The sequence below is a fragment of the Bacteroides sp. A1C1 genome, assembly GCF_004328515.1.
GTDB classification, from domain to species: domain Bacteria; phylum Bacteroidota; class Bacteroidia; order Bacteroidales; family Bacteroidaceae; genus Bacteroides; species Bacteroides uniformis.
The window spans coordinates 4,436,928-4,494,598 of sequence record NZ_CP036491.1 but is presented as its reverse complement, the minus strand read 5'-3'; the positions used below and the strand labels follow the sequence as shown (position 1 = coordinate 4,494,598).

At 45.3% G+C, this 57,671-nt stretch carries 48 protein-coding genes, 1 tRNA gene, 1 pseudogene and 1 riboswitch (2 of these 51 cut by a window edge); of the genes and pseudogenes, 28 read left to right on the top strand and 22 right to left on the bottom strand.

Going from position 1 to position 57,671, the window contains the following annotated elements; translation table 11 throughout:
• The 3 genes in view from lon to EYA81_RS19035 are tightly spaced (each overlapping or abutting the next) and all read left to right on the top strand, a layout consistent with a single transcriptional unit that may run on beyond the window.
• Positions 1-792: the end of an endopeptidase La gene (gene lon, locus EYA81_RS19045; protein WP_117599654.1), read on the top strand. Its footprint begins 1,689 nt before the window's first position; 792 of the gene's 2,481 nt are visible here — the last part of the coding sequence; the start codon falls outside the window, past its left edge; it ends in the stop codon at positions 790-792.
• The gene (tgt, locus tag EYA81_RS19040; protein WP_117599653.1) at positions 789-1,919 is read left to right on the top strand and encodes a tRNA guanosine(34) transglycosylase Tgt; all 1,131 of its coding nucleotides are present in this window, start codon (positions 789-791) and stop codon (positions 1,917-1,919) included. The genes lon and tgt overlap by 4 nt, the downstream gene beginning before the upstream one ends.
• Positions 1,916-3,052 (top strand): LptF/LptG family permease, encoded by a 1,137-nt coding sequence (locus tag EYA81_RS19035; RefSeq protein WP_119962313.1) that lies wholly within the window; start codon positions 1,916-1,918, stop codon positions 3,050-3,052. The genes tgt and EYA81_RS19035 overlap by 4 nt, the downstream gene beginning before the upstream one ends.
• 273 nt (positions 3,053-3,325) lie before the next feature.
• Here the strand turns inward: EYA81_RS19035 and EYA81_RS19030 are convergent, their stop codons facing one another.
• Complete coding sequence (locus EYA81_RS19030) at positions 3,326-3,826, bottom strand: thioredoxin-like domain-containing protein (RefSeq protein WP_117599651.1); 501 nt, start codon at positions 3,824-3,826, stop codon at positions 3,326-3,328.
• A gap of 276 nt (positions 3,827-4,102) precedes the next feature.
• Here EYA81_RS19030 and serB point away from each other — a divergent pair, with 276 nt between their 5' ends.
• Both serB and EYA81_RS19015 read left to right on the top strand, forming a co-directional pair.
• On the top strand, positions 4,103-5,332 hold the full coding sequence (serB, locus tag EYA81_RS19020; protein WP_117599649.1) for a phosphoserine phosphatase SerB: 1,230 nt from the start codon (positions 4,103-4,105) through the stop codon (positions 5,330-5,332).
• Positions 5,333-5,460: 128 nt separating this feature from the next.
• A complete protein-coding gene (locus EYA81_RS19015; RefSeq protein WP_117964586.1) occupies positions 5,461-6,747 on the top strand; it encodes a DEAD/DEAH box helicase in 1,287 nt (428 codons plus the stop codon).
• 41 nt (positions 6,748-6,788) lie between these two features.
• Here EYA81_RS19015 and EYA81_RS19010 read toward each other — a convergent pair whose 3' ends face one another.
• The 4 genes from EYA81_RS19010 to EYA81_RS18995 are packed head-to-tail and all read right to left on the bottom strand — an operon-like array spanning position 6,789 to position 10,915.
• The gene (locus tag EYA81_RS19010) at positions 6,789-7,589 is read right to left on the bottom strand and encodes a DUF4738 domain-containing protein (RefSeq protein WP_117964587.1); all 801 of its coding nucleotides are present in this window, start codon (positions 7,587-7,589) and stop codon (positions 6,789-6,791) included.
• Positions 7,590-7,626: 37 nt separating this feature from the next.
• Positions 7,627-8,940 (bottom strand): UDP-glucose/GDP-mannose dehydrogenase family protein, encoded by a 1,314-nt coding sequence (locus EYA81_RS19005; protein WP_117599646.1) that lies wholly within the window; start codon positions 8,938-8,940, stop codon positions 7,627-7,629.
• A gap of 3 nt (positions 8,941-8,943) precedes the next feature.
• On the bottom strand, positions 8,944-9,492 hold the full coding sequence (gene rfbC, locus EYA81_RS19000; RefSeq protein WP_005825481.1) for a dTDP-4-dehydrorhamnose 3,5-epimerase: 549 nt from the start codon (positions 9,490-9,492) through the stop codon (positions 8,944-8,946).
• Positions 9,493-9,496: 4 nt separating this feature from the next.
• A complete protein-coding gene (locus tag EYA81_RS18995; RefSeq protein ID WP_005837139.1) occupies positions 9,497-10,915 on the bottom strand; it encodes a capsule assembly Wzi family protein in 1,419 nt (472 codons plus the stop codon).
• A 233-nt stretch (positions 10,916-11,148) separates the two neighbouring features.
• Between EYA81_RS18995 and EYA81_RS18990 the strand changes: the two genes are divergently transcribed.
• Positions 11,149-12,303: an SPOR domain-containing protein gene (locus EYA81_RS18990; RefSeq protein ID WP_005825483.1), complete on the top strand. Its 1,155-nt coding sequence runs from the start codon at positions 11,149-11,151 to the stop codon at positions 12,301-12,303.
• A gap of 50 nt (positions 12,304-12,353) precedes the next feature.
• Positions 12,354-12,887: an FHA domain-containing protein gene (locus EYA81_RS18985; protein ID WP_131226396.1), complete on the top strand. Its 534-nt coding sequence runs from the start codon at positions 12,354-12,356 to the stop codon at positions 12,885-12,887.
• A 108-nt stretch (positions 12,888-12,995) separates the two neighbouring features.
• Here EYA81_RS18985 and EYA81_RS18980 read toward each other — a convergent pair whose 3' ends face one another.
• A complete protein-coding gene (locus tag EYA81_RS18980) occupies positions 12,996-14,444 on the bottom strand; it encodes a tagaturonate reductase (RefSeq protein WP_057253018.1) in 1,449 nt (482 codons plus the stop codon).
• Positions 14,445-14,483: 39 nt separating this feature from the next.
• Positions 14,484-15,545: a substrate-binding domain-containing protein gene (locus EYA81_RS18975; protein ID WP_131226395.1), complete on the bottom strand. Its 1,062-nt coding sequence runs from the start codon at positions 15,543-15,545 to the stop codon at positions 14,484-14,486.
• A 233-nt stretch (positions 15,546-15,778) separates the two neighbouring features.
• On the opposite strand from EYA81_RS18975, the gene uxaC reads away from it, so the two are divergent.
• Positions 15,779-17,185: a glucuronate isomerase gene (gene uxaC, locus EYA81_RS18970; protein WP_009038422.1), complete on the top strand. Its 1,407-nt coding sequence runs from the start codon at positions 15,779-15,781 to the stop codon at positions 17,183-17,185.
• Positions 17,186-17,227: 42 nt separating this feature from the next.
• On the opposite strand, the gene EYA81_RS18965 is transcribed toward uxaC, so the two are convergent.
• A complete protein-coding gene (locus tag EYA81_RS18965) occupies positions 17,228-17,917 on the bottom strand; it encodes an HAD family hydrolase (RefSeq protein ID WP_009038423.1) in 690 nt (229 codons plus the stop codon).
• 207 nt (positions 17,918-18,124) lie between these two features.
• Here EYA81_RS18965 and EYA81_RS18960 point away from each other — a divergent pair, with 207 nt between their 5' ends.
• The 9 genes from EYA81_RS18960 (at position 18,125) to EYA81_RS18920 (ending at position 29,165) form a co-directional block, all read left to right on the top strand.
• Complete coding sequence (locus tag EYA81_RS18960; protein WP_009038424.1) at positions 18,125-19,507, top strand: MFS transporter; 1,383 nt, start codon at positions 18,125-18,127, stop codon at positions 19,505-19,507.
• Positions 19,508-19,589: 82 nt separating this feature from the next.
• Positions 19,590-20,393 carry an MBL fold metallo-hydrolase gene (locus EYA81_RS18955; RefSeq protein ID WP_022402436.1) on the top strand — a complete coding sequence of 268 codons (804 nt, stop codon included), beginning with the start codon at positions 19,590-19,592 and terminating at the stop codon, positions 20,391-20,393.
• 93 nt (positions 20,394-20,486) lie between these two features.
• Positions 20,487-20,559, top strand: a tRNA-Lys gene (locus EYA81_RS18950).
• Between the two features lie 324 nt (positions 20,560-20,883).
• Positions 20,884-21,441 carry an NAD(P)H-dependent oxidoreductase gene (locus EYA81_RS18945; protein ID WP_005825500.1) on the top strand — a complete coding sequence of 186 codons (558 nt, stop codon included), beginning with the start codon at positions 20,884-20,886 and terminating at the stop codon, positions 21,439-21,441.
• A 139-nt stretch (positions 21,442-21,580) separates the two neighbouring features.
• Positions 21,581-23,836, top strand: coding sequence for a bifunctional alpha,alpha-trehalose-phosphate synthase (UDP-forming)/trehalose-phosphatase (locus EYA81_RS18940; protein ID WP_009038426.1), 2,256 nt, complete (start codon positions 21,581-21,583; stop codon positions 23,834-23,836).
• 5 nt (positions 23,837-23,841) lie between these two features.
• Entirely contained in the window at positions 23,842-25,632 is a 1,791-nt protein-coding gene (locus tag EYA81_RS18935) for a glycoside hydrolase family 15 protein (RefSeq protein ID WP_009038427.1), read from the top strand.
• Between the two features lie 196 nt (positions 25,633-25,828).
• Positions 25,829-27,325: a 4Fe-4S binding protein gene (locus tag EYA81_RS18930; RefSeq protein ID WP_009038428.1), complete on the top strand. Its 1,497-nt coding sequence runs from the start codon at positions 25,829-25,831 to the stop codon at positions 27,323-27,325.
• 21 nt (positions 27,326-27,346) lie between these two features.
• Positions 27,347-28,747: an aldo/keto reductase gene (locus tag EYA81_RS18925; RefSeq protein WP_009038429.1), complete on the top strand. Its 1,401-nt coding sequence runs from the start codon at positions 27,347-27,349 to the stop codon at positions 28,745-28,747.
• Position 28,748: 1 nt separating this feature from the next.
• Positions 28,749-29,165: a DUF1893 domain-containing protein gene (locus EYA81_RS18920; RefSeq protein ID WP_005825513.1), complete on the top strand. Its 417-nt coding sequence runs from the start codon at positions 28,749-28,751 to the stop codon at positions 29,163-29,165.
• Positions 29,166-29,189: 24 nt separating this feature from the next.
• Here EYA81_RS18920 and EYA81_RS18915 read toward each other — a convergent pair whose 3' ends face one another.
• Positions 29,190-30,890, bottom strand: a complete 1,701-nt coding sequence (locus EYA81_RS18915; RefSeq protein WP_119992645.1) for a lipid A phosphoethanolamine transferase — start codon at positions 30,888-30,890, stop codon at positions 29,190-29,192.
• Entirely contained in the window at positions 30,877-32,070 is a 1,194-nt protein-coding gene (locus EYA81_RS18910) for a BamA/TamA family outer membrane protein (RefSeq protein ID WP_131226393.1), read from the bottom strand. Before EYA81_RS18910 ends, EYA81_RS18915 begins: the two co-directional genes overlap by 14 nt.
• Positions 32,071-32,375: 305 nt before the next feature.
• Between EYA81_RS18910 and EYA81_RS18905 the strand changes: the two are divergent.
• The 3 genes and pseudogenes from EYA81_RS18905 to EYA81_RS18895 form a co-directional block, all read left to right on the top strand.
• A pseudogene (locus EYA81_RS18905) lies at positions 32,376-33,253 on the top strand (NAD(P)/FAD-dependent oxidoreductase); the annotation flags it as partial.
• A gap of 56 nt (positions 33,254-33,309) precedes the next feature.
• Entirely contained in the window at positions 33,310-33,747 is a 438-nt protein-coding gene (locus EYA81_RS18900; RefSeq protein WP_131226391.1) for a DoxX family protein, read from the top strand.
• A gap of 137 nt (positions 33,748-33,884) precedes the next feature.
• The gene (locus EYA81_RS18895; protein WP_117599624.1) at positions 33,885-34,439 is read left to right on the top strand and encodes a DUF3332 domain-containing protein; all 555 of its coding nucleotides are present in this window, start codon (positions 33,885-33,887) and stop codon (positions 34,437-34,439) included.
• A gap of 78 nt (positions 34,440-34,517) precedes the next feature.
• Here EYA81_RS18895 and EYA81_RS18890 read toward each other — a convergent pair whose 3' ends face one another.
• Entirely contained in the window at positions 34,518-36,827 is a 2,310-nt protein-coding gene (locus EYA81_RS18890) for a BamA/TamA family outer membrane protein (RefSeq protein WP_131226389.1), read from the bottom strand.
• A gap of 143 nt (positions 36,828-36,970) precedes the next feature.
• On the opposite strand from EYA81_RS18890, the gene EYA81_RS18885 reads away from it, so the two are divergent.
• Positions 36,971-37,732 carry an RNA methyltransferase gene (locus EYA81_RS18885; protein WP_131226388.1) on the top strand — a complete coding sequence of 254 codons (762 nt, stop codon included), beginning with the start codon at positions 36,971-36,973 and terminating at the stop codon, positions 37,730-37,732.
• On the opposite strand, the gene EYA81_RS18880 is transcribed toward EYA81_RS18885, so the two are convergent.
• From EYA81_RS18880 to EYA81_RS19770, 6 genes are all read right to left on the bottom strand, one after another.
• Positions 37,686-38,015, bottom strand: a complete 330-nt coding sequence (locus EYA81_RS18880; RefSeq protein ID WP_131226386.1) for a hypothetical protein — start codon at positions 38,013-38,015, stop codon at positions 37,686-37,688. The genes EYA81_RS18885 and EYA81_RS18880 overlap by 47 nt on opposite strands.
• Positions 38,012-38,938, bottom strand: coding sequence for a DUF4296 domain-containing protein (locus EYA81_RS18875; RefSeq protein WP_131226384.1), 927 nt, complete (start codon positions 38,936-38,938; stop codon positions 38,012-38,014). The genes EYA81_RS18880 and EYA81_RS18875 overlap by 4 nt, the downstream gene beginning before the upstream one ends.
• Positions 38,935-39,567 carry a lipoprotein signal peptidase gene (locus EYA81_RS18870; protein ID WP_131226382.1) on the bottom strand — a complete coding sequence of 211 codons (633 nt, stop codon included), beginning with the start codon at positions 39,565-39,567 and terminating at the stop codon, positions 38,935-38,937. The genes EYA81_RS18875 and EYA81_RS18870 overlap by 4 nt, the downstream gene beginning before the upstream one ends.
• A 2-nt stretch (positions 39,568-39,569) precedes the next feature.
• A complete protein-coding gene (locus tag EYA81_RS18865) occupies positions 39,570-39,950 on the bottom strand; it encodes a TraR/DksA C4-type zinc finger protein (RefSeq protein WP_005654117.1) in 381 nt (126 codons plus the stop codon).
• A 32-nt stretch (positions 39,951-39,982) separates the two neighbouring features.
• Entirely contained in the window at positions 39,983-43,471 is a 3,489-nt protein-coding gene (gene ileS / locus EYA81_RS18860; RefSeq protein ID WP_131226381.1) for an isoleucine--tRNA ligase, read from the bottom strand.
• Positions 43,472-43,936: 465 nt separating this feature from the next.
• Positions 43,937-44,089: a hypothetical protein gene (locus tag EYA81_RS19770; RefSeq protein ID WP_242672401.1), complete on the bottom strand. Its 153-nt coding sequence runs from the start codon at positions 44,087-44,089 to the stop codon at positions 43,937-43,939.
• Between the two features lie 193 nt (positions 44,090-44,282).
• On the opposite strand from EYA81_RS19770, the gene EYA81_RS19765 reads away from it, so the two are divergent.
• Positions 44,283-44,537: a hypothetical protein gene (locus EYA81_RS19765; protein WP_242672400.1), complete on the top strand. Its 255-nt coding sequence runs from the start codon at positions 44,283-44,285 to the stop codon at positions 44,535-44,537.
• 281 nt (positions 44,538-44,818) lie between these two features.
• Here the strand turns inward: EYA81_RS19765 and EYA81_RS18850 are convergent, their stop codons facing one another.
• From EYA81_RS18850 to EYA81_RS18830, 5 genes are all read right to left on the bottom strand, one after another.
• Positions 44,819-46,351, bottom strand: a complete 1,533-nt coding sequence (locus tag EYA81_RS18850; protein WP_117599617.1) for a carbon-nitrogen hydrolase family protein — start codon at positions 46,349-46,351, stop codon at positions 44,819-44,821.
• A gap of 192 nt (positions 46,352-46,543) precedes the next feature.
• Positions 46,544-48,031, bottom strand: a complete 1,488-nt coding sequence (xylE, locus tag EYA81_RS18845; protein ID WP_131226379.1) for a D-xylose transporter XylE — start codon at positions 48,029-48,031, stop codon at positions 46,544-46,546.
• Between the two features lie 114 nt (positions 48,032-48,145).
• Positions 48,146-49,462, bottom strand: a complete 1,317-nt coding sequence (gene xylA / locus EYA81_RS18840) for a xylose isomerase (RefSeq protein WP_005825539.1) — start codon at positions 49,460-49,462, stop codon at positions 48,146-48,148.
• Positions 49,463-49,567: 105 nt separating this feature from the next.
• Positions 49,568-51,046 (bottom strand): xylulokinase, encoded by a 1,479-nt coding sequence (locus tag EYA81_RS18835; protein WP_117887827.1) that lies wholly within the window; start codon positions 51,044-51,046, stop codon positions 49,568-49,570.
• Positions 51,047-51,095: 49 nt separating this feature from the next.
• The gene (locus EYA81_RS18830) at positions 51,096-51,827 is read right to left on the bottom strand and encodes an NUDIX domain-containing protein (RefSeq protein ID WP_117599613.1); all 732 of its coding nucleotides are present in this window, start codon (positions 51,825-51,827) and stop codon (positions 51,096-51,098) included.
• Positions 51,828-52,224: 397 nt separating this feature from the next.
• On the opposite strand from EYA81_RS18830, the gene fabD reads away from it, so the two are divergent.
• The 6 genes from fabD to thiH form a co-directional block, all read left to right on the top strand.
• The gene (gene fabD / locus EYA81_RS18825; protein ID WP_117599612.1) at positions 52,225-53,112 is read left to right on the top strand and encodes an ACP S-malonyltransferase; all 888 of its coding nucleotides are present in this window, start codon (positions 52,225-52,227) and stop codon (positions 53,110-53,112) included.
• A 207-nt stretch (positions 53,113-53,319) separates the two neighbouring features.
• Positions 53,320-53,410, top strand: a riboswitch (TPP riboswitch).
• A gap of 69 nt (positions 53,411-53,479) precedes the next feature.
• Positions 53,480-53,677 (top strand): sulfur carrier protein ThiS, encoded by a 198-nt coding sequence (gene thiS, locus EYA81_RS18820; RefSeq protein ID WP_025835343.1) that lies wholly within the window; start codon positions 53,480-53,482, stop codon positions 53,675-53,677.
• Positions 53,678-53,682: 5 nt separating this feature from the next.
• Positions 53,683-54,366: a thiamine phosphate synthase gene (locus tag EYA81_RS18815; protein ID WP_131226452.1), complete on the top strand. Its 684-nt coding sequence runs from the start codon at positions 53,683-53,685 to the stop codon at positions 54,364-54,366.
• Positions 54,367-54,376: 10 nt separating this feature from the next.
• Positions 54,377-55,153 (top strand): thiazole synthase, encoded by a 777-nt coding sequence (locus EYA81_RS18810; protein WP_117599610.1) that lies wholly within the window; start codon positions 54,377-54,379, stop codon positions 55,151-55,153.
• A 13-nt stretch (positions 55,154-55,166) separates the two neighbouring features.
• Positions 55,167-56,849 (top strand): phosphomethylpyrimidine synthase ThiC, encoded by a 1,683-nt coding sequence (thiC, locus tag EYA81_RS18805; protein WP_131226377.1) that lies wholly within the window; start codon positions 55,167-55,169, stop codon positions 56,847-56,849.
• A gap of 20 nt (positions 56,850-56,869) precedes the next feature.
• Positions 56,870-57,671, top strand: partial view of a 2-iminoacetate synthase ThiH gene (gene thiH / locus EYA81_RS18800; protein WP_117599608.1) — the 5' portion only. The gene runs 332 nt beyond the window's last position; only the first 802 of its 1,134 coding nucleotides appear in the window; it begins with the start codon at positions 56,870-56,872; the stop codon falls past the right edge of the window.

Here is a 57,671-nt window from a genome sequence, read left to right as displayed (position 1 = left end):
GAGAATTATACTCGTGAGAGCGGTGTGCGCGAACTGGAAAAGAAAATCGGAAAGATACTCCGTAAATCTGCACGCCAATATGCTACGGACGGTTATTTTGCGAAGACCGAAATCAAACCGGGAGACTTGTATGAATTTCTGGGGGCACCCGAATATACCCGTGACAAGTATCAGGGTAATGAGTACGCAGGAGTAGTGACCGGTCTGGCGTGGACTGCCGTAGGTGGTGAAATACTTTTCGTGGAAACCAGCCTGAGCCGTGGTAAGGGTGGACGTTTGACATTGACCGGCAATTTGGGTGATGTAATGAAAGAGTCGGCCATGCTGGCATTGGAATACATCAAGGCGCATGCCTCTCTGCTGAATCTTGACGAAGAGATTTTTGATAACTGGAACATCCATGTCCATGTGCCCGAAGGCGCCATTCCGAAAGACGGTCCGTCTGCCGGTATCACGATGGCTACCTCCCTCGCTTCTGCCCTCACCCAGAAAAAGGTGAAGGCTAATCTTGCCATGACGGGAGAGATAACACTTCGCGGTAAGGTACTTCCGGTAGGAGGCATCAAGGAGAAGATACTGGCTGCCAAGCGTGCCGGTATCAAGGAGATTATCTTGAGCGACGAGAACCGCAAGAATATAGAAGAGATACAGGATATATATCTGAAAGGACTGACTTTCCACTATGTGAAAGATATTAAGGAAGTGTTTGCCATTGCGCTGACTGATGAAAAAGTAGCCGATGCCATCGACTTGTCCGTAAAGAAAGAAAAGACTGAAAAGAAAGAAGAATGACATTCGAGTTACAATATACAGACAGCAAGACCAATGCACGTGCCGGACTGATTACTACTGACCACGGGCAGATTGAGACACCTATCTTTATGCCGGTAGGTACAGTGGGAACAGTGAAAGGCGTGCATCTGCCCGAATTGAAAGAGGACATAAAGGCGCAGATAATATTGGGTAATACCTATCATCTTTATCTGCGTCCGGGACTGGAAGTGATAGAAAAAGCCGGTGGACTGCATAAGTTCAACGGCTTTGACCGTCCTATGCTGACAGATAGTGGCGGCTTCCAGGTATTTTCGTTGTCCGGTATCCGCAAGTTGCGTGAAGAAGGTGCGGAATTCCGTTCACACATCGATGGTAGCAAGCATATCTTTACACCGGAGAAGGTGATGGATATAGAACGGACTATCGGTGCAGACATCATGATGGCCTTTGATGAATGTCCTCCGGGGAATTCGGACTACGAATATGCCAAAAAATCACTGGGATTGACACATCGCTGGCTGGACCGCTGTATCAAGCGTTTCAACGAAACAGAACCGAAGTACGGTTATCAGCAATCCTTATTTCCCATTGTGCAGGGGTGCGTCTATCGCGACCTCCGCGAGCAGTCAGCAGAGTTTGTTGCCTCTAAAGGTGCTGACGGTAATGCCATTGGTGGTCTGGCTGTGGGCGAGCCTGTAGACAAGATGTACGAGATGATTGAGTTGGTGAACGGGATTCTTCCCAAAGACAAGCCTCGCTATCTGATGGGAGTCGGGACTCCGGTAAATATCCTGGAAGGCATTGAACGCGGTGTCGATATGTTCGATTGCGTGATGCCTACCCGAAACGGACGCAATGGCATGCTGTTTACCAAGGACGGCATCATGAACATGCGCAACAAAAAATGGGAAATGGATTTCTCTCCCATTGAAGCGGATGGCGCCTCTTACGTGGATACCATGTACAGCAAGGCATACTTGCGCCATCTGTTCCACGCACAGGAGCTGCTTGCCATGCAGATAGCATCTATCCACAACTTGGCTTTCTACTTGTGGCTGGCGGGCGAAGCACGTAAGCATATCATTGCAGGCGACTTTGCTACCTGGAAACCGATGATGGTGAAACGCGTATCGACAAGATTATGAGAAAAATGAACTGGAGGATATGGAAGAATATAAAGCTGCCGAGAGGTAAATTCTTGAAGCGGCTGGACTGGTACATCATTAAGAAGTTCTTAGGTACGTATGTCTTTGCCATTGCATTGATTATCTCCATTGCAGTGGTGTTCGACTTCAACGAGAAGATGGACCGCTTCATGTCTCATGAAGCGCCGTGGAATGCGATTGTCTTTGATTATTATCTGAACTTCATCCCCTACTTTGCCAATCTGTTCAGTCCGCTGTTTGTGTTTATCGCTGTAATCTTCTTTACTTCCAAACTGGCAGAGAACTCGGAAATCATCGCCATGTTCTCTACGGGAATGAGTTTCAAGCGTATGCTGCGTCCTTACATGGTGTCTGCGGCAATCATTGCGGTAGTGACGTTCTGCCTCGGATCTTATGTCATCCCCAAAGGTAGTGTGACACGTATTAATTTTGAGGACAAGTACTACAAACCTCGTAAGGCGAATACGGCACGGAACATCCAGCTGGAAGTGGATTCGGGGGTAATTGCCTATATCGAACGTTTTGAAGACTACAGCAAGACCGGTTATCGCTTTTCTTTGGACAAGTTCAATGACAAGCAACTGGTTTCCCACCTTACAGCCCGTTCCATTACCTACGACACGACGGCCGTGCATAAGTGGAAAATCAAGGATTATATGATTCGTCAGATGGATGGCATGAAGGAGAGTATCATAAAAGGAGGTCGCATAGATACCACTCTGTTCATGGAGCCTGCCGACTTTCTGATTATGAAGAATCAGCAGGAGATGCTGACCAGCCCTCAATTGAGCGAGTACATCAGCAGGCAGCGGCAACGCGGCTTTGCCAATATTAAGGAATTTGAGATAGAGTATCACAAACGCATTGCCATGTCGTTCGCCTCCTTTATCCTGACGTTGATAGGAGTGTCTTTGTCTTCCAAGAAAACGAAAGGCGGAATGGGATTGCATTTGGGTATCGGCTTGGCATTGAGTTTCTCTTATATTCTGTTTCAGACCATTGCTTCCACATTTGCCGTAAACGGTAACATGCCTCCAGTCATAGCTGTGTGGATACCGAATATAATGTATGCCTTCATTGCATTCTATTTATATAGGAAAGCGCCGAAATAAGCATTCTAAACCTCTACTTCAGTCTGCTCAAGTTGAGGTTTGGCGTACTAAAGTAGAGGTTTAGGATGCTTGTCTCCGGAAGTCCATTAAAATAAGAAACCCCTCCCACTCTTGCGTTCTACAAGTGTGGGAGGGGCTTTTTGTTGTATTCATTTTCCTCTTTTGTTTTGTTCCCTTTTTTGCCGGAAAGAGACGCCGGTTTCCAGAGAACACCCTCACTTTCGTCTTACTGGTTCTTTAAGTTGCTGTTGTATGCACCGGGCATCAGCAAGCTTAATTCAAGTAAGCGGAAAGTTCTGCAGCAGAGATGTTTTTGGCAATAATTACACCATTATCATCCAGTAAATAGTTAGTGAATCCGCGGCCCAAGCGATACTTTTTAAAGAGGCCGGAATATTCGCCTTTAGTTTCCACGAAACAAGTGGGCGTAACTATTTGGTCCTTACGGATGGTTTCTTCAAAGATTGACTGATACTCATCGAATGAAACTGAAACCATCTTCACATTGTTGTGGGCAGTAGAGCGAAGCGCATTGCTCAAACTTGCGTTCTGCATCCGGGACTGCGCGTCGTAACTTGCCCAAAAGCTGAGCAACACATACTTTCCTTTCAAATCGGAAAGGTCGGTTTGGGATTGCTCTGCTGACATGGATTGGATTTTGAAATCCGGGGCCATGTCACCCACATTCAAACCTCCGGTAGGTTTGTCTTTTTCTACAAAAGAAGTCAAGGAACTTATTAGTAATACAACAAAAATCCATTTTGCATATTTCATGCGGCACGGTTTTGGTTAATACTATCCGGGACTGTCCTTCAACAGTGATTTCTTCCCGGAACATCGTCTTCTCAGAGCTTGAAATGAGTAGAAACCCATTGATATTCAAAGCTTTTAGTTCTGAAATCGGCTGCAAAGGTAAGTAATTCTTAAACAAACTTCCAAATAAACAAGCATTTTTCTCACTTTTTAGAGTCATATTTTTATGTTATTTAGCATAAATAGCGGGAATTTTCCTTACTTTTGTAGTCTATTATTCTATCAAAAAGATGATTTATGCAACCATTGAACACTGAACTCATCCTGATACGTATTACGGGTGAAGACCGTCCGGGACTGACAGCTTCCGTGACGGAAATTCTGGCCAAATATGATGCTACTATTCTTGATATTGGTCAAGCAGACATTCATAATACTCTTTCATTGGGCATTTTATGCAAGACGGAAGAACAACATTCGGGGTTCATTATGAAGGAACTGCTTTTCAAGGCTTCCTCCCTGGGAGTGACTGTCCGTTTTTACCCTATTACTGCCAAAGAGTACGAGGATTGGGTGAATATGCAGGGAAAGAACCGCTATATTCTTACTTTATTGGGGCGCAAGTTGTCTGCCCGTCAAATATCTGCTGTGACCCGTATTCTTGCAGAGCAAGGCATGAATATCGATGCCATCAAGCGCCTTACAGGACGTATTCCGCTGGACGAATGTGAATCGCGTACACGCGCCTGCATCGAATTTTCCGTTCGGGGCACTCCGAAAGACCGCATTGCCATGCAAGAACAGTTGATGAAACTGGCAACCGAACTGGAAATGGATTTCTCTTTCCAGTTGGACAATATGTACCGCCGGATGCGTCGCCTCATTTGCTTCGATATGGACTCTACTCTGATTGAAACGGAAGTGATTGATGAATTGGCCATACGTGCAGGTGTGGGCGACCAGGTAAAGGCTATTACTGAGCGTGCCATGCGTGGTGAGATAGATTTCATTGAGAGCTTTCGCGAACGAGTGGCTTTGTTGAAAGGATTGGATGAGTCCGTGATGCAGGAAATTGCAGAGAATCTTCCCATTACGGAAGGTGTGGATCGCCTGATGTATGTTTTGAAGAAATACGGTTACAAGATAGCTATTCTTTCGGGAGGGTTTACCTACTTCGGGCAGTACCTCCAGAAGAAGTACGGTATAGACTATGTGTATGCCAATGAGCTGGAAATAGAGGATGGCAAACTGACCGGTCGCTATCTCGGTGATGTAGTTGACGGTAAGCGTAAGGCGGAGTTGCTGCGTTTGATAGCTCAGGTGGAAAAAGTGGATATTGCGCAGACTATTGCTGTGGGCGACGGTGCCAACGACCTGCCCATGCTGGGAATTGCCGGCCTTGGAATCGCTTTTCATGCAAAGCCCAAAGTTGTTGCCAATGCTAAGCAATCCATCAACACCATCGGCTTAGATGGCGTACTTTACTTTCTGGGATTTAAGGATTCATACATTGATATTCCCCGTTGAAGGCAGATGCTTGAAACAAATTTGCAAGTCCTTGAGATAATTATTGTCCCAAGGGCTTATTTTTTTACTGTAAGAGTCTATTTTATAAGTCTTTTTCCTATCTTTGTACGCAAATTTAAAAGAGATACATGAAGTTTTCAGAACTACATTTAAATGGCAATGTGCTGGAGGCACTGGATGCCATGCGCTTTGAAGAGTGCACCCCCATACAAGAAAAATCAATTCCCGTCATACTCGAAGGTCGAGATTTAATAGCAGTGGCACAAACCGGAACGGGAAAAACTGCCGCATATTTGTTGCCTATATTGAACAAGCTCTCAGAAGGCGGACACCCTGCCGATGCCATCAATTGCATTGTCATGGCTCCTACCCGCGAGTTGGCGCAACAGATAGACCAACAGATGGAAGGTTTCTCTTATTTCATGCCGGTTTCCAGCGTGGCCGTGTATGGCGGTAATGACGGAATACTGTTCGAGCAGCAGAAAAGAGGGTTGACACTGGGTGCTGATGTCGTTATTGCTACCCCGGGGCGTTTGATAGCCCATCTTAGCCTTGGTTATGTAGATCTTTCCCGTGTCTCTTATTTTATTTTGGATGAAGCAGACCGGATGCTGGATATGGGATTTTATGACGATATTATGCAAATTGTCAAATTCCTTCCTAAAGAGCGGCAGACAATCATGTTCTCTGCCACCATGCCTGCTAAGATACAACAGTTGGCTGGTAACATTCTGAACAATCCTGCCGAGGTGAAGCTGGCTGTTTCCAAACCGGCAGAAAAGATTGTGCAGGCAGCCTATGTTTGCTACGAGAATCAGAAGCTGGGCATCATCCGTAGCCTCTTTGCAGAGGAGACACCGGAACGCGTTATCATCTTTGCTTCTTCCAAACTGAAAGTGAAGGAAGTGACCAAAGCTTTGAAGCAGATGAAACTGAACGTCGGTGAAATGCATTCCGACTTGGAGCAGGCACAGCGCGAAGAAGTGATGTATGAGTTCAAGGCAGGACGTATCAATATCCTGGTAGCCACAGATATCGTTGCGAGAGGTATTGATATCGATGACATCCGTCTGGTGATAAACTACGACGTTCCCCACGACAGTGAAGATTATGTGCACCGCATCGGACGTACGGCGCGTGCTAATAATGACGGCGTAGCCATCACCTTCGTTTCCGAAAAGGAGCAGGGTAACTTTAAGAATATCGAAAAATTCCTAGATAGGGATATCTATAAGATATCGGTTCCCGAAGAGCTGGGTGAAGCACCAGAATACAAGCCGAGAGCATTTGACGGAGGAAGACGGGGCGGCCATGGAAACGGACGTAGGCCAGGAGGAAATAAGAATGGCCGTAACAACAATAAAGGCGGAAAGCCCAGTGCCAAACGGCCACAGAATGGCGGTGAGAAGAAATAAACACTGTGGTGTGGTGAAGAAAAGACATAGAAAAAGCGGATTTATTCCGCTTTTTCTATGCTCATTGTACAGTCAAAACCAATAATCATATTTACCAGACTGTATACGGAGCTTTCGGGTATGCCAAGGGTTGCCTGGTAATGGTATCCCTTACTGTCCACACCCATGAAGTTCATATCGGCAAGAATGGCCTGATTCAGTATTTCGGCAGGGAATATATCCGCAAACATCTTTTTGGTGATGTCCTGGCCGTAAAGCATCTTCTTCCCTTCGTATACACAGATATGGATTACATTATCATAATACACATTGTCCACACTGATTCCATTTTCAGAATAGGAAGTCTTGAAAACCTTCATCTTTGAGGGGTTGATATATACATATCCCCTATACCTTGTATTCTTGTATATTACGATACTGTCTTTCTTTATCACTTCTGGAGTAGTGGAAATGACCTCTACTTCCCGGCTGGTGAAAACCAAAGAATCTTCTGCATTCTCTGATTTATGCAGTTTAATTACTTCGTCGGCCAGCGAGTGGAACCAGAAGCTGTATTCCGTTTGACGGTCTATCTTATAGGCCACCGGTTCATTGCTGTATATGTAGATTGTATCGTGAACGACCTTGAAAGATACGGGAGCGCTTTGCGGGTTGGCATAATATACCGTATCCCCTTCGATGCGCATCAACGGCATTTCTGTTTCATCGTTCACCCAGATGCCTTGTAACAGTTGCTTTGCAATGAGATCTTCCTTTACGGAAACCTCTCCTGTTTGTCTGTTGCTGCATGAGGCTAATGAGACAACAAGTACAATGAGAATCGCACTTCCTTTTATTGTCATAACGTCCCTGTTTATTTCTTTTCTTCTTTCTGCGACTTTATTTTCCGATGCAATGATATGTGAAACCTTGTTCTTCCATATCTTTCTTGTCGTAAATATTACGTCCGTCCAATACCAACGGCTGCTCCATGGTCTTCTTGATGACTGCCCATGAAGGCAGGCGGAATTCTTTCCATTCGGTCACCAGCATCAGTGCATCTGCGTCCAGTGCGGCATCATACATATCTGTCGCATAATAAATACTTTCTCCTATGCGGCGTCGGCATTCGTTCATGGCAGCCGGGTCGTAGGCACGTACTTTACAGCCGGCTTTCAGCAGCTTGTCAATCAATATCAGGGCCGGGGCTTCACGCATGTCATCTGTTTCGGGTTTAAAGGCCAGCCCCCAAATGGCAATGGTCTTTCCCTCCAAATCATTATTGAAATGCTTCTGCAACTTTTCGAATAAGATACTCTTCTGTTTCTCGTTCACCTCCTCTACTGCATGGAGTACACGCATCTTGTAGCCGCTCAGTTCAGCCGTTTTAATCAGTGCCTTTACATCCTTAGGGAAGCATGAACCGCCGTAACCTATCCCCGGATAGAGGAACTTGCGTCCGATACGGGTATCCGAACCGATACCACTGCGCACCATGTTTACATCCGCTCCCACCAATTCGCACAAATTGGCAATGTCGTTCATGAAGCTGATGCGGGTGGCAAGCATGGAGTTAGCTGCATACTTTGTCATTTCTGCAGAAGGGATGTCCATAAAGATGACACGGAAGTTGTTCAGCAGGAATGGTTTGTAGAGCTTGCTCATTATCTTCTTGGCTCGTTCGGACTCTACTCCCACCACTACACGGTCGGGACTCATAAAATCGTTGATAGCATTACCTTCTTTCAGAAACTCGGGATTCGAAGCGACATCGAAGTCAATGTTCATCCCTCTCTTATCAAGTTCTTCTTGAATGGTAGCCCGCACTTTTCTGGCAGTACCTACGGGAACGGTACTTTTGGTTACCACCAACACATATTTCTGCATATTGCGTCCAATGGTGCGGGCAACTTCCAGCACATAGCTCAAGTCGGCACTTCCATCCTCATCGGGTGGTGTACCTACGGCACTGAATACCACTTCCACCTCATTCAGACAACTCTCCAGAGACGTGGTGAATTGTAGGCGTCCTGCTTTCACATTCCGGCTAACCATTTCTTCCAGTCCATTTTCATAGATAGGAATAACACCCTTTTTCAGTGACTCTATCTTTTCACTGTTCGTGTCTACGCAAATAACGTTGACACCGATTTCCGCAAAGCAGGTTCCGGTTACCAAACCGACGTATCCTGTACCGACAATGGCTATTTTCATATTTTATTCATAATAGACCGCATCCTTGAACGATACGGCATGTCCGTCTTTATCTGATAATAGAAGCTGTTCCGTAGCAACGGGCCATTCAATACCGATGGTTTCGTCGTCAAAACGGATGGATGCCTCGGATTGTGGTGCGTATACGTTGTCTACCTTGTATGTAAAGACAGCTTCATCGCTCAGCACCAGAAAACCGTGGGCAAAACCACGCGGAATGAAGAATTGTCTTTTGTTCTCCTCACTTAGCTCCACACTGACATACTTTCCGAAAGTGGGAGAAGATTTTCTTAAGTCGACAGCCACGTCCAGCACTTTTCCCTTAATGACACGTACCAGTTTGGCCTGGCTGCAATCACCCTTCTGGTAATGAAGACCACGTAATACACCGAAAGAGGATTTGGACTCATTGTCCTGGATGAAGTGAACGTTTCCGACATGTGCACGGAACTCTTCTTCCTTAAATGCTTCCATAAAGTATCCGCGGGCATCATGGAATACTTTCGGCTCAATCAGCCATACGCCGTCAATCTCTGTTTGTATGTAGTTCATTTTCTTAAAATGTTTTATGTACTTTCAGTTGGAATCCAAAATTGTCTCCATATATCTCTCCCATATCCAATGCAAGGGACGCGTTGAAGCACCAGCCCTTCCATTTACGGGGAATATAGTAAAACGATGCAAAAGTAGAAAAATTTTCTAATATATCGGGTATTGGACGATGAGGAGTTCCCCAAGTTCTGTTGTGGGACAATTTTGCCACATATCTCCACTCACTGCTGATGTCGCCGCTCCATCCCAGATGCAGGGCCTTAACGCGATTGTACTTGAAACTCATATCGCCATCCTTATTATAGATAGGCGATGCTATCAACGGATTGGCTATCGCCATACCCCAATGTGCCCATCCTGGGTAGTAACCGTTGTTATAGTAGTTGTCGGCTCCTCCGGTCTTACCTACTACAGAATTTTGCAAACCGTGCAGTGGACCGCTCATATTGGTAGTCTGGAGATATTCGATAACGATTCCGTTGATGGCTTGTCTATGGTTGGATTTATATTCCACACCCCATAAGCCATCCCAACCGTTGAGTTTGGCCATGGCGGAGAAGTCATCAAAATGATTGTCCAGATAGGCGCTGATGGAGAAATCTTCCTTAGGACGATAAGTCATTTTGATATATTCGCTACCCAGAAAATTGCCTTGGAAAGCCAGATGTTCACCTACCGGTCCGTCCTCACGCCCGTGGCCGGGGAAGAATACGCGTACGTAATCCTTCCATCCGTTGCCCAAGTCTCCCGATTCGGAACCTCCAATCTTGTATCCTCCGAATTGGGTGTCGAGGGTCATTCCGAGTTCCAGTTGCCATTTTCCTTTGGGTATACCGATACGCAGGAACCCTTCTTTATGATGGTATTTGATACTCTTGGTGTACCAGTATTTTTCTCCGACTTGCTCCCGCTGGTATTTGTTATCTGTAAACCATCCGTACGAGATTTCTCCTTTCAGGCCTAAACGGGGTAGCAACTGTACATACTCGGGTATGCCTATCTGTACTTGTGGGATGGGACGCGCATTACCCGACCAGGTCATGCCGCCACTGCTCAGCTCTTGATTCAGCAATGGAGAATTCTGTTCCCGGCTTCCGGCAAAGAATCCAAACCACTTGTAACGGATGTCTACGTAAGCCTGCTGTACAATGAAGGAGGTCGTGCTGAATCCGGCTGCTGCAACCAAATCCAGTGCTTCTTCAAACTTCCATTTTCCAAGTTGGTGTTTGTAGGATATTCCTCCACGTATGTAAGTATTGTTGTCGAGCGAAGTGAGTCCTTGCTGGTTGCTGACCTGCCAAAGAGGAGTATTGTCACCGGTATGCAGGGCTGCTCCATATTCTACGAATGAGGACAACTGCTGTGCCAGCATCGTGTTCTTTCCTATGAACAAGAAAACCATCAGACAGAAAATAATACGCATAATAGTCTTTTGTTAAGTGTTTAGGTTTGTATACTCTTGCGAGGACAATTGTCTTTCTATTCTTGACGAGTATAGTTAAACGGTACAAAAGTAGAAATTTTTCCGGTAAAAATTCCTTCTCTTGCCAAAAAACCTTTTTCAAATACATTTTCAATGTGCAATGTTCATAATTTGTTGATAAGAAAAAAGCTCTGAAACTAGCGTATATCCGATATTTCCGCTACTTTTGTAGCATGATTGAATTAGCACAGCACATAGAAGTATTGTTATTGGAGAACGATTGTGTCATTGTTCCCGGTTTGGGAGGATTTGTAGCTCATTATACTCCGGCAATGAGAGTAGCGGAAGAGAATGTTTTTCTGCCCCCTACCCGTATTATCGGTTTCAATCCTCAACTGAAGATGAATGACGGCTTACTTGTACAATCCTATATGGCTGTCTATGATACTGATTTTTCTGATGCTACGCGGATTGTAGAAAAAGAAGTGGCGCATATATTCACTGCTCTCCATGAAGAAGGTAAGGTGGATTTGCCCAACATTGGCGAATTGCGTTACTCCATTCATGGTATTTATGACTTTGTTCCCTATGACCACAAGATAACCACTCCTTACTTATATGGGTTGGATAGTTTTGAAATGCAGGAACTGGCGGAACTGAAGAAACCGTACATGGAAAAGACCATCCGTTATTCTGTTCCAGTTGTGCCGGAAGACAAAAAGCGAAGGTTTGAGATTAAATTCAACCGTTCCTATTTGTCGAATGCGGTTGCCATGATTGCAGTGGTTGCCTTGTTTTTCTTTTTGTCTACACCGATAGAGAATACGGAAGTGGTTGAAGGAAATTATGCGCAATTACTTCCGAATGAACTTTTTGAGATGATAGAAAAGGAATCCCTTGCCATTAATCCGATTGTTGTTAGCCGGAAGGCCGACACTCCGAAAGCGTCGGCTCAAAAAAACACGGGGCAGAAGGCAAAGAAAAAGGTGGTTCCGGTTGCCGTAAGAGAGGTTAAGGTGGGCCAAGCTAACGCGCAGAATGCTCCGGTTGTTTCTCAGCCTAAGCAGCAGGCGGCAGAAGTGTCCTCTTCAACATCTGTAACAACAAAGAGTGAAATTCAAAAGACCACAGCAGGGACTGTCGCCCCGTCACTTGTCTCTGCACAGAAATACCACGTCATCATTGCCAGTGTAGGTACTGAGAAGGATGCCGAAGCAATGGCAAAGCAACTGATTGAAAAAGGTTACCCTCATGCAAAAGCAATTGTTGGAGATGGTAAAATGCGTGTCAGCATTGAGTCTTGTGGCACAGAAACAGAAGCATATCAGGCATTGAACAGAGTTCGCCAGAATGAAACGTATAAGAACGCTTGGGTATTAAAGAAGTAGAAAGTAATCTACCCTTGCTTTATTTTTTAATTCTTTAATTTTTAACTATCATGAAGCGTATCCGTTGTCCCAAATGTGAGAATTACTTAACATTCGATGAAACCAAGTATACCGAAGGCCAATCACTGGTCTTTGTATGTGACCAGTGTAAGAAGCAGTTCAGTATCCGTTTAGGTAAATCAAAGATGAAAGCCCCTCAAAAGGAAGAACGTCCGGATGAAGCGGAGTTTAAAGAGGCTTTTGGCAGCATCACGGTCATTGAGAACGTGTTTGGTTTTAAGCAGGTACTTCCATTGCAAGAAGGTGACAATATCATAGGCCGGCGTTGCGTGGGGAATGTTATCGATGTGCCGATTGAGACTTCGGATATGAGTATGGACCGGCGTCACTGTATCGTTAATGTAAAGCGTAATAAGCAGGGAGTGTTGATTTATACCTTACGCGATGCTCCCAGCCTGACGGGAACTTTCCTTAATAATGAAATTTTGGGTGACAAAGACCGTATTCGCATTGAGGATGGAGCCATTGTAACTATTGGTGCCACTACTTTTATATTGCGGGCAGCAGAGCAGGAAAGCCTTTAGACAAAAAAGAAAACTGTGGCTTAATTATTTCCCATCAAATGTGGTATAAATAAAGCAGACCGTATAAAAACTCCTTTTGTACGGTCTGCTTGTTTAAAATCATAGGAATTAAAGAATACCTTTTACTGTTTCCTGCATGCCTTTTTCTTGGATGGATTTTAAGAAGCAGGTAATCATGTCTGTCAATCCTGGAACGGTATTCAAGTCTCCGTGTTCCCCCCAGATAAGGTCTTTGGCTGCCAATACGCCTTCTGCCACTTTGCGGGTATCCCCCGTTGCCCAAAGGTCTTTCAATAACTGCATGATTTCGGGAGCATCATTCGGGATGATTTCTGTGCCGTCTGCGCGGGTACCTCCTTTGTAGTACGTGATGATGGCAGCCAGTCCCAATACCAGACCTTTCGGCAGTTCTCCTTTACGTTTCAAGTAGGTTTTCAGGCCAGGAAGGTCACGGGTTTGGTATTTAGGGAAAGAGTTCAGCATAATACTGGTTACGGCATGGTCAACAAACGGATTGTTGAAGCGCTCCAATACATCTTCTGCAAACTTTTTCAATTCGTTTTTCGGCAGGTTCAACGTTTCCATCAGCTCGTCAAACATCACTTTATGGATGTATTGTCCGATTATAGGATGCTGGCAGGCATCGCGTACAATATTTACCTCCGACAGATAGGCTACTGGAGACAATACGGTATGAGGTCCATTCAGCAAGGTTACTTTTCTTTCGTGGTAAGGTTCTTCAGAAGGAACAAACAATACATTCAGTCCGGCTTTGTCGGCAGGGAATTCTTCGGCGACTTCTTGCGGAGCCTCGATGACCCATAAATGGAAAATTTCAGCCTGCACTACCAGATTGTCATCGTACTGTATCTTTTCTTTTATAGCGGCAATGTCTTTGTGGGGGAATCCTGGAACGATACGGTCCACCAGTGTTGCATACACACCGCAGGCTTCCTCAAACCAAGCTCTGAACTCATCACCCAATTGCCATAATTCAATGTATTGATAGATTGTCTCCTTCAACTTGTGGCCATTCAGGAAGATGAGTTCGCAGGGGAAGATAATCAGCCCTTTGCTCTTGTCGCCGTTGAATGTCTTGAAGCGGTGATACAACAGCTGTGTCAGTTTGCCCGGATAAGAAGACGCCGGTGTATCTGTCAGCTTACAAGCAGGGTCAAAGGCTATACCTGCTTCCGTCGTGTTGGAAATGACAAAACGCATTTCCGGTTGTTCGGCCAATTTCATGAACTCATCGTTTTGAGTATAGGGGTTTAAGGCACGGCTGATTACATCTATCATAGTCAGACTGTTGATGGTTTCTCCTTTATCCAGACCTTGCAGATTTACATGATAAAGGTCATCCTGGGCATTCAGCATGTTAACCATACCTTTATCGATGGGTTGGACTACTACCACATTGCTGTTGAAATCGGTCTTTTGATTCATGTTATAAATAATCCAATCCACAAATGCGCGAAGGAAATTACCTTCGCCAAACTGGATAATGCGTTCCGGGCGTTGTGCTTTGGGAGCAGTTTCTTTGTTTAATGCTTTCATTTAAAAAATGATTTAAATGGTTGATATGTAATTTTTTAATTATTCAAACTCAAAGTAAAAGTCTATGTTTTCCTTCATCAATATGTCGATGGGCATGTATTTCACTGCAGTGACCGGTCTTTTAAATACCACGTGGTTGCATAAAGTCTTTACGCCACAATAGCCTTGCAGGCCTGGACGTTGACCGATGAGAAAGGTTACTTTACCGGTTTTCAGGAACTCTGTATTTTTGTGTAAAAGGTCATATCCCACAAGTCCTGCCAGCTTCCACCCCTTTTCGTGCAGATAACTTGCCACTTGATAAACACGGGAATTAAAAACAGCTCCCAGTACGGCTTGGGGATGTTCTTTAAAAAAAGCATCCAATATCCGTCTGTTGCCGTCAGTATCTTCCTTGTGCAACACAATGTCATGGATAGTCAAATCCTTATGTTCCTCGGAAAGGTATTGCATGAACCCCTCGAGGCGGCGTTGCATCTGGATTTCTGCCGGATTGTTTTTCTGATTGCTCAGGAATAACACAAGCTCCTGCCCTTTTTCATAGCTACGCATCAGAATCTTGGCAGCAATGTATCCGCTGGTTTTGGAATCTTGTCCGATATAACACAAGGCATGCGTCTGTTCAATATTGAAGTCTATGAATGCATAGGGAATATCCGCTTCCTCCAAATAAGTAGTGAGTTTTATGGTCTCCTCTCGGAAATTCGGGGCAACAAGTACGGCGTCGGCATTTTCCTCCCGGAGCACAGCACATGCTTCTTTATAGGAGGATTTGTCCGCATGCCGATAGTACAGATAGCTAACCCCAACATTGAACGGCCGTAATTCTTGTGCGGCACGGTCAATTCCCGCTGCTACAGCATGCCAATAATCATGTTCTATATAATAAGGTATAATGCAGACAATATGATAGCGCTTTTTAGCCGCCAGCCCGATGGCAAACATATTGGGATGATAATCTATCTCGTCGAGTACTTTCTGGACTTTTTCCCTACTGGAAACGGATACGTCTCCGCGGTTGTGCAGTACGCGGTCTACAGTGCCGGCAGAGACGCCGGCCATGCGTGCTATGTCTTTAATGGTATAGTTCTTGTTTTCCATCTTGAGGTATGCTGCCTAAGGCGGTAAAGGTGAGACGTCTGAAGCTTAAATATTATAAATATTCGCCGCAAAGATACGAATTATTTTGTTTCTCCAAGTAAAATTTCTACTTTTGTGTTCGATAACGGTTAATAAAACTAAAAACAATTATACGATCTATTAGCTTTACAATCAATACTATATAGGTGTAATAAATAGAAAGTAATATTTTTAGATACTTAAAACACAAGAAGATGAAAAACTTTATGGACGGAAACTTTCTGTTGCAAACGGAAACATCACAGAAGTTGTACCACGAGCATGCGGCTAAAATGCCGATTATCGACTATCATTGTCACTTGATTCCTCAAATGGTGGCGGAAGACTATCAGTTTAAGTCACTGACTGAGATTTGGTTGGGAGGTGACCACTACAAGTGGCGTGCCATGCGTACCAATGGTGTGGACGAACGTTTCTGTACCGGTAAGGATACTACAGATTGGGAAAAGTTTGAAAAGTGGGCCGAAACGGTACCTTATACTTTCCGTAATCCGTTGTACCACTGGACCCACCTTGAATTGAAGACCGCTTTTGGAATCGATAAAATTCTCAATCCTCATACGGCCCGTGAAATTTATGATGAATGTAATGAGAAGCTGAAACAGCCTGAATATTCCGCCCGTGGCATGATGCGCCGTTATCACGTGGAAGTGGTTTGTACTACAGATGATCCTATTGATTCCTTGGAATATCATATCAAGACACGTGAGAGCGGCTTTGAAATCAAGATGTTGCCTACTTGGCGTCCGGATAAAGCAATGGCGGTGGAAATTCCTGCCGATTTTCGCGCATATGTAGAAAAGTTGGCCGAAGTGAGCGATGTGGCTATTTCCAGCTTTGACGATATGGTTGCTGCCTTGCGTAAGCGTCACGATTTTTTCGCGGAACAAGGATGTAAACTGTCTGACCACGGAATTGAAGAATTCTATGCCGAGGATTATACAGGAGCGGAAGTTAAGGCTATCTTTAACAAGGTATATGGCGGTACTGGATTGACGAAGGAGGAAATTCTGAAATTCAAGTCGGCCATGCTGGTTGTGTTCGGCGAAATGGATTGGGAGAAAGGTTGGACACAACAGTTCCATTATGGTGCTATTCGCAACAACAATAGTAAGATGTTCAAACTGTTAGGTCCTGATACCGGTTTTGATTCCATTGGCGAATTTACTACAGCAAAAGCTATGGCTAAATTTCTCGACCGCTTAAACTCCAATGGTAAGCTGACCAAGACTATTCTTTATAATTTGAATCCATGCGCCAACGAAGTCATTGCTACTATGCTGGGTAACTTCCAGGATGGTACGGTTGCCGGTAAGATTCAATTCGGTTCCGGTTGGTGGTTCCTTGACCAGAAGGATGGTATGGAAAAGCAGATGAATGCCCTTTCTGTACTGAGCTTATTGAGCCGATTTGTTGGTATGCTGACCGATTCCCGTTCCTTCCTCTCCTATCCGCGCCATGAATATTTCCGCCGTACATTGTGTAATCTTGTAGGCCGTGATGTAGAAAATGGTGAAATTCCTATTTCCGAGATGGAACGCGTAAACCAGATGATTGAAGATATCAGCTATTATAACGCTAAGAATTTCTTCCAATTCTAAAAAGCAATAGTAAGCTATAAGTTATGCAGTTTCACCCATAACTTATAGCTTATCTAATATTTCTTTGATACTATCCAATCGTATAAAATTGGGATGTCGTATTTCCCCTTCATGTTGCTCGTATGCCCAAGTCACGTGGTATGGTACATGGGCAGCGTATCCCCCAAGTTCCAATACCGGAAGTATGTCTGATTTTACAGAATTACCTATCATCAGGAGTTTTTCAGGCGGACAGCCCAATGTATCAATCAGCCTCTGGTAATCATCGATTTTCTTGTCACTCATAATTTCGATATGATGGAAATATTCTCGCAGTCCGGAAGCCTCTATTTTTCTTTTCTGGTCGAACAAGTCCCCCTTAGTGGCCAACACCAATTTATATTTCCCATGAAGTGACGATATGGTCTCCTTCACGCCTTCCAGTAGTGTAACCGGTTTCTGCAGAAGCTCTTGTCCCCATCCTATTACTTCTTCTATAAGATGCATATTCCCGTTTCCGTCTGTCACTTTGCAGATGGTTTCAGTCATACTGAGCATTATGCTCTTCAGCCCATAGCCATACATATGCAGATTCTTCATTTCTGTTTCAAAAAACCTTTGTGATATGGATGAAGCAGGCAGATATTGCCTTAAAAGGTTACAGAATTTGTGCTCGAACTCCTGAATATAAAGTTCGCTTTCCCACAGTGTGTCATCAGCGTCAAAAGCTATAAATTCGATTTTATCTTTCATGAATGGTCGTTTTATAAAAGCGTCCAAAGATACGGAGTATTCTATATAAATGAAAAGATAAATAGTGATAAATGGGAAGTTAATATCTTGTCTGCAACTTATTAATATTGTGTTTGCAGAAAATTAATATCTTGCAAACACGATATTAATTTCCTATTTTTGCACTTATTTTTTCATTTAATACATAAATTTTAATCGTACAAAAGGATGATGACATCACCCCAACCCGCTTCCAAAGGCTTCAGCAGAGCTTTTTGGGTAAGCAGTACAGTAGAACTGTTCGAACGCATGGCATATTATGCTGTATTTATTGTTCTTACCATTTATCTTTCCAATATTTTAGGTTTCAATGATTTTGAGTCAAGCATGATTTCCGGTCTGTTTTCGGGAGGGCTCTATTTGTTGCCTATCTTTACGGGCGCATATGCCGATAAGATAGGTTTCCGAAAGTCGATGATTATTGCTTTCTCACTGCTTTCCATCGGGTATTTGGGCTTGGGATTGCTTCCCACCCTACTGGAAGCAGCCGGTCTGGTGGAGTATGGCGAGACAACCCGTTTTTCAGGATTGCCGGATAGTAATGACCGCTGGATGATTGTCCCCGTATTGTTTGTTATCATGGTAGGAGGTTCGTTCATCAAGTCTATCATATCGGGATCGGTGGCTAAGGAAACAACAGAGGCTACCCGTGCTCGCGGCTATTCCATCTTCTATATGATGGTGAATATAGGAGCTTTTACCGGAAAAACGGTGGTCGACCCTCTACGGAATGTTATCGGTGAGCAAGCTTATATTTATATCAATTACTTCTCGGCTGCCATGACGGTGCTGGCATTATTGGCTGTCATCTTATTGTATAAATCGGCACATACAGCAGGTGAAGGGAAAAGCATGCGTGAAATTGGACAAGGTTTTCTGCGTATTATCACTAATTGGCGTTTGTTGATTCTTATCCTCATCGTAACCGGCTTTTGGATGGTGCAGCAACAGCTCTATGCAACTATGCCCAAATATGTCATCCGTATGGCGGGTGAAACAGCCAAACCGGGGTGGATAGCCAATGTAAACCCGTTTGTAGTGGTTTGCTGTGTAAGTTTTATCACCCGGTGGATGGCAAAGCGCACAGCTATTACTTCTATGAATATAGGCATGTTTCTTATTCCGGTATCGGCATTGCTGATGGCATGCGGTAATTTGCTGGGCAACGATATTATTTCCGGCATGAGCAATATTACTTTGATGATGGTGCTTGGCATTGTTGTGCAAGCTTTGGCAGAATGTTTTATCTCACCGCGTTATCTGGAGTACTTCTCTTTGCAGGCCCCCAAGGGCGAAGAAGGTATGTACCTCGGTTTCAGTCATCTTCATTCATTCCTCTCTTCTATTTTCGGGTTCGGTATTGCGGGGGTACTTCTGACAAAATATTGTCCTGATCCAGTCTTGTTTGAAACCCGCGAAGCGTGGGAAGCAGCCAGTGTCAATGCACATTATATCTGGTATTATTTCGCTGCTATAGGATTGGTTGCAGCGATAGCGTTATTCGTTTTTGCCAAAACTACCGAATTCATCGACAAAAAGAAGAAGGCATAAGGTTTATATATTGCATACTTTTTGTATATTTGCCGTCACTTTTTTTAAAAGCGACGGCTTTTTTGTAATTAAGGAGATTAGGATGAAAGTAAAATTTATAAGCCTTGCCAGTGGAAGCAGCGGCAACTGTTATTATATAGGCACAGAAAAATATGGAATACTCATCGACGCCGGCATTGCAGTACGGACGATAAAAAAAGGACTGAAAGAAGCAGGTATCAGCATGGAAATGATACGTGCGGTATTTGTTACGCACGACCATGCGGACCATATCAAAGCAGTAGGCGGATTGGGTGAAAAACTGAATATTCCTATTTATACAACCGCCCGGATTCATGAGGGCATCAACCGGAGCTATTGCATGACAGAAAAGTTATATTCGTCTGTCCGTTACCTGGAAAAGCAGCAACCCATGCAGTTGGAAGATTTTCATATCGAATCTTTCGAGGTACCTCATGATGGCACGGACAATGTGGGCTATTGCATTGAGATAGACGGAAAAGTGTTTGCCTTTCTTACAGACCTTGGTGAAATTACTCCTACGGCCGCAGAATATATCAGAAAGGCCAATTATCTGATATTGGAAGCCAACTACGATGAGGAAATGTTACGCATGGGTACCTACCCCCAATACCTGAAAGAACGGATTACCAGCCGCACCGGACACATGAGTAATATTGCTACTGCTGAATTTCTTTCGGAAAATATGACGGAACATTTACAGTATATTTGGCTTTGTCATTTGAGCAAGGACAACAATCATCCTGAATTGGCATATAAAACAGTGGAATGGAAATTAAGGGAAAAAGGAATTATCGTAGGAAAGGATGTACAGTTGTGTGCTTTGAAGCGTACTACTCCTTCTGATTTATACGAGTTTGAATAAAAAATCCCATTTCATCGCAAAAAATACACCGTTTTGTTTGCACGAATAAAATAAAAGGACTACTTTTGCACCCGCAAACAAGAAATAAGGAATGCACTCTTAGCTCAGTTGGTAGAGCAACTGACTCTTAATCAGTGGGTCCAGGGTTCGAATCCCTGAGGGTGTACTTAAAAAAGGAACAACTACTGTTGTTCCTTTTTTAATTTGTCTTAACAAGAACATGCTTTGATGGGTATAAGCTCCTCATACGGAATCACTAGTAAATCTATATGGGGATGATACATTATTTTTCGTTAGTCCGCATAATAAATTCTTCAGAAGTTTGTTTTTATACCTTTGCCCTCACCCGCTTTCTGCCTCTTCCGTCACATTCGAAAATATATGTCAGAAAATGAAAGTAGGAAGAAAACTTTTATTTCCTCCTACTCGTATATCTATATTTTGTATATTTGTACACACATCAATGATTTTAAACTAAAAGAAAAACAATATGGATAAAGATTCAAAGCAAGTAGTAGTTCTTCTGACACATCCCAATATAAAAGAGTCGCGAGCTAACAAGGCATTGATGGATGCTATTAGTGACATGGGAGAGGTAGCCATATACAATTTATATGAGATGCGTATGGAAGATGCTTTTAATGCAGAGATATGGAGCACTATCATATCGCATGCATCTGCGCTTGTATTTCAGTTTCCGTTCTATTGGATGTCGGCTCCTTCTTTATTGAAGAGATGGTTGGATGAAGTATTTACTTATCTGGCAAAAACTCCTGCTGTGGCTGGTAAGACATTGATGGTGGTCACTACTGCCGGCTCTGAACATGATGCTTATAGAAGCGGAGGAAGAAATCGTTTTACGGTGGATGAGTTGTTAAGACCTTATCAAGCAAGTGCTGTACATGCTGGAATGATATGGCAAACTCCTCTTGTAGTCTATGGAATGGGGACCTCGGAAGCTAGTAAAAATATAGCAGAAGGGATAAATTGCTATAAGCAAAGAATTGAAGCATTGGTGAAGAAAGACATTTTCAGTGATAATTGGTAATAGTAGGACCATATCGAAATGGAACATTCTTTTTCATTTTTGAATGTTTGTTTTTCTCTTTATCTTTTTCTAAAATACTGATTTTAAGCAATAAATAAAATATTGTATGAATTGGCATATTTCTTGTGTTAACTCATACATGAAACTTTATATTATATCAAACAGATTACCCGTTAAGGTTACCAAAGAGGATGAAACGTTCGTATTTTCACGAAGTGAAGGCGGACTGGCTACCGGTTTGGACTCACTTCAGATTTCCTACGAAAAACATTGGATTGGATGGCCTGGAATATGCGTTGACAACGAAGAAAGTAAAGAGGAAATCACTTCTAGATTGGAAGGAATAAATTTCCACCCAGTATTCTTGTCCGAAATACAGATAAAGAATTATTATGAAGGCTATAGTAATAGTACTATTTGGCCATTATGTCACTACTTTTTTGTTTATACGCTGTATCGGAACTCTTTCTGGCAATCGTATCAGGAAGTGAACCAGTTGTTCTGCGATGCCATTTGCCGCGTGATACGTCCAGGTGACAAGGTGTGGATTCAAGACTATCAGCTAATGCTGCTTCCCGGAATGCTTCGGAAGGTTTACCCGGATTTGAATATCGGATATTTCCATCATATCCCTTTCCCTTCCTATGAACTTTTCCGGATATTACCGGAGCGTGCAGAAATCCTGAAAGGATTATTGGGTGCTGACTTTATAGCTTTCCATACTCATGACTATATGCGGCATTTTATCAGTGCTGTCGAACGGGTATTGCGTATTGACTTTAAACTGGACGAAGCACAACTCGGGAATAGAGTAGTTAGGATCGATGCTCTTCCTATGGGAATCAACTACGGACTGTATCACAATGCTTCTTCCAGACCGGAAGTACGGCGGGCGATAGACCGTACACGGAAATTTTTCGGGAATCATAAGTTGATTCTTTCTGTAGACCGCTTGGATTATAGCAAAGGCATTCTGCACCGTTTATGGGGATTTGCTGCCTTTTTAGAATGTCATCCTGAATATTGTGGAAAAGTTACATTGGCAATGGTCATTGTTCCATCACGTGACCATGTAGATAGTTATGCTGAGCTAAAAACCAAGATTGACGAAGAAATAGGTTCTATAAACGGACAGTATTCTACGATGGACTGGACTCCGGTTTGCTATTTCTATCACGGTTTTTCATTTGAAGAACTGGTGGCAATGTACTATATAGCTGATGTAGCTTTGGTAACTCCACTTCGTGATGGCATGAATTTGGTTGCCAAGGAATATGTAGCCTCGAAAAATAATAATCCGGGTGTTTTGATTTTGAGTGAAATGGCAGGTGCAGCTATTGAGATGACGGATGCATTGTTGATTAACCCCAATGACACTGAGGAGATAAAGCAGGCCATTTGTCGGGCTTTGGAGATGCCCGAACAGGAACAACTGAAACGCTTGCAACACATGCAGAAAATTATTTCCGTACAAACGGTTAATAAGTGGGCGGCAGATTTTGTAAGTGAATGGAGCGATACGTGCCGTAAGAATGAACAGCTTCGTAAGAAAAGGATATCCGCCGGTATTATTGGTGCCATCAAAATGAAATATAACCAGGCTAAGCAACGGCTTATCTTGCTGGATTATGACGGAACGTTGGCGTCGCTCAAGACACGACCGGAAAATGCTAAACCCACCCCTGAACTCATTGCCACATTGCAGAAGCTGGTTTCCGACCCGGCCAACCATGTTGTTGTGAATAGTGGTCGCGACCATTTTACTTTAGAAAAATGGTTGGGAAATTTACCTATTGCAATGGCTGCGGAACATGGCGCTTTCTATAAGGAAAATGGCATCTGGCACAAAAACATAAACAAAGCGGAATGGAGTTCCGGATTGGTGTCCATCTTGAAGCTTTTTGTCGAAAAGACGCCTCGTTCCCACCTTGAAGTCAAGGAAACGGCTTTGGCATGGCATTACCGGGAAAGTGATGCATGGTTAGGAGCTTTGCGGGCACAGCAACTTATCAATGTGCTGGTTAACATCTGTATACAGCAAAAGCTGCAAATCATACAAGGAGATAAAGTAGTGGAGATTAAGTCTCCCGATTATAATAAAGGTTCCGAAGTGAGACGCCAGTTGGAAAAGAAACATTATGACTTTATCATAGCTATGGGAGATGATACTACGGATGAAGATATGTTCAAAGCTTTGCCGGTGAATGCAGTGACAATCAAGGTGGGATATGTGTCGGAGGCAGCAAGCTATAATATGCCATCACAAACGGAAGTCCTGCCTTTTCTTCAAATTCTGGCGAACAAGAAAGACATGAAACAACCCATTGGCGAGAATGTCAAAACGAGCTTGAAAGGGATATTCGATTTTTTCAGAGACTTGTTAAAAACAAAATAGTAAAAATGAGTAATTTAAATTATGGGGTAGTAGGCAATTGTCGGACTGCCGCACTTATATCCGAAAAAGGCAGCATAGACTGGTTGTGTTTTCCCGATTTTGATTCTCCGTCTATTTTTGCATCACTACTTGATCGGGAAAGAGGAGGAAGTTTTGGATTTGACGTTACAGAAGACTATCATATCTCACAATCTTACGTTCCTCACACTAACATATTGTCTACTTCTTTTTCTTCGAAAGAGGGAGAATTTGTCGTACTTGATTACATGCCTTATTACCGTTCCTACGAAAATGCCCATTATCTTCCGGCAGAATTGTATCGATATGTGAGGTGGATAAAAGGTAAGCCCCGTTTCAAAGTAAACTATGTCCCTGCTCCCAATTATGCGCAAGGTAAAGTGATTCATAATGTCACTTCTGAATTTATAGAAAGCTATTGTTCTTCTGATAATAAAGATAGACAATATTTGTATTCTTCCCTTCCTTTGCAGAACATCGAACAGAAAAAAGAAATTATATTGGAAAAAGATGAGTTCTTTCTTTTGTCATACAATGAAAAGGTCATTCCGGTGGACATTGAACGGGAAAAAATTGAATATTGCCGTACTTTGGTTTATTGGCTTAATTGGACCAACCGTACTAAGAAATATTCTCTCTATAATGATGTGATAGAAAGAAGCATGCTGGTTTTGAAACTGATGTCTTACTATAACGGAGCCGTACTGGCCGCCCTTACTACCAGTTTGCCCGAATCCGTCGGCGAAGTACGTAATTGGGATTATCGGTTCTGTTGGTTGAGGGATGCCTCCATGTCTATCGAAACTTTGTTCCAGATAGGCCATATAGGAGCAGCAAGACGTTTTATGAAGTTCATACAGTCCACTTTCGTATCCAAGCACGAATCCTATCAGATAATGTACGGCATTCGGGGAGAAAGGCAGCTGACCGAGATTATTCTGGAGCATTTGTCCGGATATAAGAATTCCAAACCAGTACGGATAGGTAATGATGCTTACCATCAAAAGCAGAATGACTCGTTCGGTTATCTGATGGATTTGATTTACCAGTACTATCGGCTGATGCCCGGTACATTAGACGAAATAGAGGATATGTGGGAAATGGTAAAGAGCATTCTTTCCACGGTAATGGAAGATTGGAAGAAACCAGATAAGGGGATATGGGAAATCAGAGGAGAAAGCCGCCATTTTGTTTCATCCAAAGTGATGTGTTGGGTGGCTTTGGACCGTGGTGCAAAGATAGCTTCCATGCTCAATAAATACGGTTATAGTGAACGTTGGCAAAAGGAAGCTGACAAGGTATGGCAGGATGTAATGACATATGGATGGAAGGAAGAACTTCAAAGTTTCTCGCAGACTTATGATAATATGGCAATGGATTCCTCTTTGCTGTTGATGGAACCTTACGGTTTTATTGCAGCAGACGATATCCGATACCATAAGACAGTGAAGGCTGTGAAAAAAGCTCTTTTGCATAAGGGATTGATGTACCGGTATAACAGCGAAGATGATTTCGGGCTTCCTTCTTCGGCTTTTACCATTTGCACTTTTTGGCTGATACGTGCGCTTTTTGTTATCGGAGAAAAGGAAGAAGCCCGTTGTTTGTTTGATGATGTTCTGACATATTCCAATCATTTGGGGTTATTCAGTGAGGATATTGATTTTAATACGAAGGAACAACTGGGGAATTTTCCACAAGCTTATTCGCATTTGGCATTAGTCAATACGGCTATTCTGTTTGCAGAAGAAAATAAGAGATTGGCTTTTATCCGGCCGTAACGAGGAGGGGAACTTAATTAATACTGCAAATGGGAGCATTTTGTATTTGTCCTTCTTTCTTTCGTTTTTAATTCCATTGAATGATGATACCTTTCTTTTTTTATGTATTTTTGCATAAATAAAATTTCACTATTTCGGCAGTTGTTTTGTACTCATATCGCTGATATAGTTTAGGAACTCAAAATAAAGGATTATCATGTTACGGAAGATTAGACTGACTTTTGCAATGATTTGCTTTGTACTCATCACCTTGTTGTTCCTTGATTTTACGGGAACGTTGCATGGGTGGTTCGGCTGGTTGGCCAAAATCCAGTTTTTGCCGGCTGTATTGGCGCTAAATGTGGGAGTGATATTGTTTCTTGTAATTCTCACTTTGGTATGCGGGCGTATCTATTGTTCTGTGATTTGCCCCTTAGGGGTATTTCAGGATATACTGGCATGGCTGGGCCGGCAACCTAAAAAACGCAGGAAGCTTCCTTACTCTTATTCTCCGGCCTTATCTTGGCTACGCTATGGCGTATTGGGTGTGTTTATCATTGCTTTGATTGCCGGAATTGGTTCATTGGCTGCTCTACTTGCACCCTATAGTGCATACGGACGTATTGCCAATAATCTTTTTCAACCTATATGGCAATGGGGCAACAATCTGCTTGCTTATCTGGCTGAACGGGCAGACAGTTATGCCTTTTATGAAACGGATGTATGGTTGAAGAGCCTGCCGACTTTTATTATTGCTGCCGCTACTTTGGCTGTGCTTGTTGTTCTGGCCGGACGCAACGGACGAACCTATTGTAATACGATTTGCCCGGTAGGAACGGTCTTGGGCTTCCTTTCACGTTATTCGCTTTTCCGCATCACAATAGATTCGGAAAAGTGCAACCAATGCAGTCTTTGTTCACGCAACTGCAAGGCAGCCTGCATCAACTTTAAGGAGCATCAGATTGATGCAAGCCGGTGTGTGGTTTGCATGAACTGCATTGAGAAGTGCAAGCATGGAGCCATTTCCTACAAGTATCATCCTTTCGGTAAACCTGCTGCGGGCAAGGCAGATTCGGAACAGATAAACGAAACCCGCCGCAGTTTTTTCACAGCAACGGCTCTGGTTGCAGCCACTTCTGTTTTAAAAGCGCAGGAAAAGAAAGTAGACGGAGGACTGGCAGCCATTGAAGATAAGAAGATTCCTGAGCGAAGCACTCCCCTCACTCCTCCCGGCTCATTGAGTGCCCGCAATATGGCGCAACACTGCACGGCCTGCCAGCTCTGTGTGTCGGCATGTCCCAATCAGGTTCTTCGTCCTTCTGCAGACTTAAGGAAATTGATGCAACCGGAAATGTCATACGAACGCGGCTATTGCAGACCGGAATGTACAAAATGTTCGGAGGTATGTCCTGCAGGGGCTATCCGTCCGATAACCAAAGCTGATAAATCATCCGTTCAGATAGGGCATGCCGTGTGGGTAAAGAAAAATTGCATACCACTGACGGATGGTGTGCAGTGTGGCAACTGTGCACGCCATTGTCCGACGGGAGCCATACAAATGGTGCCGAGTATACCTGAAGACAAGGATTCTCCAAAGATTCCGGTAATCAATGTGGAGCGTTGTATCGGCTGCGGGGCATGTGAGAATCTTTGTCCGGCCCGTCCGTTCAGTGCCATCTATGTGGAAGGACATGAAAGACATCGAATTATATAACAAAGTAGAATTTCTATAAGTATGGAAGAACATCATAAAAACAATATGAACCGTCGTGATTTCTTGAAGATAGTGGGAATTACAACCGCCACATCTACTGCTGCCCTCTATGGATGTGGTTCTAAGGAAGGAAGCAGTGAAGGCAGTAAAGTATTGGGCCCCATTCCGACGGATAAAATGACCTATCGTAGTTTTCCTGGTTTGGGGAGTGACAAAGTTTCTATTTTAGGATATGGCTGTATGCGCTGGCCTACCGTTCCTGCTCCGGATGGAAAAGGGGAAATGATAGACCAGGATGCTGTAAACGAACTGGTGGATTATGCCATTGCCCATGGCGTGAATTATTTCGATACGTCTCCGATGTATGTACAAGGATGGAGTGAGAAGTCTACGGGAATAGCTCTGAAACGCCATCCACGCGAATCGTTCTATCTTGCCACCAAACTATCCAATTTTCATCCTGATACCTGGACTCGCGAGGGTTCCATCGCCATGTACCGTAAGTCGTTCGAGGATATGCAGGTGGACTATATAGACTACTATTTGCTACACATGATTGGTGGCGGTGGCATGGAGCAATTCCGCAAACGCTACATAGACAACGGTATGATTGATTTTCTTGTCAAGGAGCGTGAAGCAGGACGCATCCGCCGTTTGGGATGGTCGTTCCACGGAGATATCGAAGTCTATGACTATGCCTTGCAGATGCATGACCGTGGTGAAGTTCATTGGGACTTTGTACAAATACAGTTAAATTATGTGGACTGGAAACATGCTTCGGGCAGCAACTTCAAGGCAGAGTATCTGTATGACGAGCTGGCCAAGCGTAAGATCCCTGCTGTCATTATGGAGCCTCTGCTGGGTGGGCGGCTCTCCAATGTCCCCGACCATATTGTGGCACGGCTGAAGCAGCGCGAACCCGAACGCAGTGTGGCGTCTTGGGCATTCCGTTATGCCGGTTCTCCCCAGGATGTACTGACAGTGCTGAGCGGCATGACTTATATGGAACATTTGCAGGATAACATCCGTACTTACTCTCCATTGGTACCACTCACAGAAGAGGAAACTCAGTATCTGTATGATACGGCAGATTTGATGATGGAGTACCCCACCATACCTTGCAACGACTGCAAGTACTGCATGCCTTGCCCGTATGGAATTGACATTCCTGCCATCTTGATACATTACAATAAATGTGTCAATGAAGGAAATGTGCCGGAAAGCAGCCAGGATGAGAATTATCGGAAAGCACGCCGTGCTTTTCTCGTAGGATATGACCGAAGTGTACCCAAACTGAGGCAGGCCGACCATTGTACCGGGTGCAACCAGTGTTCTCCGCATTGCCCGCAAACGATTGATATTCCCAAAGAACTGCATCGTATTGACAAATTTGTAGAACAGTTGAAACAAGAGACTTTATAAAATGGAGAGTATCATTGACATACTGCACAAGGGAGGATACTCTTGTGTTATGAAGAACCGGGAGGAAGTCCGTACTTTCACCCAACGGGGAGTAGCGGATTTGTATGATTTGTACCAGGCAGATTCTGCATTTATGAAGGGGGCTGCCATTGCCGATAAGGTTATAGGGAAAGGTGCCGCTGCTTTGATGGTACTGGGAGGCTTTAAAACGGTCTATGCCGATATAATCAGCACTCCTGCGCTGGCATTGCTGTGCGAAGCAGGAATTGAAACGACTTTTGCCCAAGAGGTTCCCCATATCATTAACCGTGACAAGACCGGCTGGTGCCCGTTGGAGACGGCTTGCATGGAGCTGAATACGGTAGAGGAGATGTATCCGGTGATTCAGAATTTTATATCAAGAATCAGGGCAAAATAGCAACAGCCTGCTCTCTTTCCCTGATTACCTGATGCCTTTCTCTTCCAGCATCTTGAAGTCTTCCTTGAGCATACCGACATCATCCAGTGTGCGGGCTTCATTGTGGTCGTTCAGATAGACTCTGGGTCTTTCGATAAACAGAGCGCTGGTGACAGATAAAGAGTCATTCCGGTATGGGGTCTCCACTCCACCTATTTCCAGCATTGTCTGGAAGAATGAGGCACTGGAAGATACATTCTTCTGCCTATTGGCTTGTGCGGCCTCCAATAACGATGGGTATCTCTGCCGGTAGTTGTCGGACATCCAAATAAAGAATGGCACATGTATCTGATAATAGGAAGGTACCGGTGAAGCATGCAGAAAGAGATGCCGGTTGTCATCGAAAATATCTTCTCCATGGTCTGAAGTGTATATCAGGGCAGAATTGACATGTTGTTCTTGAAGCATATCTATCAGACGAACCAGAAAATTATCCGTGTAGCGGATAGAATTGTCATAGGCATTAATCAGGTTGTCTTTGTATTTCACTTCCGCATCAACGGGCATGTCCGGCAGGAAGAAAGCCTGCTCTGCCGGATAGCGCTCTTTATAATTAAAATGAGAACCGTAAGTGTGGAGAACTATAAATTGCCTGGAAACTCCTTTGCCCAGTTCTTTTGCTACCAGTTTCAACAGTTCGTTATCAGAGGGGTTGTAATTGGAATCCCCTACATCTTCTTTAATGAAATCATACGTGTCGGCTTCTTTGCCGAAGAAGTCTATAAATGAGTGATTATAGCGCTGGTTCGAGAAAAAGGCGGTCTGGTAACCGGCTTCCTTGAATGCTGTGATAATCCCTTTCTGATAATAGATGGAATCAAAACTGGAAGCACTGACCGGCGACAGCAACATCGGAACACTCTTGTGGGTGGTGTTTGATTCTGTCAGCACATGGCTGAAAGCTGTCAGTCCGCCAATGCCCGACAGTCCCGGGTTAGTCTCCCGTTCGTAGCCGTACAAAGCCCAGTTGCATGCCCGTGAGGTTTCTCCCACCACCATTACATATACTTCCCTTTCATCAGCCTGATGAGTACTTCTAGCATGAAAGGTAAAATCTTTAGAGGTCTTGTGATAATTCCGCGTCTGGGCCGTCCGTTGAAAAGCAAGTGCTATGTTGTAGCATACGTTGGCAGGATACAGTTCGGATTTCGGCTCATACCGGTCATCTGTCAAATAAGCAGTGCCTAAGGATAATATTCCGGCAGACAACACATACAGAGTGCGACGGCGAGCTTGCCGGATGAATGCTTCGGACAGTCTGCGTTTGTGTACAATGGATATGGTTGCCAGAATTAATGCAGGTATATAGAGCACTACCACAATAACGATGGCAGGTATCAGATTGTCCAGCAGTTCCAGCGCCTCGCTCGAATTGGTTGTCACCAGATTCAGAAACATATCCACTGCGATAATGGACTGACCGAAAAGATACAGCAATACAAGCTGGAAGGCTCCGAAGAAGATGAACGGAAATAGCAGCCAGAATGTCCTGCCACAGTTTCTCGACCAAGCCATTACAGCATAATATATAGAAAGGGGTAGCAGGATATTACATATCTTTGCCGTCCATGATATGGGTTCTGTAAAGCATAGCACTACATTGGGCACTATCAGAATGACCAGAAACAGATAGAACAAATGTTCCTGATTGTCGAACCATTTTTTTATGTCTCTAAAAAGCTTCATTGATATTGAATATAAATCCGGTCTGGTGTTTGCCAAAACCTAAATCCAAACGTACGTTTACTCTCTTTTTGAACTCCCAGCGGTAGCCGAAACCATAATTAGGAAGAATATGCCTGGCCTCCAATTCCGAGAAATTCGGGAATATGGTTCCCGCCCCTACCCATACGGCAACTCCATTTCGCTTCCATACATGTTGGCGTAGTTCCAGCTGGGCATCCATTGCACACTTGTCACGGTAGCGCCCCTCATAATAGCCACGCATAGAATAGGAACTTCCCAATGTTGCCATCAGTCCCCAGGGCGGATTTCCGTAGTTCAGCAGAGTATGGAACTGGCCTGCCAACACCCCACCCTTCCACACGGACTGGTAATAGCTGGTCGTCAGTTCCGTATTGCTGAATGCATATTTATTTCCCAAAAAGGCCGGACTGAAGTGCTGGTCTATCCGTAGGTAATATCCTTTATAGGCATTTGTCAGAAAATCGCGTGAATCATACAACAAGGAAAACCCCAAGCTCACGTTGGTGCTACGCGCTTTCATTCCTTTCCATAATTCCGGTTTTTCAAAGTCATGTCCATACACGTAATCAAATGTTGTCATCGGACCGATATAAAAGTTACGTGCCATCCGGAACATGAAGTCCACCTTAACCTGCGCCTGAAAGCGATCGTATTCACTCTCATTGTCATCATTGGCTCCATTGTCATATCCTTGTCCCCAGTAAAGGCTTGGGAAAGAATAGAAATACAGATTGTAGTTCAACCGGTATTTGTCTTGGGGAAACAGATGGTTTCCACGTACTCCCAGCAAATAGAATCCCACTGTGGAGACATCCCCATACAGAGAGACATTGGACGGAGGGAGAATACTATCGTTCCGGTCGGTACGGTAGAGTCCTGCCGCCACCAGTCCGATTCCAAATTTGGTGTCACTGGAATAATGAGGCCCGCCTATAATGCTGAAATCAAATTTTTTGTTTTTCTTTTCTTTGTTGGCATCGTTGAAGTAATTCAAAATTTTTTCGAAAAAACTGCGTTTCTTGAGAAGCGAGTCTATCGGATACGTAGAAATTGAGTCCACAGAGTTTTTTGCTTCTGCAGGGTGTGTTTGTGCATGAACAGCCGTTTCTGTAATCAGCATCAATATTGGTAATATCCATTTTGTCAATTTAGTGTCCATTTGCTTGTAGAAAACTTCCGTGGCAAAGTTTGTTTTATGTTCTTCATTACAACAATGTTACCCTTCTTTTTGTTTCCTATTTTTCTCTTTTATGTTCATTTCTACATTGCATGTGGGGTTCACTCTTTTTGACCACATCATTTATAGAGCTTTCCTCAGTTATACTGTTATTTTAATATTACAAAGAACAACATGATATTGAATTAATGAAAACAGCAATGAACATTCTCGATAAAGAGGGGCAGAAACGATGGGTAATCGTAGGCGGTGGCTTCGATGGATTAAAGCTAGTACGAAAATTGAATACTTCGGAAGCCTTGTTCAACCGAACCAGATATTGGACAGCTTTGAACAGGCCCAGAGTACCGGTAATAAAGAAGAGCACAGGCGTCTGATGACCTTTGCCATTGTAGGTGGTGGAGCTACGGAAATAAAGTTGTCCGCTACTCTGGCCGAGATGAGAAAGTTTGTCCTTTCTCAAAACTATCCAGGCTTGAATATCAATGAGAAGCGTATCATCTTGTTGGATGGCTCTTCCAGGCTTTTGTCTGCCTTTTCTGAAAAGTCTTCCAAAGAAGTGACTGATTATCTGAAGAAGCATGATGTGGAAATTAAATTGAATCAACGGGTGATGGGATACGAGAATTATCAGTTGGCATTGAATGATGGGACCGCAAGCAATACCAAAAAAAATGTATTCTGGGTGGCCGGTGTCAAAGCAAACAGCCTTCAAGGATTGCCTGCCTATGGACCGGGAAACCGCTTGAAGGTGGACACTTATAACCGTCTTTCTCAATATCCCAATATTTTCGCTATCGGGAATACGGCCCTTATGATTTCTGAGGAGTATCCCAAAGGACACCCGCAAGTGGTGCAACCAGCCATCCAGCAGGCCCGCAACTTGATAAGGAACTTGCAGCGTGCAGAAGCAGGCCTGCCGCTGCAACCGTTTATATATCAAAACAAAGGCTCCATGGAGACCATTGGCCGCAATCATGCCGTAGTCGAGCTTAAGAAGCTGCGTTTTGGAAGTTTTCCGGTATGGGCTGTGTGGCTGTTCATCCATTTGATGAGTATTGTGGGTGTAAAAAACCGTCTTTCCATCTTCGTAGACTGGATGTGGAGTTACTTTACCTATGACCTGTCTTTACGGATTATCATCAAACCCTTGAAGCGGCAGTAAACTTTTATTGAGTAATATTTGTTATAGTTCATATACGAACTTAAAAATGAATGAATATGTTAAAACGACTTTTATTTCCCGTCAAACCGGACGGAACGGCAACATCTGCTATGCTATTAATTGCAAGAATTGTATTCGGTATATTATTAATGAACCACGGTATCCAGAAGTGGACTAACTTTCAAGAGCTGTCGGCTGTTTTCCCAGACCCATTGGGTGTAGGCAGCCCGCTGTCTTTAGGATTGGCTATCTTCGGTGAATTGGCATGCTCCATGGCATTCATTATAGGTTTTCTCTATCGTTTGGCTATGATACCAATGGTGTTTACAATGGCTGTTGCCTTTTTTGTAATTCATGGCAATGACCCGTTTGCCACGAAAGAGCTGGCTTTTGTGTACCTGGTAGTGTTCATATTGATGTATATCATAGGCCCGGGCAAGTTTGCCGTTGACCGTTGGATCGGAAAGGCTCTTTCTCAAAAAACTCATAGATAGACACTTCTGTTTTACTGAAAACAGATTTTAAGCTCAAATAGGATGTATTTTCGTAAAAAATCCTATATTTGCGGATGCTTAAAATAACTCAATGAGCTATAAAGCTATTAAACACAGTAAAATAAAAAAGAGTGATTATGAAAAAGTTCAATTTGAAGATGGCTGCGACCGTAATGATTTGCGGCTCGTTTCTTTTCAGTTCTTGTATCGGTTCTTTTGGACTGCATAGTAAACTGGTCAGCTGGAATCAAGGTATTGGTACCAAGTTTGTAAACGAACTGGTTTATCTGGCATTCAATATTGTCCCGGTATATGGCGTTTGCTATCTGGCCGATGCATTGGTCATCAACTCCATCGAATTCTGGAGTGGTTCAAACCCTATGGCCAGCATTGGTGATGTAAAGAAAGTGAAAGGTGAAAACGGTGACTACCTGGTAGAGACACTTGAAAACGGCTATTCTATCACCAAAGAAGGTGAGACCGCTTCTATGGAACTCATTTACAACAAAGAGTTGAATACTTGGAATGTTGTTGCCGATGGTGTCAGCACAGAATTGCTGCAAATGAACAATGACGGCACTGCACAAATGACCCTTCCGAACGGTGAGGAAATGACAGTGACACTGGATGCCCAAGGTGTGGCTGCAGCACGTCAAGCGACAATGATTGACAGCTATTACGCCTTTAAGTAATGGGATAATGGATAAATGATAATGGGTAAATGTATATGCTAATTATCCAGTATCATTTATCCATAGTCATTTATATTTTTAGAACGGATATCCCACAGCAAAGTGGAAAGCAAAATCGCGGCTAAATTTAGGATGAATAATGGGATAACGGTCTTTTTTCTTCTCGTAAGCTGGATTGATTGCTTTCATACCTCCGTCGAAACGCAATACAAAGAAATCTAAGTCAAGACGCAGTCCTAAACCATATGCCAAAGCAATCTGCTTATAGAACTTGTCAAATTTAAACTGACCTCCCGGCTGGTCTTTATAATCCCGTATTGTCCAGATATTCCCGGCATCTACAAAGAGAGCCCCTCTGAATTTCCAGAATAACCGTGTGCGGTATTCAATGCTGGCATCCAGCTTGATGTCTCCCGACTGGTTCATGAAGTTATTATCGCCGGGGAAAGAACCGGGCCCCAAATCACGTACAGACCATCCGCGCACACTATTGGCGCCACCGGAAAAGTAGCGTTTTTCAAATGGAAGCATTGTTGCATTGCCGTATGGAATGGCGATACCGACACCAAAATGAAATGCCAATGAATTGCGGTTGTCAATGACCAGGTTCTTGGCAAAGTCAAAATCGCCTTTCAGGTATTGGGCAAAAGGAATGTTTAATAAAGTGTATTCTCCCGATGCATTCTTCTTCATTCCTCCGAGCTTTGCCACAGCATACAACAAATTGCCCGCTGATTCAAAATTGAAGCGGATGGTATAGGAATTTCCGATGCCGGAATTATTCATCAAAGCCTTTCCGGCACTGTTATAAATATAGCTATAGCCGGTGCGGACAATAAAACGGTCTTCATAATTATATTTGAGGATGTAGTTCTCGTCTTTCTCCAGATAATCCTCTTTAAATCTCTGGTCTATGCTGGGCATGTACAGATAATTGATGTCCAGTAAATCAATGCGATGCTGCGAACGCTGTTGTTGTACTCCCCATTTGTAGCTCCATCCGGCAGACGCCACAATACGTGTGAATTCAGGCCGCATCTGGTAGTTATATTGCAAGCCGAATTCTGTAGTAGCCCTTATCCTCCGTTTGAAATCGCTGGATACAAAGGGAAACATGAACTGTGGAAAGTTGATAGTTGCTTCCGCACCTAATTCTATATAGTCTTGATTTAAGGAGCTCTGCAAACCAGACACAGCCTCGTATGCCCCACGTAGCTTGAACATGAATGTTTCGGAACCTTTGAACATGTTGCGGTGCTGAAAAGCCACTGAAGCGGCAGCTCCCAAGTCGCCGGCAGAGTTTGTGCCTTCCACTTCAAAGGATACGGACTGATGCTTGCCTTTGGTCAGCATCACATAGGCGTTGAGCTTTGCACTGTCACTCTGCTGTACTTCGAAAAAACGGATGTTGGTGTATTTCAGGGCTTGCAGGCGTCCGTAGTTGGAGTAGGTACGCTGCACGTTTTGCTCATTATAGAGAGTTCCCGGAATGATGCGCAGATTGTTGGTCAGCACTTTGGGACGCAGATAAAGCTTGTCTTTGTAGTAGATGGGGAATCCTTTGTAGTGCAATGAATCATTTACCTCGATGCTGTTCAAGGCAGATGCCTGCAACACATTATAGTCTGTAATGAAACTCACTTTATTGATAGTGTACTGTTGGTGATTCTGCGGTGTATCCTCGTTGTGCTGCTTGTATGGAGCCAAATGCAACGTCAAATCTACCAGGTAAGAATTGCGGACAGTATCTGCGGTATAAGAGATGTACTCTTTATTGAACTTATAATATCCGTTCTGAAGCAGTTTGTTCGTGATACGCTGACGTTCTGCATCCAATACATTGACATCAAAATACATGCCTTCGGATAAGAGGGTTACTGCAGAATCCTGCCGCATGTATTCCTTTATTTTACTGTCCCGGATATCATATTTCAAGGTACGCACTTTATAGGGTTTGCCGGTTGTCACCTTATAGACTAACCTCATCTTTTTCTTTTTGACTTGTCGTATCGGTTCCACCAGAGCACCCATATAGCCCATATTCTGCACAGCTTTAGTGATCTCTTCCCTGGTCCGATTGGTTTCCTCCTCACTGTATATGACAGGAGCATCCCCTAATTTCCTCAATGTACGGTTTATCCAGCGTGTAGAGTCCCGTCCGGACCAGTTGTAGACATACAACTGGGTCTTTATCAGACTGAACCACTTCGCATTGGGATTCTGGCGGATATACATGGAGAGATTAGATGGTTTTACTTCCTTATTGTCAGTATGTATACGCACTTCATCCAGCAAATACGAGCCGTCCGGCACATATTTGGTAGAAGAACAGGAAGCCAACAAAAATACGATAGTAGTAAGTATCGCGTAGCGGAAACCTTTATCCATACCGAGTCATTAATTGCGCATAAACAGCTACAAATATACTTGTATTTTTTTGTTCCCGAAATAAAAAACGCCGGAAGAGTGCAGAGTTTTTGATTATATTGAAATAATCACGTATTTTTGTCAAATGATAACATGTGTATCCTATGGCATTAAGTAAAAACCGCATTAAATATATCCACTCGTTGGAGCAGAAAAAGAACCGGAAGGCTGACAAGGTATTTCTGGCAGAAGGACCTAAACTCGTAGGGGATTTGTTGGGACATTTTCCTTGTCAGTTCTTGCTGGCAACTTCAGAATGGCTTTCCCGGAACCGCCCTATCTCCACTGTAACGGATGTCACGGAAGTATCGGAGGAAGAACTTTCGCGTGCCAGCCTGCTAAAAACTCCCCAACAAGTGCTGGCTGTGTTCCGGCAGCCGGATGAGGAGACGGATGTTTCCGTCATCAGCCGCTCCCTCTGTCTGGCTTTGGATGATGTGCAAGACCCCGGTAACCTGGGAACGATTGTCCGCCTTGCCGATTGGTTTGGGATAGAGCATATATTCTGTTCGCCCAATACGGTGGATATCTATAATCCCAAAACAGTGCAGGCCACGATGGGAGGTATCGCACGCGTCAGACTGCATTATACTCCCCTACCCGAGCTCATCCGCTCACTGAAGGATATTCCCGTTTACGGCACTTTCCTGGACGGAGAGAATATGTACGGACAACCACTCTCGAAAAATGGGCTGATTGTGATGGGAAATGAAGGAAATGGCATCGGAAAAGAAGTGGAGGCACTCATCAACCGCAAACTATACATACCGAATTATCCCGCCGGCCGTGAGACCTCGGAGTCGTTGAACGTGGCTATTGCTACAGCAGTAGTTTGCGCTGAGTTCCGGCGCCAGGCAGCATTGTAGTAAAATCAAAAGGGAAAAACAACCAGGGAATCAAACAAGACAATTCTTCCTCGATAACCGGAGGGATTGCCGTCAGTATATTGCAGCACGTATCAAAATGAGGATAGTCTGTTTCCGCCTCCGTAAGCAAAGCTATGACGCCTGGTAGCCATTCCGTATTCTCCACCTCTTCTGTCAATGGGAAGATACGTGATACACACTGTCCTTCACCTATCTCCACCACATATTGTTTCAGATAGCCATGTCCGGGAAGAAACAGAAAATGGGAAGCGTAGCGTTTCATGCTTTCGGACGGCGACGTATGGTTCTGGGAGTTGTGGCATTTTCCTGCTCCTGAATTTTCAGAGGCTTCAATTTCTCTGGTTTCCCGATACTGTCTTTGCGAAGGGAGTCTGTGGCCTGCTGAAGGCTGTCCTTTGGGGCAATGACCAGACTGTCCGTGGCGTGATAGCGCATCAGTGAGATACGGTCTGCCAGCAAAGGCTGTGGAGTCTCCTGCTGCGGGTAATAGATGAACCCGCGTATTTCCTTGATTTCTCCTAAGGTATCGGCAAACAAGGTGAGCGTTTCCACACCTGTGCCTTGTACTTTCCGAATGGCACTGATGACACTGTCATTCTTCTCATAAAGAACCTGCATCGCCATCAACGGAGCATGTATGCTGTCCGGTGCACCGTTGTGAAAACGGAAGCGTGCGCTCCAGCGCAACGTGTCACGGTCGTGGAAATTGGTGTCTGAAGGCAACGTAAACGTTATCTTGTTGTCCAGGGGCATGCCCGTCAACTGATAGATATGCTGCCATATCCACACGTCGATACTGTCTCCGGGAAGTGATTCTTTCGGCTTGTTGTCACGCAGGGCAATCAAGTGGTTGATACCGTCTCTTTCGGCTTTTAAGCGTACATTCACTTTCTCGTAGATTTTGGTAAGTACCTCCGGATTACGGGCAAACCAGACCATAGAAGAGTCGAAATCGGCCTGAGTGATGCCATATTTCTTGAAAACCGATTCAATGTAAAGAACCCGCTTATAGCTTTCGTTATACGGTACTTCTTCACCCATAGCTTTGGCTATGTGATAATCGTAAAGCACGTTTTCCATCTTGGCATCCGGAAGGACGGTCTCAGGTCTTTTCACCTTACAAGCCGTCAGACTGAATGCCAGAAGGACTACACTACACCATTGAATTCGATTTATTCCTTTCATGATTTCTTTATGGCTGCGTGATAGGCATCATTGAAATCCTTATTATAGAACAACAGCAATGCAATCATACCACAGCTGATTGCTGCATCTGCAAAATTGAATATCGGGCTGAAAAAAATAAAGTGTTCACCACCGACGAACGGCATCCATGTGGGCCAGTTTGTATCTATGATAGGAAAATAGAACATATCTACCACTTTGCCGTGAAACCAGGAAGCATATCCTCCCCCTTCAGGCAGGAAAGAAGCTATCTGCGAATGAGTGCTTTCATTAAACAGTACACCGTAAAAGACGCTGTCAACAATGTTACCCAAAGCTCCCGTCAGGACTAAAGACACACAGACGATGAATCCCGTCTTCATTCCCAGCTTCACGAATTTATGCAGAAACCAACCTATCACCGTCACCGCAACAATACGGAACAAGGTGAGAAACAGTTTGGCGAATATTTCCATACCGAAAGCCATGCCACTATTCTCAGTAAAGTAGATGTAGAACCAATCTGTGATTCGGATGCTCTCGTGCCAGTACATGTGAGTCTTAATCCAAATCTTGATAATCTGGTCTATAATCAATACCAAGAATATAATGAGTAAGGCTATCCGTCCTTTCGTAAAGAATTTACCCATTTTTATTTCTTGCCGTTGTTTTTAGCTTCGATGCTCAGAGTGGCATGAGGCACTGCACGAAGGCGCTCTGCCGGTATCAGTTTGCCGGTTTCGCGGCAAATGCCATATGTTTTGTTCTCAATACGCACCAAAGCAGCCTGCAATCCTTGGATGAACTTTAACTGGCGTTGGGCCAGACGTGTGGTTTCTTCCTTGGATAAGGTGTTGGCACCTTCTTCCAGCACTTTGTACGTAGGAGATGTATCGTCGGTGTCATTGCCGTCTGCACCCGTCAGGCTAGCCTTTAACAATTCATAGTCACGTTGTGCTAACTCTAACTTCTCCAGAATGATAGCGCGGAATTCTTCCAATTCAGCATCTGAGTATCTTGTCTTTTCTGCCATAACTTTTACGTGTTAATCAGGTTAGTATTTAATTATTCTTTCACTACGCTCACGTACAGCGAGAAATCGTCGAAGTTTAGTTCTGCACCATTTTCTACGTTGTCTGTCAGCGTCAGTGAAGTTCCTAAAACTTGGTTACAAATATAGTCTTTATATTCGTTTACTGCATCATCTGTTTGAGGATTTTTTGATAATGTAATCTTTATTTTATCGGTTATCTCAAAACCGCTTGACTTGCGGATATTCTGAATACGGTTCACCAACTCGCGCGCAACACCTTCACGACGCAACTCTTCGGTTACGGTAACTTCCAAAGCTACGGTTAGTTTACCTTCGTTGGCAACCAGCCAGCCCGGGATGTCCTCGCTGAAGATTTCCACATCGGCAGTTTCAATCACAGCTTCCGTACCGTTCAGGACGAACGTATAGGAACCGTTCTTCTCCAGTTCAGCGATAGCCTCCTGAGACATTCCGGCCACGGCAGCAGCCACAGCTTTCATCTGTTTTCCGAATTTCGGTCCCAACTTCTTGAAGTCGCATTTCACTTTTTTTACCAGTACACCGGCAGCACCGTCCACAAACTTGATTTCTTTCACATTCACCTCGTTCATGATAAGTGCTTTCACAGCCTCGATGTGTGCACGCTGTTCTTCATCCACTACCGGTATCATGATGCACTGAAGCGGTTGGCGGACTTTGATGTTCACCTTGCGGCGCAGTGCCAATACCATAGAAGTGACGTCTTGTGCCATCTGCATGCGGGTTTCCAATTCCTTGTCTATCATTTCCTCCTTATATTCGGGGAACTTGGCAAGGTGTACGGAAACCACGTTGTCGCGTCCCGTAGCTGCAATCAGGTCTGTGTACAGCATGTCGGCATAGAACGGAGCAATGGGCGCCATCAGCTTGGCTACAGTTTCCAAGCAGGTATAGAGTGTCTGGAATGCAGAGAGCTTGTCCTGCGTCATACCGCCACCCCAGAAGCGTTTACGGTTCAGACGAACGTACCAATTGGAGAGATTGTCGTTCACAAACTCAGAAATGAGACGTCCTGCTTTCGTGGGCTCGTATTCATTGTAGCAGGTATCCACGTTCTTCACCAGCGTATTCAGTACGGAGAGAATCCAACGGTCTATCTCAGGGCGTTCTGCCATGGGCACGTCGGCTTCCTTGTATTCAAATTCGTCTACATTGGCATAGAGGGCGAAGAATGAATAGGTGTTATAGAGTGTTCCGAAGAACTTGCGGCGCACCTCTTCCACTCCATCCACGTCGAACTTAAGATTGTCCCACGGAGAAGAGTTGGTGATCATGTACCAGCGCAACGGGTCGGAACCGTATTTCTCGATGGTCGAGAAGGGGTCTACGGCATTGCCCAGACGCTTGGACATCTTGTTTCCGTTCTTGTCGAGCACCAGACCGTTGGAGATAACAGCCTTATAAGCGGTGCTGTCGAACACCATCGTGGCGATGGCGTGCAGCGTGAAGAACCAGCCGCGTGTCTGGTCCACTCCTTCGGCGATGAAATCGGCAGGATATACCTGATGGCTGTCCAGCAGTTCCTTGTTTTCGAACGGATAGTGTATCTGTGCATAAGGCATGGCACCGGAGTCAAACCATACGTCAATCAAGTCCGTTTCACGTTTCATCGGCTTGCCGTCTTTGGAAACAAGGATGACATCGTCTACGTAAGGACGGTGCAAGTCTATCTTGTCGTAATTCTCTTCGGTATATATACCCGGCTGGAAGCCTTTGTCCTTGTAGGGGTTGGACTGCATCAGACCGGCAGCTACGGATTTCTCTATTTCGTTGTAAAGTTCTTCTACAGACTCGATACATTTTTCCTCGCTATTGTCCTCTGTACGCCAGATAGGCAGCGGAGTGCCCCAGTAGCGTGAACGGCTGAGATTCCAGTCATTCAGGTTTTCCAGCCACTTACCGAAACGTCCCGTACCGGTGCTTTCCGGCTTCCAGTTGATGGTCTTGTTCAACTCTATCATACGTTCCTTACAAGCGGTGCTGCGGATAAACCAGCTATCCAGCGGATAGTACAATACGGGTTTGTCCGTACGCCAGCAGTGCGGATAGTTGTGTACATGCTTTTCTATCTTGAATGCCTGATGAGCGGCTTTCATCATCATGCAGATTTCGATATCCAATGATTCGGCAGCTTGCGCAGCCTGCTCATTATACTTGCCGTCTACGGTGAATTGAGGGTCATAAGCATTCTTTACCCACTTGCCCTGATACTCCTTATACAAGTCCACGTTGACACATGCCTTTACGAAATCCTCATCCAGTTCATCTATCAAATAGAACTTACCGGTGAGATCCACCATCGGGCGAGTTTCACCTTTCTTGTTTATCATGAACAGGGAAGGTATGCCTGCAGCACGGGCCACAAAGGCATCGTCCGCACCAAAGGTCGGGGCGATGTGTACGATACCCGTACCGTCTTCGGTCGTTACATAATCACCCGCGATTACACGGAAACCTTTATCGCTGGCAGTCCAACTGCCGTCTTCGGCCACATCTATCGGCTTTACCCACGGGATGAGTTGCTCGTACTCCATACCTACCAAGTCCGGTCCCTTGTATTCACTTACAATCTTGAAAGGTATCAGCTTGTCTCCCGGTTTATAATCCTCTAATGCAATGCCTTCCGCTTTTTTATTGAAGTGTGCATAGAGCAATGCTTTTGCCAGAACGACGGTCATCTTCTCGCCACTATAGCTGTTGTAGGTCTGCACGGCTACATAGTCAATCTTAGGCCCTACACAGAGTGCGGTATTGCTGGGCAATGTCCACGGAGTGGTAGTCCATGCCAGGAAGTAAGGAGTCCCCCACTCTGCCATTTCCGGCTTCGGGTTCTTTATCTTGAACTGCCCCACTACGGTCGTATCTTTTACGTCACGATAGCATCCGGGCTGGTTCAGCTCGTGCGAACTGAGTCCTGTACCGGCAGCGGGAGAATACGGTTGTATGGTATATCCTTTATAAAGCAGTCCTTTCTTGTAGAGTTGCTTCAACAGCCACCACAACGTTTCGATGTAGCGGTTGTCGTAAGTTATATAGGGGTTCTTCATGTCCACCCAGTAGCCCATCTTGTGCGTCAGGTCTTCCCACTCTTTGGTGAACTTCATGACGTCCTTGCGGCAGGCAGCATTGTATTCTGCCACAGAAATAGTCCTGCCAATATCCTCTTTCGTAATGCCAAGCGCCTTTTCCACACCCAGTTCCACGGGTAATCCATGAGTATCCCATCCGGCCTTACGCTTTACCTGAAATCCCTTCATCGTTTTGTAACGGCAGAAAATGTCCTTAATGGAGCGAGCCATTACGTGGTGAATACCCGGCATACCATTGGCCGAAGGAGGTCCTTCGAAAAACACGAAAGAAGGACAACCTTCACGTTCTGTCATACTCTTGGCGAAAACCTGGTTTTCGTCCCATTTCTCCAACACTTTTCCGTTCACTTCGGAAAGGTCAAGCTTCGAATATTCGGCAAACTTCTTACCCATCTTGATATTTACTATTTGACAATTTACGATTGAAGAATACTCTTGACCAGCATGTTTTTTGGTACATCAAAAGCCATCTTCTTTATTTTAAGAGTGCAAATTTACAAAAAACTTAGATACAAGAGACTTTTTAGGTAGAAAAAGCTGGCTTAGTGCGATAAAATGTTTTATTTGGCGTCAGTTCAATGGATGTGTGGAAGTAATATCCGCTTGATGTGACCTTTCTAAGAAAAGCACTAAAACCCACGGGGTTCTAAGCAAAAAACGGCAAAACGTAAATTTAGTTCAAACAAGCGACCTGAAAACTACAAATAAGAGGGCTATTTTGCTGAGTTCAACAAACGGTATGTAGAATTCTGCGAATGTCATTGCTGCAATCAGCAATAAGCGTGCAAAACAGCATGGGAAAGAATAATAAAATATCACATTGAAAAAAATAATAGCAGCATCATCTGCGAATAGACTTCAACTGCCGCTGATGTAACTATAATTCAAGATAGAATAATTAAGGAAATGATTCACCACTCCGAAACAATCCAATGTCTCATCGAAAGAGAGAAAGTAATACATCAGGTTTTCGGGTTCTTTCTTTCTTTTGGGGCAGGATTTCGTCCACATAGGCAAGAAAGGCGTTTTTTGATGCTGTAATTGCATGGCGGATTTTGAGCATTCAGGCTTCACATCTCCGGTCAGTCCCCCATCACTATAATATTGGCGGCGCTCTTCATAGACTTGGGCGGCTGCCTCATTGATTTATGGTGTAGGCAGGCTTCAGCTATTCTTCCTTGCTCTTCTTCTGCTGCATAGTGGCGTGGAAGGCAAAATAGAGGATGAAGTCTACGAAGTAATAGCGGACACGTTCATAAGTGACAGAATTGACCTTTATGTCAGTTTTCAGGAAGCCCAGGATGGAGAATTGCCTGATGATGACTTCCTGCCGGGTGCGGAGAATACGGGTTTCCTCCTCTACACGCGCCTAGGAGTAATGGAAAGGCTTATATTAAAAGCAATCTGTTTCACCGTAAGCCAGTCGGACAGAATCAGTTCACCGGAGGCCAGACGGTAGTTAAGTAATCGCAGCACATTGATGCAAAGAGGTATTTCGGAAGCGGAGAAAGCTTTTTTGACCATTGTTTCAGTTTTTAGAGTAAAAGTTGTGTAAAGACACGAATAAACTATGGAATTACTATCCGAAATGCCACACTTCAGTAACTTAAATGCCACATTTTATCATCCGGAATGCCATAGGTTTCGGACTACGAAATGTGGCACTTGAGGCGGTAAAGTGTGGCATTTAAGTTACTGAAGTGTGGCATCGGGTACGATGAAAAACCCGGCGTGGAAAGGTTATTTTTTCATCTTCACCTCGTACAAATCGCCTCTCCGGTCTTTCAAGTTACGTACACTGCCGTAGGTATGCAGCTCGTTCAGCAAATCCAGATCCACATCCGATACAAGAATCATTTCGGTATTCGGAGTGGCTTCCGCACGCTTGCCGTCTGTGGGGAAAGCAAAATCGCAGGGAGTGAATACACCGGACTGGGCATACTGAATGTCCATGTTGTGCACACGGGGAAGATTACCTACACTGCCGGCTATCACGACGAAGCACTCGTTTTCGATGGCACGGGCATGGGCGCATACCTTTACGCGGCTGTAAGCATTCTGTGTATCGGTAAGGAAAGGCACAAAGAGTATCTGCATGCCTTGGTCCGCCATGATGCGGCTCAGTTCGGGGAACTCGACATCGTAGCATATCAGCACGCCTATCTTCGCACAGTCCGTGTCGAACGTCTGGATGGACTTGCCTCCACTCAATCCCCAAGACTTTATTTCGTCGGGAGTGACGTGTATCTTCTCATACATTTCATAGCTTCCGTCACGCCGGCAGAGGAATCCTACGTTGTATAGCAATCCGTCCTCCTTGATAAGCGGCATACTGCCCGTAATGATATTGATGTTATAACTGATAGCGAGCTTGACGAAACGCTCCCTGATTTCCTCGGTATAGGCCGCCAGTCCACGGATGGCCTGCGATTCGCCCTCATTGTTGAATTTTGCCATCAGCGGTGCATTGAAGTATTCGGGGAAAAGGACAAAGTCACTCTTATAGTCGCTCACGGCATCCACAAAGAACTCCACTTGTTCAAAGAGGTCATCCAGTGTCTTGTAGGTACGCATCTGCCATTGCACCAAGCCGACACGGACGGTAGTTTTGGGGCTTACATAGTCTTGTGTGGGAGCCTGATAGTAGATATTGTCCCATTGCAGCAGGCAGGCATAGTGCTTGGACTCCTCATCATTGGGAAGATAGTTGCGCATCACCTTGCGCACGTGGAAGTCGTTGGAGAGCTGAAAGGTCAGCACCGGGTCGAAGATTTCCTTTTGCTTCACCTTGTCTATGTACTCCTTAGGACGGAGTTGGTCAGCATATTTATAGTAGTTGGGGATACGTCCGCCAAACATGATTGCCTTCAAGTTCAATGTTTCGCAAAGTTCCTTGCGGTATTCATACATGCGGCGTGCCAGACGCAGGCCGCGGTATTGGGGATGAATAAAGACTTCGATGCCATAAAGGATGTTACCCTTCGGATTGTGGGTATTGAAAGTCTCCTTGCCCGTAACCTGAGCGTAGGTGTGGTCGTTCTTCACATCATCGTAGTTCACTATGATGGAAAGTGCACAGCCCACGATTTTCTCGTCAACCACCGTCACAATCTGCCCCTCGGGAAAGATTCGTATCAGCTTTTCTATTTGTTTGTGTGTCCAGAACACATCGCTTCCGTCTGAATAAACACGCGTAAACGATTGTGCCAACTGGTCATAATCTTCAATCTGCAGATTGCGTATCTGTACCTTATTGATTTTCATTGAATCCATAACTTTCTTGCTATTCCTGATTAAAAACAGTGCAAAGGTACGGTTTATCCTTACATGTTATCTTCCCCTCCGAAGATTTTTCTTTCCCATCTTGAACGGATAAGGGAAAAGATACGGAATTGATAACAAAAAGAGGAGGCATTCATCAGGCCTCCTCTTTCCCATCTTATATGGGCAGTTTCAATGACGGTCTTATCTATTGTTTCTTCTATTCTTCCACAGCTTGGTCATGTCTTCCAGTGTCTTGCCTTTCGTTTCGGGAACAAGCTTCCAGACAAACAGAGCAGCCACCACACAGATGATTCCGTATAAGCCATAAGCAAACATGTGCCCGAACTTGTCTCCCATATCTCCCAAACTCATATTGTACATAGGTACGAAGGTGGAAGATACAATGAAATTGAATATCCATTGGAAGGCTACGGCAATGGCTACTGCAGCGCCACGGATGGTATTCGGGAAGATTTCAGCAATCAGTACCCAGCAGATGGGGCCCCAGCTGAACATGAACGAAGCACTGTAGACCATGATACTGACAACAGCCAACATGGAAGGAAGCCCTGCCACAACGTTGCAAAGAGCTACTCCGAAAGCACCTATCGCCATACCGATAGATCCCGAGATAAGCAGTGGTTTACGTCCCCATTTCTCGACTGTAAAGACAGCCAGCAACGTGAACAGAATATTGATGATACCCATAATGACGGTCTGCACCATCGGGTTGCCCATTCCCATCGTTTCGAAGATACGCGGTGCGAAATAGAGTACGGCGTTGATACCTACCGCTTGCTGGAATACACTCAGCATGATTCCGATAAAGATAACCATCCAGCCATAAGTGAAAAGCTTTTCCGTCTTTTCCTCTGCCGTGGCTTTGATTTGAGACAGAATAACCTTTGCCTGAGCCAAGCCGTTGATACGGCTTAACACCTGGAGTGCCTTATCATCCTTGCCACTCATGGCAAGATAGCGTGGCGTTTCGGGAACAAACAGTACGAGCAACGCAAAGACTCCTGCAGGAACAGCCTCACTGACAAACATCAGACGCCATCCTATCTCTGTGGTCCATGCTGCCGCTTCGGGATTCAGAATCTGGTTGACTCCTTCAATGGCCTTTATCACCGGATTTGAATTCTCGCCCAAAATAAGGAAATTCACGAAGTAAACCACTAACTGGCCGAAGATAATGGCAAACTGGTTCCATGATACCAGAGTCCCGCGAATGTTGCTCGGCGCAATTTCCGCAATATACATCGGGCAGATGGCCGATGCCAAACCTACGCCGATTCCTCCCAATACACGGTAGAAATTGAATGCCACGAGCAAGGAATAGGAAGGAACACCATAGTCGAAGAAAAGGAATTCCGGGTAGTAGGAGCCCAATGCCGACAGAAAGAACAAGACGCCGGCTATGAAAAGAGAATTCTTACGTCCCAGATTGGATGCGAAGAATCCCGAAAGAGCACTACCGATGATACATCCGATAAGTGCACTGGAAGAGGTAATGCCGTGAATCGTATCTGTGTAGACAAAATCGGAGGCACCCATAAAGAATGCCTGAAGCCCTTTATCGGCACCGGATATGACTGCTGTATCGTAGCCGAAAAGCAAGCCCCCGATGACGGCTACCAGCACAATAGAGAAGAGGTAGAGTTTACTGCCTTTTTCTGTATAATTCATGATATTAATGATTAATGGTTAATGATTAGCGATTAATGATTAGCGATTAATGATTAATATTGAAACACCTCATGCGCAACTTATTAACCACTAATCACTAAACATTGATCATTATTAGCAGTACATATTCACGATTGCCTCATACAATTCCTGCTTGCCGCTGGTCTGTTTCGGCTCACCGTTGGCTTTTGCGTAAGCTACCAAATCCTCCAGTGTCAGTTTGCCATCTTCAAATTCCTTGCCTTTACCACTGTCGAAGGAAGCATAGCGGTCGGCCAGCATCTTCTTGTAAGGAGACTCTTCAAGCAATTTGGCTGCACTTTCCAGTGCACGTGCCATCACGTCCATACCGGCGATGTGAGCAATGAAAATGTCTTCCAGGTCGGTGGAGTTGCGACGGGTCTTGGCATCGAAGTTTGTACCGCCATTGCCAAAGCCTCCGTTACGGATGATTTGCATCATTGCCTGGGTCAGTTCGAAGTTGTCAATGGGGAACTGGTCTGTATCCCAGCCGTTCTGGTAGTCACCACGGTTGGCGTCGATGGAGCCGAGCATACCGTTGTCTACGGCTACTGCGAGTTCGTGCTCGAAGGTGTGGCCCGCCAAAGTAGCGTGGTTCACTTCGATGTTCACCTTGAAATCTTTGTCCAGATTGTGAGCCTTCAAGAAGCCGATAACGGTTTCGGTGTCTACATCATACTGGTGTTTTGTAGGTTCCATCGGTTTCGGTTCAATCAAGAAGGTACCTTTGAAGCCGCGGGCACGTGCATAGTCGCGGGCGATGGTCAACATCTGTGCGAGGTGCTCTTTCTCACGCTTCTGGTCTGTATTCAGCAATGACATGTAGCCTTCGCGACCGCCCCAGAATACATAGTTTGAGCCTCCCAGTTCGATAGTAGCGTCGATGGCGTTTTTGATTTGGATGGCGGCACGTGCCACAACATCGAAATCGGGATTGGTGGCTGCACCATTCATGTAGCGGGCATGGCCGAATACGTTGGCAGTACCCCACAACAGTTTGATGCCGGTTTCTGCTTGTTTCTGCTTGGCATACGCTACGATTTCCTTCAAGTTGGCTTCGTATTCTTCAATGGTCTCGGCTTCTTCGCAGAGGTCTACATCGTGGAAGCAGTAGTATTCGATACCCATTTTCTGCATGAATTCAAAGCCGGCGTCCATTTTGTTCTTGGCAGCCTGAACCTTGTCAGCCTCACCGTTCCAGGGGAATTTCTTTGTTCCGCCACCGAATTGGTCACCACCTTCTGCGCAAAGAGTGTGCCACCATGCCATGGCGAACTTCAGCCATTCGCTCATTTTCTTACCCATGATTACTTTATCGGCATCGTAATAACGGAATGCCATCGGGTTCTTGCTCTCTTTACCTTCGAATTTAATCTTTCCTATTCCGGGAAAATACTCTTTTGTTGCCATAAGAATTTAATGTTTTAATGTGAGAATGTGCCAATGACAGACACATTCATCACGGGGTTAATTATTAATTTATTGTTTTAACGTGCTAACGTTTTAATGTGCACATTAGCACATTACCCAGTGTTTCCAGCGCGCATATGCGTCGGCATAAGCCTGGCGGTCTGCCACTTTCGGCTCTATCACCTCGAGCTTCTCAAGCGTGGCAAATGCTTCGTTGTTGTCCTTGTATATGCCCACACCGATTCCGGCGCCTTTGGCGGCACCTACAGACCCGTCGGTATCATACAGTTCGATGACAGCTCCCGTCACACCGGCCAATGTCTCGCGGAACAGCGGGCTGAGGAACATATTAGCCTTGCCTGCATGAATTTTCTGCACGGGAATGCCCATTTGTTCCATGATGTCGATTCCATATTTAAAGGAGAAAACGATGCCTTCCTGTGCTGCGCGGATGATATGCTGTTTGCCGTGCTGGTTGAAGTTGATGCCATGAATGGAGCAGCCTGTTTCCTTGTTCTCCAGCATACGCTCCGCACCGTTTCCAAAGGGCAGGATACTGATACCGGCACTGCCGATGGGGGCTTGTGCGGCCAGCAGATTCATATCGCTGTAGGAGATGCCTTCGGGAGCAACGGTGCGTTTTACCCATGAATTGAGGATGCCCGTACCATTGATGCACAGCAGAACACCCAGACGGGTTTGCCCGGCAGCATGGTTGACGTGTGCAAAGGTGTTGACACGTGACTTGGGGTCGTAGTTCACCTCACCGTTCACGCCGTATACCACGCCGGATGTTCCGGCGGTGGAAGCTATTTCACCCGGATTGAATACATTCAGGGAAAGGGCATTGTTGGGCTGGTCGCCAGCACGGTAAGTGATAGGCGTACCTTCTTTCAGACCCAGCTCTGCGGCTGCAGCAGCATTGACGCGTCCCTGCTCGGAGAAAGTCGGTTTGATGTCGGCAATCAGAGAGGAGTCGAATCCATAATACTCCATCAGAAAATCAGCAACCCGGTTGTTCTTGAAATCCCAGAACATCCCTTCGGACAAACCGGACACCGTGGTACAGATGGTACCGCTCAACTTCATGGCGATATAGTCGCCCGGCAGCATTATCTTATGAATCTTTTCGTAAACGGAAGGCTCATTCTCCTTAATCCAAGCCAGTTTGGAGGCCGTGAAGTTGCCCGGAGAATTCAGCAGATGTGAAAGGCAAGTCTCCTCTCCCAATGTTTCGAAAGCCTTTTGTCCGTAGGGCACGGCTCTGGAGTCGCACCAGATAATGGCAGGACGCAACACCTGCTGGTTTTTATCTACACATACCAAGCCATGCATCTGATAAGAGATACCAATCGCCTTGATGTCTTCTGCGTTTACTCCGGATTCTGCCAATACAGCTTGTGTGGCCAGTTTCAAATTTTCCCACCAATTTCCGGGGTCTTGCTCTGCCCAGCCGGGCTTCACTGCGATAATTTCCGCTTCAGTCTTGGGGAAGAAGGCAGACGATACACATTTGCCGCTTTCCGCATTTACCAGACTCGCTTTTACAGACGAGCTGCCGATGTCATAACCTAATAAATACATTTCTATCAATATTAAAGAATGAAAGTGATATGAAGAATTCAAAATCCGGCTACCGTCGGATTTTATTGTATATCTTTTTGTCAAAACGGTAGTAACGTGCCGCCCGGTGGGCCACGCCTTGCTGTTTTTCTTCCAGAGGAACGACATATTCCATCAGGGCTATCTTTTTATGGAAATTGCGTACGTCGTACTGCTTGTCATACACCAGCTCGTACAAAGTGCGAAGCTGGGATGCGGTGAACTTACGCGGCAATAAGTCGAACAGTGAAGACGGATTGAACTCGACGTACTGGCGGACATAGGTAATGGCTTCCTTGATGATCAGGTTGTGGTCGAATGCCAGAGCCTTTATATCCGGCATGGCTACCCAACTGGCTTGATAATCGTCCAAATCACGGTTCAATGCGCGGTCTATCTTCACCAGGGAAAGATAGGCTATGGTGACAATACGTTCCACCCTGGACTGCATGGCACGTTCCAGCCAATGCACATCTTTGGGGTCCTTCGTACGGTTTTTTGAACCGAATGCCTTAAATTGCATCAGATTGACGTTCTTCAGGCCCGTTAATTCATTCAACACCCGTTTGGCAGCTTCATCTAAGTCCTCATCCATGTAAATCAGACTTCCGGGAAGCTTCATATCATGAAAGATTTCTCCTTCTTCCTCTCCTGCACGCTTAATCAGCAGAACCTTTAGCTGTTCTCCGTCAAAACCAATCACTACACAGTCCACAGAGATATGATTGTTTGCCAACGGCGTTTTTTGTTCTATGTTTTGCATAATATATCTCGTTAAGCGCTGCAAATATAAATAGGTTTTTCTAATTTACAACAAAGGAAAAGAATATTTTTACAATGTTATAAAGCATTATTTTTCAACTGAATACATATCTTACTTTATACAATATCATTTTCAGTTGTTATCGTATGGAATACAATATGTAATTTACAAGAATACACAAGAGGTCTAATTGTAGGAAGTACAATAAGGAGGAAGTGTTTCATTTATAAGTATTTCAGTATCCGGATATCACAGAAGACCCAAGCATACATATTGTATTTTAGCTTCCTCCTTAAAGTAAGGGTATTGCACAAAAAACATCCGTTTGTGCGGTGAATATCAGAAAAACCTCTACCTTTGCAGCACTTTTTATTTAAACACTAAAAAACGAGTAAATATGAAAGCATTTGTATTTCCGGGTCAAGGTGCCCAATTCGTTGGCATGGGAAAGGACCTGTACGAAAATTCGGCATTAGCCAAGGAACTTTTTGAGAAAGCAAATGATATCCTCGGGTATCGTATTACTGATATTATGTTCAACGGTACAGATGAAGACCTGCGCCAGACTAAAGTTACCCAACCTGCCGTATTCCTTCATTCCGTTATTTCCGCCCTCTGCATGGGCGATGACTTTAAGCCGGAGATGACCGCCGGTCACTCACTGGGCGAGTTCTCCGCTTTGGTTGCTGCCGGTGCACTGAGCTTTGAAGATGGTCTGAAACTGGTGTATGCCCGTGCCATGGCTATGCAAAAGGCTTGCGAAGCACAGCCCTCCACTATGGCAGCCATAATTGCCCTGCCGGATGAAAAGGTTGAGGAAATCTGCGCCCAGGTAAGTGCCGAAGGTGAAGTTTGCGTGGCAGCCAACTATAATTGCCCGGGACAGATTGTAATTTCCGGTTCCATAGAAGGTATCAACAAGGCTTGCGAACTGATGAAGGCTGCAGGTGCCAAGCGCGCCTTACCGTTGAAGGTAGGCGGTGCATTCCACTCTCCGTTGATGGACCCTGCCAAAGTGGAACTGGAAGCAGCCATCAATGCAACAGAAATCCATGCTCCGAAGTGCCCCGTATATCAGAATGTAGACGCTATGCCTCATACTGACCCGGCAGAAATCAAGAAGAATCTGGTGGCTCAGCTGACAGCATCGGTACGTTGGACGCAAACAGTGAAGAACATGGTTGCCGATGGTGCTACGGACTTCACAGAGTGCGGTCCTGGTGCAGTGTTGCAAGGGCTTATCAAGAAAATTGCACCGGAAGCAACGGCTCACGGGATTGCATAATTCTTTGTGTATATATATCTTCAAGGCTGTCTTTCTTCGGAGAGGCAGCCTTTCTTTCTAAAGAACTTTACTTTCCTCTTGTAATCTCTTCTCTATCTGCTACGTCTGTATAGGTACGGAGATGGTAAGGAAAAGAAAAGTCAGAGACAGGCAGAAAAAAAGCTTCCTTTTGTTTTTTATTTCCGATTTTCCCTTACCTTTGTTGCCGTAAAGACAAAGGGGTGCCCTGACGGGCTGAGATTATACCCTCGAACCTGATGCAGTTAGTACTGCCGTAGGAATTGGATATTTTTTTCTTCACTAAACTTGCCGTAAAGACGCTTCTTTGTATTTACTTCCATTGTTTTATTTCTTAATGAACAGAAAAATGAAAGTATTGGTTAACAACAAGGAAGTGAAAACCGGCGCCACTACCCTTTCACAACTTATCGAGGAACTTGCCCTACCGGTGCAAGGCATTGCCGTGGCCGTAGACAACCATATTGTACTTCGCACGGAATGGACAAAATGCGCCCTGAGGGAATACATGTCCATCATCATTATCAAAGCGGCTTGCGGAGGGTGAGGAAGATGAAGGACGAGAGGCTGAAAAACGGAGGAATGCAGTTCATCACGCACTATACGGAGCGATATTCGTACCTGGATGCTGCACGCATGGCTCTTGAGGGCGGTTGCCGCTGGGTGCAACTGCGCATGAAAGACACCCCGGTGGAAACGATAGAACCCGTAGCCTTAGAGGTGCAGGCCCTTTGCCGACAATACGGTGCGACCTTCATCATTGACGACCATGTGGAACTGGTAAAGAAGCTGCGTGCCGACGGCGTACATCTTGGAAAGAAAGACATGCCCATAGCCGACGCACGCCGGATTCTGGGCGCGGAGTACATTATAGGCGGTACCGCCAATACTTTTGAGGATGTACAGCAACACTACAAAGCCGGTGCCGACTACATAGGCTGCGGCCCTTTCCGCTACACCACCACTAAGAAGAACCTAAGCCCGATATTAGGATTGGAAGGCTATGCCGCCATCGTCAACCGGATGCGGGAGGAGAACGTATGCCTGCCCATGGTTGCCATCGGAGGAATTACCATTGCAGACATTCCCACCATTATGCAGACGGGAGTCAGCGGAATTGCCCTATCCGGCACGGTGCTGCATGCCGATAGTCCGGCAGACGAGATGCGGAGAATCATTTCTTTAATAAAGAATGAAGAAGCAGGGGAAAAAGTAAAGAACGAAAAATTAATATAACACTACTGACATGGAAAAATTAGTGATTGCGGGACGTGAGTTCAACTCCCGCTTGTTTTTAGGAACCGGAAAGTTCCATTCCGACGAAGTGATGGAACAATCCATCTTGGCATCCGGCACGGAAATGGTGACGGTGGCAATGAAACGAATTGAACTGGACAATAAGGAAGATGATATGCTGGTGCATATACAACATCCCGGCATTCAGCTTCTGCCCAATACCTCCGGCGTGCGCAATGCCGAAGAAGCTGTTTTTGCCGCACAGATGGCGCGTGAGGCTTTTGGCACGAACTGGCTGAAACTGGAGATACACCCCGACCCCCGCTATCTGTTGCCGGATTCTGTGGAGACGTTGAAAGCCACGGAGGAACTGGTCAAATTGGGCTTCGTAGTACTGCCCTATTGTCAGGCAGACCCCACACTGTGCAAGAGACTGGAAGAGGCAGGTGCCGCCACCGTCATGCCGCTGGGTGCTCCTATCGGCACAAACAAAGGACTGCAGACAAGGGATTTCTTGAGGATAATCATTGAGCAAGCCAATATCCCCGTAGTGGTGGATGCCGGTATCGGTGCCCCGAGCCATGCGGCAGAGGCTATGGAAATGGGCGCGTCGGCTTGCCTGGTGAATACTGCCATTGCAGTGGCGGGCGACCCCGTGGCCATGGCGGTAGCGTTCAAGCAGGCTGTAGAGGCAGGACGCATGGCATACGAAGCAGGTCTGGGCGCACAAACCGATAATTTTGTTGCGGAAGCCAGCTCACCGCTGACGGCTTTTTTGAACCTATAAAACTGACAATGCAATGAAGCAGAAGATAAAATTCCCCCGTTCTGAGAAAGTATATTTGCCGGGTATCTTGTTTCCCGAATTGCGCGTAGCTATGCGCAAAGTGGAACAAGTGCCCAGTACGAACTTCATAGATGGAGAAAAGGTGATTACTCCGAATCCTGAAGTGTATGTGTATGATACCAGCGGACCGTTCAGCGACCCTACCGTCGAAGTGGATTTAAAGAAAGGGCTGCCTCGCCTGCGCGAACCGTGGATACTGAAACGAGGCGATGTGGAGCAGCTTCCCGAAATAACGTCGGAGTACGGACGCATGCGCCGCGATGACAGGTCACTCGATTCTCTGCGCTTTGAGCACATCACCCTGCCCTACCGTGCCCTTCAAGGAAAATGCTGCACACAGATGTACTATGCCAAGCAAGGCATCATCACGCCTGAAATGGAGTATGTAGCGATTCGCGAGAACATGAACTGCGTGGAGCTGGGAATAGAAACACACATCACACCGGAATTTGTACGCCGGGAGATTGCCGCCGGACGTGCCCTGCTTCCTGCCAACATCAACCATCCCGAAGCAGAGCCGATGATTATAGGCCGTAACTTCCTGGTGAAGATAAATACCAATATCGGAAACTCCGCCACCACCTCCGGCATTGAAGAAGAGGTGGAAAAGGCTTTGTGGAGCTGTAAATGGGGAGGCGACACGCTGATGGACCTCTCCACCGGGGAGAATATCCACGAAACGCGCGAATGGATTATCCGTAACTGTCCCGTTCCGGTAGGTACTGTCCCCATCTACCAGGCATTGGAGAAAGTGAACGGCAAGGTGGAGGACCTCACCTGGGAAATCTACCGCGACACCTTGATTGAACAATGCGAGCAGGGAGTGGACTATTTCACCATCCATGCCGGTATACGCCGCCATAATGTGCATCTGGCCGAGAAAAGGCTGTGCGGTATCGTGAGCCGTGGTGGCAGCATCATGAGCAAATGGTGCCTGGTGCACGACCGCGAGAGTTTCCTTTACGAACACTTTGATGACATTTGCGATATTCTGGCACAGTATGATGTGGCCATCTCTTTGGGAGACGGACTGCGTCCGGGGTCTACGCACGATGCCAACGATGAAGCGCAGTTTGCAGAACTCGACACGATGGGCGAGCTTGTGCTGCGTGCTTGGGACAAGAATGTGCAGGCTTTCATCGAAGGTCCCGGCCACGTGCCCATGCACAAGATTAAGGAGAATATGGAGCGCCAGATAGAAAAATGCCACGATGCGCCTTTCTATACGCTCGGCCCCATCGTGACGGACATCGCACCGGGTTACGACCATATTACGTCTGCCATCGGCGCGGCACAGATAGGTTGGCTGGGTACGGCCATGCTCTGTTATGTCACCCCCAAAGAGCATCTGGCGCTGCCCGATAAGGAGGATGTGCGTGTAGGTGTCATCACCTATAAGATAGCCGCCCATGCTGCCGACCTGGCAAAAGGGCATCCCGGAGCACAAGTGCGCGACAATGCACTGAGCAAAGCGCGTTATGAATTCCGCTGGAAAGACCAGTTTGACTTGTCACTCGACCCGGAACGTGCGTTCAGCTATTTCCATGCAGGGAAGCATGTGGATGGGGAGTATTGCACGATGTGCGGACCAAACTTCTGCGCAATGCGGTTGTCGAGAGAATTAAAAAAGAAATAAATGGGAATTGATAGAACACTATGTTTTCAGACGAATTAGAACATATATCCTGGGAGGAAACCACGGCACGCATCCATGCCAAGACAGATGCGGATGTACGCCGTGCCCTCTCCAAAGAACATTGTAATGTAGAGGACTTCATGGCCCTCATCTCACCCGCCGCTGCTCCCTATCTGGAGACGATGGCACGATTGAGCAAGAAATACACCGAGGCACGATTCGGGAAGACCATCTCCATGTTCGTGCCTCTTTACATCACGAATTCCTGCACCAACTCTTGCGTGTATTGCGGTTTCCATATCAGCAACCCCATGCCGCGTACCATACTGACGGAAGAAGAAATCGTGAACGAATACAAGGCCATCAAGAAGCTGGCACCTTTCGAGAATTTGCTGTTGGTGACGGGAGAAAATCCGGCCAAAGCAGGCGTGCCCTACATAGCCCGTGCACTAGACCTGGCAAAACCCTACTTCAGCAATCTGAAAATAGAAGTGATGCCCTTAAAGGCGGAAGAGTATGCAGAGCTGAAAGAGCACGGCATGAACGGTGTGATTTGTTTTCAGGAAACCTATCACAAAGCGAATTACAACATCTACCACCCCCGCGGCATGAAGTCCAAATTTGAATGGCGTGTCAACGGTTTCGACCGTATGGGGCAGGCGGGCGTCCATTCCATCGGCATGGGAGTGCTCATCGGTCTGGAGAAAGAATGGCGGACAGACATCACCATGATGGCTTATCACCTGCGCTATCTCCAGAAGCATTATTGGCAGACGAAATACAGCGTCAACTTCCCCCGTATGCGTCCTTCGGAGAATGGCG

Excerpts from the sequence above, each read along its gene's own strand:
- tgt (WP_117599653.1), top strand. The coding sequence starts at position 789 with ATGACATTCGAGTTACAATATACAGACAGCAAGACCAATGCACGTGCC.
- EYA81_RS19035 (WP_119962313.1), top strand. The coding sequence starts at position 1,916 with ATGAGAAAAATGAACTGGAGGATATGGAAGAATATAAAGCTGCCGAGA.
- EYA81_RS19030 (WP_117599651.1), bottom strand. The coding sequence starts at position 3,826 with ATGAAATATGCAAAATGGATTTTTGTTGTATTACTAATAAGTTCCTTG.
- serB (WP_117599649.1), top strand. The coding sequence starts at position 4,103 with ATGCAACCATTGAACACTGAACTCATCCTGATACGTATTACGGGTGAA.
- EYA81_RS19015 (WP_117964586.1), top strand. The coding sequence starts at position 5,461 with ATGAAGTTTTCAGAACTACATTTAAATGGCAATGTGCTGGAGGCACTG.
- EYA81_RS19010 (WP_117964587.1), bottom strand. The coding sequence starts at position 7,589 with ATGACAATAAAAGGAAGTGCGATTCTCATTGTACTTGTTGTCTCATTA.
- EYA81_RS19005 (WP_117599646.1), bottom strand. The coding sequence starts at position 8,940 with ATGAAAATAGCCATTGTCGGTACAGGATACGTCGGTTTGGTAACCGGA.
- rfbC (WP_005825481.1), bottom strand. The coding sequence starts at position 9,492 with ATGAACTACATACAAACAGAGATTGACGGCGTATGGCTGATTGAGCCG.
- EYA81_RS18995 (WP_005837139.1), bottom strand. The coding sequence starts at position 10,915 with ATGCGTATTATTTTCTGTCTGATGGTTTTCTTGTTCATAGGAAAGAAC.
- EYA81_RS18990 (WP_005825483.1), top strand. The coding sequence starts at position 11,149 with ATGATTGAATTAGCACAGCACATAGAAGTATTGTTATTGGAGAACGAT.
- EYA81_RS18985 (WP_131226396.1), top strand. The coding sequence starts at position 12,354 with ATGAAGCGTATCCGTTGTCCCAAATGTGAGAATTACTTAACATTCGAT.
- EYA81_RS18980 (WP_057253018.1), bottom strand. The coding sequence starts at position 14,444 with ATGAAAGCATTAAACAAAGAAACTGCTCCCAAAGCACAACGCCCGGAA.
- EYA81_RS18975 (WP_131226395.1), bottom strand. The coding sequence starts at position 15,545 with ATGGAAAACAAGAACTATACCATTAAAGACATAGCACGCATGGCCGGC.
- uxaC (WP_009038422.1), top strand. The coding sequence starts at position 15,779 with ATGAAAAACTTTATGGACGGAAACTTTCTGTTGCAAACGGAAACATCA.
- EYA81_RS18965 (WP_009038423.1), bottom strand. The coding sequence starts at position 17,917 with ATGAAAGATAAAATCGAATTTATAGCTTTTGACGCTGATGACACACTG.
- EYA81_RS18960 (WP_009038424.1), top strand. The coding sequence starts at position 18,125 with ATGATGACATCACCCCAACCCGCTTCCAAAGGCTTCAGCAGAGCTTTT.
- EYA81_RS18955 (WP_022402436.1), top strand. The coding sequence starts at position 19,590 with ATGAAAGTAAAATTTATAAGCCTTGCCAGTGGAAGCAGCGGCAACTGT.
- EYA81_RS18945 (WP_005825500.1), top strand. The coding sequence starts at position 20,884 with ATGGATAAAGATTCAAAGCAAGTAGTAGTTCTTCTGACACATCCCAAT.
- EYA81_RS18940 (WP_009038426.1), top strand. The coding sequence starts at position 21,581 with ATGAAACTTTATATTATATCAAACAGATTACCCGTTAAGGTTACCAAA.
- EYA81_RS18935 (WP_009038427.1), top strand. The coding sequence starts at position 23,842 with ATGAGTAATTTAAATTATGGGGTAGTAGGCAATTGTCGGACTGCCGCA.
- EYA81_RS18930 (WP_009038428.1), top strand. The coding sequence starts at position 25,829 with ATGTTACGGAAGATTAGACTGACTTTTGCAATGATTTGCTTTGTACTC.
- EYA81_RS18925 (WP_009038429.1), top strand. The coding sequence starts at position 27,347 with ATGGAAGAACATCATAAAAACAATATGAACCGTCGTGATTTCTTGAAG.
- EYA81_RS18920 (WP_005825513.1), top strand. The coding sequence starts at position 28,749 with ATGGAGAGTATCATTGACATACTGCACAAGGGAGGATACTCTTGTGTT.
- EYA81_RS18915 (WP_119992645.1), bottom strand. The coding sequence starts at position 30,890 with ATGAAGCTTTTTAGAGACATAAAAAAATGGTTCGACAATCAGGAACAT.
- EYA81_RS18910 (WP_131226393.1), bottom strand. The coding sequence starts at position 32,070 with ATGGACACTAAATTGACAAAATGGATATTACCAATATTGATGCTGATT.
- EYA81_RS18900 (WP_131226391.1), top strand. The coding sequence starts at position 33,310 with ATGTTAAAACGACTTTTATTTCCCGTCAAACCGGACGGAACGGCAACA.
- EYA81_RS18895 (WP_117599624.1), top strand. The coding sequence starts at position 33,885 with ATGAAAAAGTTCAATTTGAAGATGGCTGCGACCGTAATGATTTGCGGC.
- EYA81_RS18890 (WP_131226389.1), bottom strand. The coding sequence starts at position 36,827 with ATGGATAAAGGTTTCCGCTACGCGATACTTACTACTATCGTATTTTTG.
- EYA81_RS18885 (WP_131226388.1), top strand. The coding sequence starts at position 36,971 with ATGGCATTAAGTAAAAACCGCATTAAATATATCCACTCGTTGGAGCAG.
- EYA81_RS18880 (WP_131226386.1), bottom strand. The coding sequence starts at position 38,015 with ATGAAACGCTACGCTTCCCATTTTCTGTTTCTTCCCGGACATGGCTAT.
- EYA81_RS18875 (WP_131226384.1), bottom strand. The coding sequence starts at position 38,938 with ATGAAAGGAATAAATCGAATTCAATGGTGTAGTGTAGTCCTTCTGGCA.
- EYA81_RS18870 (WP_131226382.1), bottom strand. The coding sequence starts at position 39,567 with ATGGGTAAATTCTTTACGAAAGGACGGATAGCCTTACTCATTATATTC.
- EYA81_RS18865 (WP_005654117.1), bottom strand. The coding sequence starts at position 39,950 with ATGGCAGAAAAGACAAGATACTCAGATGCTGAATTGGAAGAATTCCGC.
- ileS (WP_131226381.1), bottom strand. The coding sequence starts at position 43,471 with ATGGGTAAGAAGTTTGCCGAATATTCGAAGCTTGACCTTTCCGAAGTG.
- EYA81_RS19770 (WP_242672401.1), bottom strand. The coding sequence starts at position 44,089 with ATGTGGACGAAATCCTGCCCCAAAAGAAAGAAAGAACCCGAAAACCTG.
- EYA81_RS18850 (WP_117599617.1), bottom strand. The coding sequence starts at position 46,351 with ATGGATTCAATGAAAATCAATAAGGTACAGATACGCAATCTGCAGATT.
- xylE (WP_131226379.1), bottom strand. The coding sequence starts at position 48,031 with ATGAATTATACAGAAAAAGGCAGTAAACTCTACCTCTTCTCTATTGTG.
- xylA (WP_005825539.1), bottom strand. The coding sequence starts at position 49,462 with ATGGCAACAAAAGAGTATTTTCCCGGAATAGGAAAGATTAAATTCGAA.
- EYA81_RS18835 (WP_117887827.1), bottom strand. The coding sequence starts at position 51,046 with ATGTATTTATTAGGTTATGACATCGGCAGCTCGTCTGTAAAAGCGAGT.
- EYA81_RS18830 (WP_117599613.1), bottom strand. The coding sequence starts at position 51,827 with ATGCAAAACATAGAACAAAAAACGCCGTTGGCAAACAATCATATCTCT.
- fabD (WP_117599612.1), top strand. The coding sequence starts at position 52,225 with ATGAAAGCATTTGTATTTCCGGGTCAAGGTGCCCAATTCGTTGGCATG.
- thiS (WP_025835343.1), top strand. The coding sequence starts at position 53,480 with ATGAAAGTATTGGTTAACAACAAGGAAGTGAAAACCGGCGCCACTACC.
- EYA81_RS18815 (WP_131226452.1), top strand. The coding sequence starts at position 53,683 with ATGAAGGACGAGAGGCTGAAAAACGGAGGAATGCAGTTCATCACGCAC.
- EYA81_RS18810 (WP_117599610.1), top strand. The coding sequence starts at position 54,377 with ATGGAAAAATTAGTGATTGCGGGACGTGAGTTCAACTCCCGCTTGTTT.
- thiC (WP_131226377.1), top strand. The coding sequence starts at position 55,167 with ATGAAGCAGAAGATAAAATTCCCCCGTTCTGAGAAAGTATATTTGCCG.